The sequence below is a fragment of the Streptomyces sp. NPDC001135 genome (genome assembly GCF_053598395.1).
The window spans coordinates 54,787-110,691 of the sequence record NZ_JBSFKD010000004.1 but is presented as its reverse complement, the minus strand read 5'-3'; the positions used below and the strand labels follow the sequence as shown (position 1 = coordinate 110,691).

General features: G+C 69.3%; 52 protein-coding genes and 10 pseudogenes (2 of these 62 cut by a window edge). 30 read left to right on the top strand and 32 right to left on the bottom strand.

Annotated elements, in window-relative coordinates; all coding sequences use genetic code 11:
- Positions 1-1,021, bottom strand: the 5' portion of a protein-coding gene (locus ACWC94_RS07590; RefSeq protein WP_450795447.1) for an MmgE/PrpD family protein. Its footprint begins 452 nt before the window's first position; only the first 1,021 of its 1,473 coding nucleotides appear in the window; it begins with the start codon at positions 1,019-1,021; its stop codon lies beyond the left edge, outside the window.
- 113 nt (positions 1,022-1,134) lie between these two features.
- Here ACWC94_RS07590 and ACWC94_RS07585 point away from each other — a divergent pair, with 113 nt between their 5' ends.
- The gene (locus ACWC94_RS07585) at positions 1,135-1,824 is read left to right on the top strand and encodes a GntR family transcriptional regulator (protein WP_450795446.1); all 690 of its coding nucleotides are present in this window, start codon (positions 1,135-1,137) and stop codon (positions 1,822-1,824) included.
- Between the two features lie 498 nt (positions 1,825-2,322).
- Here ACWC94_RS07585 and ACWC94_RS07580 read toward each other — a convergent pair whose 3' ends face one another.
- Positions 2,323-2,919: a TetR/AcrR family transcriptional regulator gene (locus tag ACWC94_RS07580; RefSeq protein ID WP_450795445.1), complete on the bottom strand. Its 597-nt coding sequence runs from the start codon at positions 2,917-2,919 to the stop codon at positions 2,323-2,325.
- Positions 2,920-3,523: 604 nt separating this feature from the next.
- Here ACWC94_RS07580 and ACWC94_RS07575 point away from each other — a divergent pair.
- From ACWC94_RS07575 to ACWC94_RS07545, 7 genes are all read left to right on the top strand, one after another.
- Complete coding sequence (locus ACWC94_RS07575) at positions 3,524-5,824, top strand: ATP-binding protein (protein WP_450795444.1); 2,301 nt, start codon at positions 3,524-3,526, stop codon at positions 5,822-5,824.
- Between the two features lie 564 nt (positions 5,825-6,388).
- Positions 6,389-7,108, top strand: a complete 720-nt coding sequence (locus tag ACWC94_RS07570) for a chitinase (RefSeq protein ID WP_450795443.1) — start codon at positions 6,389-6,391, stop codon at positions 7,106-7,108.
- A 192-nt stretch (positions 7,109-7,300) separates the two neighbouring features.
- Entirely contained in the window at positions 7,301-8,125 is an 825-nt protein-coding gene (locus ACWC94_RS07565) for a thaumatin family protein (protein ID WP_450795442.1), read from the top strand.
- A gap of 30 nt (positions 8,126-8,155) precedes the next feature.
- Positions 8,156-9,043, top strand: a complete 888-nt coding sequence (locus ACWC94_RS07560; RefSeq protein WP_450795441.1) for a glycoside hydrolase family protein — start codon at positions 8,156-8,158, stop codon at positions 9,041-9,043.
- A gap of 130 nt (positions 9,044-9,173) precedes the next feature.
- A complete protein-coding gene (locus ACWC94_RS07555; protein ID WP_450795440.1) occupies positions 9,174-9,602 on the top strand; it encodes a septal ring lytic transglycosylase RlpA family protein in 429 nt (142 codons plus the stop codon).
- Positions 9,603-9,642: 40 nt separating this feature from the next.
- Complete coding sequence (locus ACWC94_RS07550; protein ID WP_450795439.1) at positions 9,643-10,047, top strand: hypothetical protein; 405 nt, start codon at positions 9,643-9,645, stop codon at positions 10,045-10,047.
- 276 nt (positions 10,048-10,323) lie between these two features.
- Entirely contained in the window at positions 10,324-10,812 is a 489-nt protein-coding gene (locus ACWC94_RS07545; protein ID WP_450795438.1) for a CAP domain-containing protein, read from the top strand.
- 389 nt (positions 10,813-11,201) lie between these two features.
- Here the strand turns inward: ACWC94_RS07545 and ACWC94_RS07540 are convergent.
- From ACWC94_RS07540 to ACWC94_RS07530, 3 genes and pseudogenes are all read right to left on the bottom strand, one after another.
- Positions 11,202-11,663: pseudogene (locus ACWC94_RS07540) on the bottom strand (PP2C family protein-serine/threonine phosphatase); the annotation flags it as partial.
- A gap of 42 nt (positions 11,664-11,705) precedes the next feature.
- Positions 11,706-11,969: pseudogene (locus ACWC94_RS07535) on the bottom strand (PAS domain-containing protein); the annotation flags it as partial.
- A gap of 66 nt (positions 11,970-12,035) precedes the next feature.
- A complete protein-coding gene (locus ACWC94_RS07530; RefSeq protein WP_450795437.1) occupies positions 12,036-12,482 on the bottom strand; it encodes an STAS domain-containing protein in 447 nt (148 codons plus the stop codon).
- A 218-nt stretch (positions 12,483-12,700) separates the two neighbouring features.
- Between ACWC94_RS07530 and ACWC94_RS07525 the strand changes: the two genes are divergently transcribed.
- Positions 12,701-14,143: a lipase maturation factor family protein gene (locus ACWC94_RS07525; RefSeq protein WP_450795436.1), complete on the top strand. Its 1,443-nt coding sequence runs from the start codon at positions 12,701-12,703 to the stop codon at positions 14,141-14,143.
- A gap of 45 nt (positions 14,144-14,188) precedes the next feature.
- On the opposite strand, the gene ACWC94_RS07520 is transcribed toward ACWC94_RS07525, so the two are convergent.
- Together ACWC94_RS07520 and groL are read right to left on the bottom strand one after the other, a co-directional pair.
- On the bottom strand, positions 14,189-14,401 hold the full coding sequence (locus ACWC94_RS07520) for a hypothetical protein (RefSeq protein WP_450795435.1): 213 nt from the start codon (positions 14,399-14,401) through the stop codon (positions 14,189-14,191).
- A gap of 240 nt (positions 14,402-14,641) precedes the next feature.
- Positions 14,642-16,261, bottom strand: coding sequence for a chaperonin GroEL (gene groL / locus ACWC94_RS07515; RefSeq protein ID WP_450795434.1), 1,620 nt, complete (start codon positions 16,259-16,261; stop codon positions 14,642-14,644).
- A gap of 514 nt (positions 16,262-16,775) precedes the next feature.
- On the opposite strand from groL, the gene ACWC94_RS07510 reads away from it, so the two are divergent.
- Positions 16,776-17,405, top strand: a complete 630-nt coding sequence (locus ACWC94_RS07510; RefSeq protein ID WP_450795433.1) for a pyridoxamine 5'-phosphate oxidase family protein — start codon at positions 16,776-16,778, stop codon at positions 17,403-17,405.
- A gap of 178 nt (positions 17,406-17,583) precedes the next feature.
- Here the strand turns inward: ACWC94_RS07510 and ACWC94_RS07505 are convergent.
- A pseudogene (locus ACWC94_RS07505) lies at positions 17,584-17,706 on the bottom strand (DUF2267 domain-containing protein); the annotation flags it as partial.
- A gap of 24 nt (positions 17,707-17,730) precedes the next feature.
- Positions 17,731-18,195, bottom strand: a complete 465-nt coding sequence (gene grpE, locus ACWC94_RS07500; RefSeq protein WP_450795432.1) for a nucleotide exchange factor GrpE — start codon at positions 18,193-18,195, stop codon at positions 17,731-17,733.
- Positions 18,196-18,478: 283 nt separating this feature from the next.
- Between grpE and ACWC94_RS07495 the strand changes: the two genes are divergently transcribed.
- Positions 18,479-18,856, top strand: a complete 378-nt coding sequence (locus ACWC94_RS07495; RefSeq protein ID WP_385320018.1) for a hypothetical protein — start codon at positions 18,479-18,481, stop codon at positions 18,854-18,856.
- 96 nt (positions 18,857-18,952) lie between these two features.
- On the opposite strand, the gene ACWC94_RS07490 is transcribed toward ACWC94_RS07495, so the two are convergent.
- Complete coding sequence (locus tag ACWC94_RS07490) at positions 18,953-19,438, bottom strand: Hsp20/alpha crystallin family protein (RefSeq protein ID WP_450795431.1); 486 nt, start codon at positions 19,436-19,438, stop codon at positions 18,953-18,955.
- Positions 19,439-19,592: 154 nt separating this feature from the next.
- On the opposite strand from ACWC94_RS07490, the gene ACWC94_RS07485 reads away from it, so the two are divergent.
- The 3 genes from ACWC94_RS07485 (at position 19,593) to ACWC94_RS07475 (ending at position 21,494) form a co-directional block, all read left to right on the top strand.
- The gene (locus ACWC94_RS07485; RefSeq protein WP_450795430.1) at positions 19,593-19,730 is read left to right on the top strand and encodes a hypothetical protein; all 138 of its coding nucleotides are present in this window, start codon (positions 19,593-19,595) and stop codon (positions 19,728-19,730) included.
- A gap of 467 nt (positions 19,731-20,197) precedes the next feature.
- Entirely contained in the window at positions 20,198-21,094 is an 897-nt protein-coding gene (locus tag ACWC94_RS07480; protein WP_450795429.1) for a hypothetical protein, read from the top strand.
- A 112-nt stretch (positions 21,095-21,206) separates the two neighbouring features.
- Entirely contained in the window at positions 21,207-21,494 is a 288-nt protein-coding gene (locus tag ACWC94_RS07475; protein WP_450795657.1) for an alpha/beta fold hydrolase, read from the top strand.
- Positions 21,495-21,920: 426 nt separating this feature from the next.
- On the opposite strand, the gene ACWC94_RS07470 is transcribed toward ACWC94_RS07475, so the two are convergent.
- The 6 genes from ACWC94_RS07470 to ACWC94_RS07445 all read right to left on the bottom strand — a co-directional run bounded on the left by ACWC94_RS07470 (position 21,921) and on the right by ACWC94_RS07445 (position 26,861).
- On the bottom strand, positions 21,921-22,283 hold the full coding sequence (locus ACWC94_RS07470; protein WP_450795428.1) for a DUF5335 family protein: 363 nt from the start codon (positions 22,281-22,283) through the stop codon (positions 21,921-21,923).
- Between the two features lie 216 nt (positions 22,284-22,499).
- Positions 22,500-23,303, bottom strand: coding sequence for a VOC family protein (locus ACWC94_RS07465; protein ID WP_450795656.1), 804 nt, complete (start codon positions 23,301-23,303; stop codon positions 22,500-22,502).
- A 453-nt stretch (positions 23,304-23,756) separates the two neighbouring features.
- Positions 23,757-24,599, bottom strand: coding sequence for a hypothetical protein (locus ACWC94_RS07460; protein WP_450795427.1), 843 nt, complete (start codon positions 24,597-24,599; stop codon positions 23,757-23,759).
- Between the two features lie 164 nt (positions 24,600-24,763).
- Positions 24,764-25,249, bottom strand: a complete 486-nt coding sequence (locus ACWC94_RS07455) for an SOS response-associated peptidase (protein ID WP_450795426.1) — start codon at positions 25,247-25,249, stop codon at positions 24,764-24,766.
- A gap of 378 nt (positions 25,250-25,627) precedes the next feature.
- On the bottom strand, positions 25,628-26,050 hold the full coding sequence (locus tag ACWC94_RS07450) for an Hsp20/alpha crystallin family protein (RefSeq protein ID WP_450795425.1): 423 nt from the start codon (positions 26,048-26,050) through the stop codon (positions 25,628-25,630).
- Positions 26,051-26,273: 223 nt separating this feature from the next.
- Positions 26,274-26,861, bottom strand: coding sequence for an HdeD family acid-resistance protein (locus ACWC94_RS07445; RefSeq protein ID WP_450795423.1), 588 nt, complete (start codon positions 26,859-26,861; stop codon positions 26,274-26,276).
- A 228-nt stretch (positions 26,862-27,089) separates the two neighbouring features.
- On the opposite strand from ACWC94_RS07445, the gene ACWC94_RS07440 reads away from it, so the two are divergent.
- The 4 genes and pseudogenes from ACWC94_RS07440 (at position 27,090) to ACWC94_RS07425 (ending at position 30,749) form a co-directional block, all read left to right on the top strand.
- Positions 27,090-27,368 carry an Hsp20/alpha crystallin family protein gene (locus ACWC94_RS07440; RefSeq protein WP_450795422.1) on the top strand — a complete coding sequence of 93 codons (279 nt, stop codon included), beginning with the start codon at positions 27,090-27,092 and terminating at the stop codon, positions 27,366-27,368.
- Between the two features lie 2 nt (positions 27,369-27,370).
- Positions 27,371-27,514 (top strand): Hsp20/alpha crystallin family protein, encoded by a 144-nt coding sequence (locus tag ACWC94_RS07435; RefSeq protein WP_450795421.1) that lies wholly within the window; start codon positions 27,371-27,373, stop codon positions 27,512-27,514.
- 286 nt (positions 27,515-27,800) lie between these two features.
- Positions 27,801-29,797 (top strand): annotated as a pseudogene (locus ACWC94_RS07430) (amino acid transporter).
- A 158-nt stretch (positions 29,798-29,955) separates the two neighbouring features.
- Positions 29,956-30,749, top strand: a pseudogene (locus tag ACWC94_RS07425) (NRAMP family divalent metal transporter).
- 60 nt (positions 30,750-30,809) lie between these two features.
- On the opposite strand, the gene ACWC94_RS07420 reads toward ACWC94_RS07425, so the two are convergent.
- Complete coding sequence (locus ACWC94_RS07420) at positions 30,810-31,280, bottom strand: STAS domain-containing protein (protein WP_450795420.1); 471 nt, start codon at positions 31,278-31,280, stop codon at positions 30,810-30,812.
- A gap of 699 nt (positions 31,281-31,979) precedes the next feature.
- Here ACWC94_RS07420 and ACWC94_RS07415 point away from each other — a divergent pair.
- Together ACWC94_RS07415 and ACWC94_RS07410 are read left to right on the top strand one after the other, a co-directional pair.
- Positions 31,980-32,256: pseudogene (locus ACWC94_RS07415) on the top strand (transposase); the annotation flags it as partial.
- Positions 32,257-32,431: 175 nt separating this feature from the next.
- Positions 32,432-33,157, top strand: coding sequence for a hypothetical protein (locus tag ACWC94_RS07410; RefSeq protein ID WP_450795419.1), 726 nt, complete (start codon positions 32,432-32,434; stop codon positions 33,155-33,157).
- A 516-nt stretch (positions 33,158-33,673) separates the two neighbouring features.
- Here ACWC94_RS07410 and ACWC94_RS07405 read toward each other — a convergent pair.
- The 4 genes and pseudogenes from ACWC94_RS07405 to ACWC94_RS07390 all read right to left on the bottom strand — a co-directional run bounded on the left by ACWC94_RS07405 (position 33,674) and on the right by ACWC94_RS07390 (position 37,525).
- The gene (locus ACWC94_RS07405; RefSeq protein ID WP_450795418.1) at positions 33,674-34,450 is read right to left on the bottom strand and encodes a MerR family transcriptional regulator; all 777 of its coding nucleotides are present in this window, start codon (positions 34,448-34,450) and stop codon (positions 33,674-33,676) included.
- Positions 34,447-35,499 carry a serine hydrolase domain-containing protein gene (locus tag ACWC94_RS07400; RefSeq protein ID WP_450795655.1) on the bottom strand — a complete coding sequence of 351 codons (1,053 nt, stop codon included), beginning with the start codon at positions 35,497-35,499 and terminating at the stop codon, positions 34,447-34,449. Before ACWC94_RS07400 ends, ACWC94_RS07405 begins: the two co-directional genes overlap by 4 nt.
- Before the next feature lie 214 nt (positions 35,500-35,713).
- Positions 35,714-36,649 (bottom strand): annotated as a pseudogene (locus tag ACWC94_RS07395) (FAD-dependent monooxygenase); the annotation flags it as partial.
- A gap of 18 nt (positions 36,650-36,667) precedes the next feature.
- A complete protein-coding gene (locus ACWC94_RS07390; protein ID WP_450795417.1) occupies positions 36,668-37,525 on the bottom strand; it encodes an alpha/beta fold hydrolase in 858 nt (285 codons plus the stop codon).
- A gap of 76 nt (positions 37,526-37,601) precedes the next feature.
- Here ACWC94_RS07390 and ACWC94_RS07385 point away from each other — a divergent pair, with 76 nt between their 5' ends.
- Both ACWC94_RS07385 and ACWC94_RS07380 read left to right on the top strand, forming a co-directional pair.
- Positions 37,602-38,486: a helix-turn-helix domain-containing protein gene (locus tag ACWC94_RS07385; RefSeq protein ID WP_450795416.1), complete on the top strand. Its 885-nt coding sequence runs from the start codon at positions 37,602-37,604 to the stop codon at positions 38,484-38,486.
- Positions 38,487-38,499: 13 nt separating this feature from the next.
- Positions 38,500-38,679 (top strand): hypothetical protein, encoded by a 180-nt coding sequence (locus tag ACWC94_RS07380; protein ID WP_450795669.1) that lies wholly within the window; start codon positions 38,500-38,502, stop codon positions 38,677-38,679.
- A gap of 268 nt (positions 38,680-38,947) precedes the next feature.
- Here ACWC94_RS07380 and ACWC94_RS07375 read toward each other — a convergent pair.
- Positions 38,948-39,019: pseudogene (locus ACWC94_RS07375) on the bottom strand (dihydrofolate reductase family protein); the annotation flags it as partial.
- Positions 39,020-39,041: 22 nt separating this feature from the next.
- Between ACWC94_RS07375 and ACWC94_RS07370 the strand changes: the two are divergent.
- The 5 genes from ACWC94_RS07370 to ACWC94_RS07350 all read left to right on the top strand — a co-directional run bounded on the left by ACWC94_RS07370 (position 39,042) and on the right by ACWC94_RS07350 (position 44,163).
- Positions 39,042-39,164, top strand: coding sequence for a hypothetical protein (locus ACWC94_RS07370; protein WP_450795415.1), 123 nt, complete (start codon positions 39,042-39,044; stop codon positions 39,162-39,164).
- Between the two features lie 966 nt (positions 39,165-40,130).
- Complete coding sequence (locus tag ACWC94_RS07365; protein ID WP_450795414.1) at positions 40,131-40,289, top strand: hypothetical protein; 159 nt, start codon at positions 40,131-40,133, stop codon at positions 40,287-40,289.
- Between the two features lie 478 nt (positions 40,290-40,767).
- On the top strand, positions 40,768-41,844 hold the full coding sequence (locus ACWC94_RS07360) for an AAA family ATPase (RefSeq protein ID WP_450795413.1): 1,077 nt from the start codon (positions 40,768-40,770) through the stop codon (positions 41,842-41,844).
- Positions 41,845-42,082: 238 nt separating this feature from the next.
- Entirely contained in the window at positions 42,083-42,586 is a 504-nt protein-coding gene (locus tag ACWC94_RS07355) for a hypothetical protein (RefSeq protein WP_450795412.1), read from the top strand.
- 731 nt (positions 42,587-43,317) lie between these two features.
- Positions 43,318-44,163 carry an SDR family oxidoreductase gene (locus ACWC94_RS07350; RefSeq protein WP_450795654.1) on the top strand — a complete coding sequence of 282 codons (846 nt, stop codon included), beginning with the start codon at positions 43,318-43,320 and terminating at the stop codon, positions 44,161-44,163.
- Between the two features lie 175 nt (positions 44,164-44,338).
- On the opposite strand, the gene ACWC94_RS07345 is transcribed toward ACWC94_RS07350, so the two are convergent.
- Positions 44,339-44,815: a hypothetical protein gene (locus tag ACWC94_RS07345; protein WP_388263530.1), complete on the bottom strand. Its 477-nt coding sequence runs from the start codon at positions 44,813-44,815 to the stop codon at positions 44,339-44,341.
- A 35-nt stretch (positions 44,816-44,850) separates the two neighbouring features.
- Here ACWC94_RS07345 and ACWC94_RS07340 point away from each other — a divergent pair.
- Positions 44,851-45,613, top strand: a pseudogene (locus ACWC94_RS07340) (transposase); the annotation flags it as partial.
- A 27-nt stretch (positions 45,614-45,640) separates the two neighbouring features.
- On the opposite strand, the gene ACWC94_RS07335 reads toward ACWC94_RS07340, so the two are convergent.
- The 6 genes from ACWC94_RS07335 to ACWC94_RS07310 all read right to left on the bottom strand — a co-directional run bounded on the left by ACWC94_RS07335 (position 45,641) and on the right by ACWC94_RS07310 (position 50,885).
- Positions 45,641-46,240, bottom strand: a complete 600-nt coding sequence (locus ACWC94_RS07335; RefSeq protein WP_450795411.1) for a hypothetical protein — start codon at positions 46,238-46,240, stop codon at positions 45,641-45,643.
- Between the two features lie 265 nt (positions 46,241-46,505).
- Complete coding sequence (locus ACWC94_RS07330; protein WP_450795410.1) at positions 46,506-47,666, bottom strand: LLM class flavin-dependent oxidoreductase; 1,161 nt, start codon at positions 47,664-47,666, stop codon at positions 46,506-46,508.
- Between the two features lie 32 nt (positions 47,667-47,698).
- The gene (locus ACWC94_RS07325) at positions 47,699-48,895 is read right to left on the bottom strand and encodes an SfnB family sulfur acquisition oxidoreductase (RefSeq protein WP_450795409.1); all 1,197 of its coding nucleotides are present in this window, start codon (positions 48,893-48,895) and stop codon (positions 47,699-47,701) included.
- Positions 48,892-49,449, bottom strand: coding sequence for an NADPH-dependent FMN reductase (ssuE, locus tag ACWC94_RS07320; protein ID WP_450795408.1), 558 nt, complete (start codon positions 49,447-49,449; stop codon positions 48,892-48,894). Before ssuE ends, ACWC94_RS07325 begins: the two co-directional genes overlap by 4 nt.
- A gap of 41 nt (positions 49,450-49,490) precedes the next feature.
- Positions 49,491-50,627, bottom strand: coding sequence for a dimethylsulfone monooxygenase SfnG (sfnG, locus tag ACWC94_RS07315; RefSeq protein ID WP_450795407.1), 1,137 nt, complete (start codon positions 50,625-50,627; stop codon positions 49,491-49,493).
- 177 nt (positions 50,628-50,804) lie between these two features.
- Positions 50,805-50,885 (bottom strand): putative leader peptide, encoded by an 81-nt coding sequence (locus ACWC94_RS07310; RefSeq protein WP_361690182.1) that lies wholly within the window; start codon positions 50,883-50,885, stop codon positions 50,805-50,807.
- Between the two features lie 137 nt (positions 50,886-51,022).
- Here ACWC94_RS07310 and ACWC94_RS07305 point away from each other — a divergent pair, with 137 nt between their 5' ends.
- Entirely contained in the window at positions 51,023-51,949 is a 927-nt protein-coding gene (locus ACWC94_RS07305) for a LysR family transcriptional regulator (protein WP_450795406.1), read from the top strand.
- 4 nt (positions 51,950-51,953) lie between these two features.
- Positions 51,954-52,372: pseudogene (locus tag ACWC94_RS07300) on the top strand (AAA family ATPase); the annotation flags it as partial.
- Positions 52,373-52,465: 93 nt separating this feature from the next.
- On the opposite strand, the gene ACWC94_RS07295 reads toward ACWC94_RS07300, so the two are convergent.
- The 3 genes in view from ACWC94_RS07295 to ACWC94_RS07285 are tightly spaced (each overlapping or abutting the next) and all read right to left on the bottom strand, a layout consistent with a single transcriptional unit that may run on beyond the window.
- A complete protein-coding gene (locus ACWC94_RS07295) occupies positions 52,466-53,614 on the bottom strand; it encodes an LLM class flavin-dependent oxidoreductase (RefSeq protein ID WP_450795405.1) in 1,149 nt (382 codons plus the stop codon).
- Positions 53,607-54,698, bottom strand: a complete 1,092-nt coding sequence (locus ACWC94_RS07290) for an LLM class flavin-dependent oxidoreductase (protein WP_450795404.1) — start codon at positions 54,696-54,698, stop codon at positions 53,607-53,609. The genes ACWC94_RS07295 and ACWC94_RS07290 overlap by 8 nt, the downstream gene beginning before the upstream one ends.
- Positions 54,695-55,905: the 3' portion of an NtaA/DmoA family FMN-dependent monooxygenase gene (locus tag ACWC94_RS07285; RefSeq protein ID WP_450795403.1), read on the bottom strand. The gene runs 202 nt beyond the window's last position; only the last 1,211 of its 1,413 coding nucleotides appear in the window; its start codon lies off the right edge, out of view — the gene reads right to left on this strand; it ends in the stop codon at positions 54,695-54,697. The genes ACWC94_RS07290 and ACWC94_RS07285 overlap by 4 nt, the downstream gene beginning before the upstream one ends.

Sequence of the window (55,905 nt, the reverse complement as noted above, 5' to 3'; positions counted from 1 at the left end):
GGCGCTCGGGCCGCCACCAGCCGTGGTGGTGGATCGCGTCGGGGACATGGATGCGGATCGACTCGATGTCGTCCGTGGTGAGCGCCCGGTCGGTCGACAGGGCGAGAGCGGCATCGATGGCGGGATGCAGGCCGCCCATCGCGGCGTGGATCTTCACGGTGATGCCTTCGGTGTGCCACACCTCGCCCAGGTCCCTGGTGATCTGGGAGGCGTCCGGATCGTGACCCTCGCCGAAGGTGGACAGGAATCCGCCGTACGGCCGCTCGAAGACCCTTTTGATGCCGGTGTAACCGGCCTGCGCGAGCCCGGCGGCGTAGAACCCGTTGCGGGCGGCGAAGCCGTGGTGCATGCGCTTGGACATGGCCTCGTACTGGGCGGCCATCAGGCCGGCGGACTGCGTGGCCGCCAGGCCCAGCGCGTCCTCGAAGGCGGCCGGATCCAGTCCGCGCAGTGCCCCGCAGGAGGCCGCCGCGGCATGGGTGCCGAACACGGATCCGGAATGCCATCCGCGCGAGAGCATCTGTGAGCCGTGCAGGGCGAGCCCCACACGCGGACCGGTCTCGAACCCGAGGACGGCGGCGCGCAGGAAGTCGGCTCCGGAGACATTGCCCTGCGACGCCGTGGTGGAGAGCAGGGCGGGCAGCACGAGGGACGCGCTGTGCAGCGGGGCACGGGGGAAGTAGTCGTCGAGTTCGAAGCCCTGGATGAAGGTGCCGTTCAGCACCGCGGCTGCCGGGCCGCCGGCGGCACGCCCCCAGCCGATGAGCGGTGTACTCCCGGCGCCCTCCATGGCCAGGACGGCATCAACAGCCCTGCGGGACCACGGGAGTTGTGCGCCTATGAGGGCGCAGCCCAGGCCGTCGAGGACGAGGTGGGCGGCGCGTTCCCGTACCCGGGCAGGGATGTCTTCCAGTGCCGTACCGCTCAGCCAGCGGGCCAGGCGGCCCGTGGGGCCGTCGGGGTCGGTGGGTCCTGGTGGAATGGCGGCCCCTCGGGCAGCCGTCGGCGTCGGTGCGGACATCCCGCTCACCTCCGTAGATGCGCAGCAGCGGCAACGAGTGGCCGCACTCGGCGACCCCATCACATTAGAATTTATAACATCTAGTTTTGGCGATTGCTCGCTAGCATGTCGGTGTGGCACTGAAGCGAACCTCTCTCCCCCGCACCGCCGAGGCCGCGGCCCTGGCCGAGCTGCGCGACGCGATCGTGCGCGGCGACCTCGAACCGGGCGCCCCTATCCGGCAGAGCGCGGCTGCCGAGCAGCTGGGGCTGAGCGTCATCCCGGTCCGCGAGGCCCTCAAGACGCTCGCGAGCGAGGGCATCGTCACCTACGCGCCGCAGCGCGGCTACACGGTCACTGAACTGAGCCCCGACAGCGTGGACGGAATCTTCCAGGTCCGGGAGCTGCTGGAGGCCGAGGCCGAGCAGTGCGCCGCCGCCCGCCTGCGCCACGAGGACATCGCCGCGATGCGCTCCGCTCTCGAGGAGCAGCGGGCCGCCGTCGACGCGGCCGATGCGCTGGGTGTGATCAGGGCCAACCGGCGGTTCCACTTCGCCCTGCTCGACCGCTGCGACAACGAGTGGCTGCTGCGTTTCATCACACAGCTGTGGGAAGCCCTCGAACCGCATCGCGCCCTGTCCTACCGGCGCGCGGCCGCCGCCGGTGACCGCGCGAGGGCGCAGGCCATCCTCGACGAGCACGAGGGCATCGTCGACGCCTTCGACCACAGCGACGTACCGCTCGCGTTGCGCCGCCTGGCGCAGCACCGGAGCGGCGGACAGGGCGACTTCCACCGCCTGCTCGCACCTACCGAGCAGGGCTGACCGCCGCACCACTTCACATACCGTCCAGCGGTGCCGCATGGGTCCTCGGACCCGGTTCGGCCACAGCGGTGACAGCCGCCGCGATGGGGGGATCCCTGCGATCGAGTGGGGCAGCCCGGCGGCCGGAACGCCCGCCACCGGGAGACGGCGAGCACCCCGAAGGCATGGGCACGGGCGAGCACACGGCCGTGTCGGGCCGCGGGCATCAGCTCGGTCAAGTGCCTGTCATCCAAGGCTGGTTCGGCCCGCATACGAACACCGAGCAGGACCCGCAGCACCATGAGGGGCGTCGCGTCCTGAGCGGAGGCCGGCACCACCGGGAGGACGGCGTGGCCGACCAGATCGATCAGGATGGTCGGCGAGCCCGGACAAGAGCGGGACCCCGGCGAGTCCCCCCACGAAAGTGGCGCCGGTCAGCAGGGGCTTGAGGGGCTGGGCCGCCCGTCATGACTGCAGGCGCTCCAAGACTCCCCGGGTGACTGGCAGGTCGATCGTCGATCAGGGCAGGCCGGCGGCGTCCAGCCCGGAGCGCAGCAGGGTGAGCAGGTCGGCCAGCGCTGCCGGCGGATCCGGTTCGAGCGTGACGAGCATCAGCGCGTCGATGATGAATCGGGCCACTGCACGGATCCGCAGGTCGGGAGTGTCCAGGCCGCGGTCGGCCGCGAGCGCGTCGGCCAGGGTGTCCGCGTGCCGTAGCCACATCTGCTGCCAGTAAACGCGCAGTGCCGGGGTGCCGTGCACGAGGGCGAGGAACGCCTCGAACTGTTCGCGCTCCCGCGGATCCGCTGTAGGCAGTGACATCAGGTACTCCTGCACCGCGTCGAGTACGTCGCGGCCAGGAGAGCGCTGACCGACCGCGGCAACGAGGCCGGCGTCGATCTCCGGCTCCAGGTCGAAGAGCAGCGCTTCCTTGCTGCGGAAGTAGGAGAACAGGGTCGGCACCGAGACGTCGGCGGCATCGGCGATCTCCGCCACGGTGACCGCGTCGTAGCCGCGTTCGAGGAACAGCCTCAAGGCCGCGTCGGCCAGTGCCCGGCGGCACCGGGCCTTCTTGCGCTGCCGCAGGCCGGGCGCTGAACGGTTCGGTTCGGTCACACATCGAACCTAACAGGTTCCATAGCGATGCAAAGCCTTAAGTGGCTTAAAAACTTCAGTGGTTGAAGAACCGTCAGCTGCTGTGCTTCACTCGTGCCGCCGGCCGCCGAGGTCGGCCCACGGACCGGATGGGCTCCGAAGGGTGTGATCAGCCATACCCATGCGCTCACGCCCGGCAGGCGGCAGTGAAGAGGCCCCGAAAAAAGTCCCGTTGACGATGCCGCCCTCCATCCATTGGCCCGCCCGAGATCCAACAGCGTTCAGCGTCGTGAGTCCGAGTGACGACCGACCGCTGCAGGTAAGCGCCGCCTGGACACACCACCGGCCACTGCTGAGACGCAGCCACGGAGAAGTAGGAACTCCCGCCGTAGATCGAAAGGAGTATCAGGTGCAGCACGACGTAGATTCTCATGGGATTCGGCTTGAATCACCCACGTTCTCCTGCGACATGTGCGGCGGACCGATGCGCCGGGGCTCCGCAGATGACATCAGGGCCAGGAAGAGGCGTCCGCGATACTGCTCGAACGCCTGCCGTCAGCGCGCCTACCGTCAGCGGCTCAAGGACGACGGAATGGGTACTTCGACTGCGACCGGAATAACCCGTTTGAGCAGTTTCATCGGCCGCGTCGATGAGCTGGTGGAGCTGAAGCGGCTGGTGCGCGCCACACGACTGCTGACCCTGACAGGGCCCGGGGGTGTGGGCAAGACACGCCTGGCGGTGGAGTTGACCGCCCTTGAACAGCGCGGCGGACGCTGTGACGTCAGCCTTGTCGAACTGGCGTCGGCGACCACGGGGGAGCAAGCGCGGCAGCGGATCACCGAAGCGCTCGCGGGAGCCAGGGAAGCGCGTGCCCCCATGGTGGGGGCACGGAGCGGGTCGGGCTCCGACCGCGATCGGCTTCTGGTGCTCGACAATTGTGAGCATGTGCTCGACGACTGCGGGCTGGCCCTCAGCGCGTTACTCCCCCGCTGTCCGGGCCTGCGCGTCGTGGCCACCAGTCGCGAACCGTTACGGTTGCCGGGCGAGACGGTGTACTCGGTGGGCGGTCTCTCCCTGCCGGATTCCGATGGCGGCGGATCACTCGACGGCTTGCTGCGCTCGGACGCCGTCCGGCTCTTCGTCCACCGGGCTCAGGCCGTCTCCTGCGGATTCCAGCTCACCGAGGACAACGCCGTACACGTCGTCGCCTTATGCGCCAGGCTGGACGGGCTGCCGCTGGCGCTGGAGCTGGCGGCCGGCCTCGTGAGGGCCTTTCCGCCGGGCGAGATCCACCATCGGCTGGACGACCGCCTTTCCCTCCTGACCTGCGGATGGCGTACGGCGGATCGACGTCACCAGAGTCTCCGCTCGGCCATCGAATGGAGCTATGACCTGCTGACGCCTCAGGAGCGGTCGCTGTTCCGGTCACTGTCGCTGTTGCCGGGCGGGTTCGGGACGGATGCCGCCGCGGCCGTCGCCGCGGACCATGACATACCCCCGTCGGCCGTGCCGCAGCTGCTGGCCGGCCTTGAAGCCAAGTCCCTCATCGTCGCCGGTGCCGACCGGGCAGGTTCCGCCCGGTTCAGGATGTTGGAGTCGATCCGGTGTTACGGGCACGAACGGCTCCGTGCCGAAGGCGAGGAGATACGGGCCTACGACCGTCTCGTGGACTGGCTTGCGGAACTCGCGCTCCCGTTCCGGGAGGCAGCACTCACGCCTGCCAGGACCTGCCGACGGCTGGACGAGGAACGCGACAATCTCACGTCTCTGCTGCAGTGGTTGAGCGTGGGAAGCGACCCGCGCCAGCTCCTCCTCGCCGGGGCGCTTGCGCTCGTGGACATCAACCGGGGGTACGCGGCGGAGTCCCGGACGATGCTGGCCGGGGCGTTGGAACGAACGGATCCGGGGGCGGCCGACCGCAGCATCGCTCTGTGCATGCAGGCGCTGCTCATCGCGTGGGAGGGGAACGCCGGCGAAGCGGTACAGCTTGCGCTGCGGGCAGTGACGCTCGAGCGCCGGCGCCCGCAGCGCCGCGATCATCTGATCTGCCGCATGCTGCTGGTACTGAGCCTGGCCCGGACGCAACACGGCGACCAGAGCTCGAGGGCCGATCTCGAGGAGTGTTTGGAGATCAGCCACCGGGTCGGCGATCGCGTCATGACCGCGTTCTGCCTGATCCTCCTCGCCTGGCAGTTGCTCGGTGTCGGCGATACGGTCCAGGCGGTGCGGCTGGTTGACCAAGCCCTCCCGATCCTGCGGGGCGAGGCCAATCCGGTCCTGCTACGGGTGATCCTGCACACGGCCGGCGTCCTTGCCCTGGAACGGAACGACTGCGCTGCGGCGGAGGCGTACTTCGCCGAGGCGCTGGGAGACACGGACCACGTGAGCGACGCGGCTCACCTGGGCGCAGCCGGTCCCGCGCTCTGGGGCCTGGCTGTCAGCGCGGCGCGGGGCGGTCGTTTCGAGCGGGCGCTGCGGCTGTTCGCGGCCGTCGAAAGGTACGACGTGTCCGCCGCCCTCGTACTGCCTCCCTGGTTCCGGGCGCGGGTGGAGGAGGCGGCGGCCACAGCGCTGAGGGCGCTGCCCAGGGCGCGGGCCGAGGGTGCGCTCGCGGCAGGGCGCCGGCTGGGTCCACGACAGATCGTGCACTACGCACGGGACGAACAGCCGGCAACCGCACCCGAGGGGGACGACCCGCTCAGCCCGCGTGAACGGGAGGTGATCGACCTGGTGGCTGCCGGACTCACCAATCGACAGATAGCGGCCCGGTTGTATCTGTCGGTTCGCACCGTCGAGACCCACGTCCGCAATATCCGCACCACCCTCGGACTGCGTTCCCGTACCCATGTCGCCGCATGGTCCGCACGGCGGGCGCAGGCCGTGCCCACACGCACCGAAGGAGGGGCCGCCGGGGCCGTGGTGTAACGGTGTTGGTCACCGCAAACCACGTCCGCTGATGCGCCGTTGACGAGCCGGAGCGGCATTCGAGCCGCCGGGGTGAGGAAGGCACGGCGGCCGCCGCCAGGGGAGATAAGTGACCCCTGGCGGCGCTTTTTTGTGCGCTCGTACGTCGTGCTGTGGTCGCTGGAGCCGACGCCAAGGCTGCGAGGCCGCCCGATCCGCCGACGCGTCATGTCTTCCTCTACGGCTCCGGGCCGCCGTCCTGTGCCACCGGCGGCGGGGCCCGCTCGGAGGCCGCATGCCCCTGTGCAGCGCGACAGGGCGGCGGAGATGGGACCGGTGTCGGCGTCACGTCGGCGTAACGGTGGGCATTGCCGATGCGGCGGCTCTCCGGGCTGAGGATTCTTGTACGCGCAGTTCGATCCCGTGGCGGTGACCGAAAGGAAGAGGCCCGCCTGCTGATTCGACGCCGCCCATGTCCGTGCGCATGCGGGCGTGCAGCGGTGGTCGCGCCGGAAGCGGATCGTCCTCCCCGTCCAGGCACCCTTCGAGGAGTTCTCCGTGCGCATTGTCATGTCCACTACCCGCATGGCCGTGGCCGCCGCAGCAGTGGTGGTCGCCGCATCGACGGTTGTCCTTCCCGCCGCTTCTGCCACAGCCGTGACCGCAAAGCCCGCGGCGGTCTCGGCCGACTTCGTCGTAAGCCAAACCCAGTTCCAGCACATGTTCCCGAACAAGAACCCGCTCTACACCTATGCCGGGCTGCGGAACGCGATGAACTCGTTCCCGGCTTTCGCCCACACGGGAAGCGACACGGTCAAGAAGCAGGAGGCGGCCGCCTTCCTGGCCAACGTCAGCCATGAGACCGGCGGCCTGCGCTACACAAAGGAGCAGAACCCCGCCAACTACCCGCACTACTGCGACGCGAGCCAGCCGTACGGCTGCCCGGCCGGCCAGGCGGCCTACTACGGCCGCGGACCGATGCAGCTGAGCTGGAACTTCAACTACAAGGCAGCGGGTGACGCGTTGGGCATCGACCTGCTGCACAACCCGAACCTCGTGGAGACCGACGCCACCATCTCGTGGAAGACCGCGCTGTGGTACTGGACCACTCAGTCGGGTCCCGGCTCCATGACGCCGCACAAGGCGATGGTCAGCGGTGCCGGATTCGGTGAGACGATCCGCAGCATCAACGGCGCGCTGGAGTGCAACGGCCGGAACCCCGCCGAGATGCAGGACCGTGTCAACCTCTACCGGCAGTTCACGCAGACCCTGAATGTCGCCCCCGGAGACAAGCTGACCTGCTGATCGCGCCGGTGGCGGCGGTCCGCCACCACCACGCCGCATCGCACGCTGTCGCACCCACCGTGGTGCCTGGCCGGCAGGCGACGCCCTTGGCCCCAGGAGGCCGGCACACAACCGGCCTCCCCCTCCGCCTTGCCGCGGTCGCCTTCTCGCGCCCTTCAGAACCCGCTCGTTCACGTCATCCGGCGAGGAATCATGCGCAGAACACCTCTCAAAATCCCCCTGCGACTTTCCCTGACCACCCTCCTGACCGGCCTGGTCGCCGCGATCGCAGCAGCGCTGCCGGCGGCCACACCGAGTACGGGCGCGGGTGCGGTTGCTCCACACTCCGTCGCACCGGCTGCCGCGGCGGCGGTCGACCACACGGTCACGTTCGTCAACAGCACCGGCAGGAAGATCTGGATCGGCAGCGCAGTCAACGCCGACGAGTCGAAGAACTTCGACAAGCTGCCGATCCTGGAGCCCGGCCAGTCGGCGACGGTGACCATTCCCGAGACGACGGCGCCCGGCCACTGGCGCGGAAAGTTCTTCGCGCGCATGGGATGTACCGGGACACCGGGCAGCACCTTCCACTGTGCGGTCGGGGACTGCGGCAAGTTCGCCGACCATTGCGCCAAGGGCACCGGAGAACAGCCCGTCAGCCTCGCCGAGTTCAACTTCGACTCCGCGGACGCTGTCGCTCCCTGGTACGACGTGAGCTACGTGAACGCGTTCTCGGTGCCGATCACGATCGCCCCCCGGAACGTGAGCCCCGGCGGTGGCGGGTGCGACACGGTGGGCTGCGCGAACAACCTGCTGCCGAACTGTCCCGCGGGCAATCTGACGCGCTGGGCGGACGGCAAGCCGATGCTGTGCACCAACCCCAACCGGGACGCCAGGACGGCCTACAGCGACATGATCGCCTCCCATTGCCCGAAAGCCTATGGGTGGTCCCGGCAGGACCAGGAGCCGGGCAACAAGGTGATGCAGCAGTGCAGCAAGTGCAGCGGCTTCCTCGTGACCTTCCACCGCGCCTCGTGACCGCGGACCACGCGGTCCCCCTGGCCGTGCATGCGGCTTGACGAACGGCCGGACGAAAAGGAAGAAGCCATGCGGAAAACACCCACCTTACGTGGTCTCGCCGTGATTCTGGCGGCTCTGACCCTGCTCGCGTTCGGCAAGCATGCGGGCACGCCCACCGGCGCGGTGAACGCGTCCTCCGCCACGGTGAAGAAGAAGGGCGTCAGCGCCTGGAACTTCACCGGCGTCACCCACGCGCTGGCCGACTCGAAAGCCGGTTGGTTCTACACCTGGTCCTCGGGCAAGCAGCAGATCACACCGCCGTCCGGGGTTGAATTCGTGCCCATGATCTGGGGCAAAGGCTCGGTGACCGATGCGGAACTCGGCCAGGCCGAACAGCAGGGTAAGACCCTGCTCGGGTTCAACGAACCCGATATGCCGGGGCAGGCCGACATGACCGTGCCGCAGGCGCTCGATCTGTGGCCCCGGCTGCAGTCGACCGGCATGCGGCTCGGAGCGCCCGCCGTCGCCACCGGCGCCGACGTCGCAGACGGCTGGCTCGACCGCTTCATGAAGGGCGCCGCCAGCCGTCACTACAAGGTCGACTTCATTCCCCTGCACTGGTACGGCGGGGACTTCGACGCCACGCATGCGACAGCCCAGCTGCGGAACTACCTCCAGGCCACCTACGACCGCTACAAGAAGCCGATCTGGCTCACCGAGTACGCACTGATCGACTTCTCCACCGGCACCCCGAGGTATCCGACACAGGCACAGCAGGCCGCGTTCGTGAAGCAGTCGACCGCCATGCTGCAGGGGCTGCCGTTCGTCGAACGGTATGCCTGGTTCACCCTCTCCACCAGCCGCGGTGACGGCACCGGACTCTACAACGGTGCGACGGCCAACGAGGTGGGCGCCGCCTATCGCTCGGCCGGCTGAGAAACACCCCACCCTTTGTCCGGCAACAGCCGGGCCGGGCGCACGCATGCCGCCACGGACAAGGAGCACAACGCTCCCTTGACCGCTCCACCACGCCGTGAAACGAAGCCACACGAAACGAGGAACGAGCATGAGCAAGCGAAAGCTCTACGTCCCACTGGCCGCAGGGGCCGTCGCGCTGACCGCCGTACTGGGGCTCTCCCCGGCGAGTTCGGCCGCGCCCAGGGCCCCGCAGGCCGGGACCTGCTGGGCGACGCACTACGGTCCCATACCCCCCGGAGCCCTCACGGCCAGCGGCGAGGTCTTCGACAACACCAAGAACACCGCGGCGACCTCACTGACACGCAATCCGCAACTGCCGTTCGGGACCCGCGTGAAGGTGACCAACGTCGCGAACGGCAAGTCCCTCGTCGTGCGCATCAACGACCGCGGCACCTTCCAGCAGACGCCGCAGGAGCCGAAGTGCCTCGACCTGACCGACGGTGCCTTCGGCCGGCTCGGCGGCAGCCTCAACCCCGACGCCGGCCACATCGTGGTCCAGCAGAAGGTCCTGAACTGATCCCGGGCTCTCGATCCACTGCCACCAGGAGGAGAGCTTCGTGATCACCATCAGGCAGAGGACGGTAGTCGGACTGGCCACACTCGCGGCCGGCTTCGGCCTTGTCCCTCTCGCCACCCCCGCCGGGGCGGCCGCTCCCGCGGCCCCCGTCATCCACCGCTGCGACGCGCACCACACCACTCCCGGGAGCCACCTCTTCGTCCGGCTCCAGACCGGTGACGAGGGACTCTGCTTCACCGGCCAGGGCACCACGACGGACGTCCAGAACCTGACCCCGTTCGAAGCGATCAACCTCAAGCCCGCCGACGGCGAGCTCATGCGGGTGACCGTCACCTACGTCACCGCGATGGGCGAGCAGAAGGACAAGGACCTCAACCGTGAGGGCCAGGTCTTCAGGTTCCCGGGTTACGCGTTCCTCAAAAAGGTTGCCATCAAGTCCCTTTGACGACCGACGGGCGCCTGACCGGCGGTCTTCGATCCCTGGCCGCCCAGCATGTGATGCGCCACCCGCAACACCCGGCGAACCGCAGGTTTCAGCCGGCTCGCACGGAAAACCACTCGGCGCGGCCGTGGAAGACGGCGGCCGCGCCGAGTACCGACCACGCACCGTTCCGCCCTGGGAGTTCGTACCGCCGGAACACCTTGGCCGCCCGGTCAAGGGTCCGGCTCCCCGACAACGACCCGCCGGGCCGCGGTGCCTTGCCCTTCTTGGGAGAGAACCATGTCAGTCCCCCGGAACCTGGCAGCGATCGCGATCGGCGCGGTGGCGTCCACCGCACTGCTTGCCGCCCCCGCGTCGGCGTCCTCGAACCCTGCCACGATGCGGTCGGAAGTCATCAAGCTGACCAACACCGAACGCGTCAAGGCCGGTTGTCCGCCTCTCACGAGCAACAGCGCACTCACGAAAGCCGCCCAGAACCACACCGCCGACATGGCGGACCACAACTTCGTCGGGCACACCGGCTCCGACGGCAGCAGCCTCGTGGACAGGGTCCAGGCGGCCGGCTACACCGGCTGGAGTGCGCTGGCCGAGAACGTCGCCGCCGGGCAGACCACCGCGGCCGACGTGGTCAAGTCCTGGATGAACTCCCCCGACCACCGGGCGAACATCCTCAACTGCTCGCTCAGGCACATAGGCGTCGGGTACGTGACGAACCCCGGCAGCACCCAGGGCACCTACTGGACCCAGGACTTCGGCGCGAAGTTCTGAGCCGGCTCCGCGGCCCCCTCCCCTCGGGGGGCCGCGGGTCGTTCGCCGGTCCCCGCTGCGCACACCGGGCAGTTCGCCCCACCCAGCGCGCCCGCCGGCCTTGACATGGAGCAATGGACCGTCTCCACCAACAGCACCCCACTGCCTTGGGTACGGACACGCTTCCTGTGCGACATGAGCAGAGCCGTCTGGCGTGGGGCCGTTCAGGGAGTTCCAGGACCTGTACGAGCGCATGGGGCGGCGGTGGCAGTCGGCTGTTCCCGGTGGCGGCGGTCTGGCCGGTGAGGCGTGGGCCCCATGGGCCGATCTGGAGGAGACCGACGACGCCTACCTCCTCGAGGTGGATCTGCCTGGTGTGAAGAAGAACGACATCACCGTGGCACTGAAGCCGGCGGTCCCGGTTCGACGTCGACGAAGGAGACGGTGCCATCTGGGGTGAGCACGGCGGGCGGCGGGTGGCCGGCGCTGGCCAGGGTGCAGTGGCAGGTGACCGGGTCGTACACCGCGTACAGGCAGGTCGCGCCGATCTCCCCGGCCATCTCGGTGCCGCCCCTGACTTCGTCGAGGATGAGGTCGTCGAGGTCGGACAGCAGCTCGTCCGGGGGCAGGTCGACATCGGCCAGGGTGCGCACCGCGGTGCGGAGCCGTCCCATGGCCACGGAGGCGTTCAGGCCGTGGCCGACGACGTCGCCGACGACCAGTGCCATCCGTGCGCCGGACAGGGCGATGACGTCGAACCAGTCCCCGCCGACGCCGGCGTGGGGATCGGCGGGCAGGTAGCGGGCGGCCGTCTCCAGCGCCTGCTGGGCGGGGAGGTGGTGCTGCAGCAGGCTGCGCTGCAGTGCGAGGGCGGCGCCGTCGCTCTCCTGGGGCACGGACGCCTGCAGGAACCACTGCACCTCGCCCTTGCCGTTCAGCAGCGGGCATGCGCGTAGTTCGGCCTCGATCGTGCGGCCGGCCCGGTCGCGCAGCAGGACCCGGCCGATCCATGCCTGCCGGTCGGCCAGGTGCCGTCGTGCGGAGTCGGGCAGCTCGTCCTCGAGCAGTTCGGCGGCCGCGCGGCCCACGATGTCCTCGGGTGTGTAGCCCAGCAGGGCCTGGGCGCCGGGGCTCCAGGCGGTGACCGTTCCTCGGGCGTCGACGGCGGCGGCCGCCAGCTCGGTGGCCGGGACGAAGCCGTCCCCGCCGCTCGGACGGAATCCGGCGTACCTGATCGCCTCCGCTCACCCCCTGCCGTCCGCTTCGTGCTGGTCGCGGTTGCCGCCTGGTGCCGGAGTCACCGTGCCCGACGGCCTGGCCGTCGGCGTGAGGGAAGAGGGCAGCGCCTCAGCCACGGTCGGGTGTACCGGTACGGCCTGCCGCAGGCCGGTGACGTCGAGCACGTGCAGCAACGGTCCTTCCGGGCACACCAGATGGAGCTGGCCGCCATAGCAGGTGGCACGAAGGTGTGCACCGAACAGGGCGCCGAGCCCCATGGCGTCGCAGGCGGTCACGCGGGAGACGTCGATGACGAGCCGGGAGGGGTCGCTGCCGGGCATCGAGGTCACGAGCGTCAGATAGGCCCGCAGTTCCGCCCGCGTCGTCATGGACAGCTCTCCGGCCGCGTTCACGATCAGCCGGCCGCGCTCGGGGCGCCAGGACAGGGAAAGGGAGGCGTCACGCCGATCCACTCTGACCACCCCTTTCCGCAGGCCGGGCAGACCCCAGCGGTACAACGGGTGCCTTCCGGTGGACCCTGGCCGGGTCGGCTGCCCGGCCCTCCTCTCACATCGCCGACAAGTCGGAGCAATCTAGATATTTGTGATAATTAGATAGGTCACGAACGGGGTAAATGTCAAGATGACGAGAAGAGAGTGTGAGCGCCAGGCATGTGCGGAGGCATGCCGTCATGGACTGGTTCACGGACCCTGACTACTGGCTGGGCCGGATGCTTTTCCAGCGCGGTCTGGCCGTGCTGTACTGCGTCGCGTTCGTCAGCTCGGCCCTGCAGTTCCGCGGGCTGATCGGGGAGCGGGGGCTGCTGCCGGTACCGCGCTTCACCGCGCAGGTGCCGTTCAGGCGGGCTCCGAGTATCTTCCAGCTGCACTACTCGGACCGTTTCTTCGCCGCCATGGCCTGGACGGGCGCCGCGGGATCCGCCGCGGTGGCGGCGGGGGTGCCGGACCGGCTGCCGCTGTGGGCGGCGACGGTGCTGTGGGCGCTGCTGTGGGCGCTGTACCTGTCCATCGTCAACGTCGGGCAGACCTGGTACGGGTTCATGTGGGAGTACCTGCTGCTGGAGGCCGGCTTCCTGGCGATCTTCCTCGGCAACGACGACGTCGCACCGCCCGTGCCGGTGCGAGGGCTGCTGATCTGGCTGCTGTTCCGGCTTGAGTTCGGCGCCGGGCTGATCAAGCTGCGCGGCGATTCCTGCTGGCGGGATCTGACGTGCCTGTACTACCACCACGAGACCCAGCCGCTGCCCGGCCCGCTCAGCTGGTTCTTCCACCACCTCCCCAAGCCCGTCCATCGCGTGGAGGCGGCGGCCAACCACGTCGCACAACTCCTCGTGCCGTTTGGCCTGTTCGCTCCGCAGCCGGCGGCGAGCATCGCCGCCGGCTTGGTGATCACCACCCAGCTGTGGCTGGTCGCGTCCGGCAACTTCGCCTGGCTGAACTGGCTGACGATCGTGCTGGCGCTGTCCGCGATCGGCGGCTCGCAGGTCACCGGCGCGCTGGGTCTGCCTCCTGCGCCGCGTTTCGCCGCCGCACCGGTGTGGTTCGAGGGCCTTGTGCTGGCTGTCGCCGCCCTGGTGGTGGTGCTCAGCTACTGGCCGGTGCGTAACCTGCTCTCCCGCAGCCAGGTCATGAACGCGTCCTTCACTCCGCTGCACCTGGTCAACACCTACGGCGCGTTCGGCAGCGTGGGCCGCACCCGGTACGAGCTGATCGTCGAGGGCACCGACGAGCCGGAGATCACCGAAGAGACCGTGTGGCAGGAGTACGTCTTCAAGGGCAAGCCGGGCGGCATGCGGCGGCTTCCGCCGCAGGTGGCCCCGTACCACCTCAGGCTGGACTGGCTGATGTGGTTCGCCGCGCTCTCCCCTGTGTACGCGGCCGGCTGGCTCCCCGCCTTCCTCCTCGCCCTCTTGGAGAGCAACCCGGCCGTCCTGAGTTTACTGCGCCGCAATCCCTTCCCGGGCTCGGCGCCTGCTTTCGTCCGGATCTGCCTGTACGAGTACCGGTTCACCAGCTGGTCGGAACTGCGCGCGAACGGTGCCTGGTGGAGCCGCACCTTCCTCGGCGAGTACGTGCCGGCCGTCGCCAAGCGGCAACCGGTATCCAGCGCATGAGGCCCGGGTTCCGCGGGAGACTCGGCCCTGGCTCGGCTTTCGGGGTCATCGTGCGCAGCCGACGTCGAGGACTTCGAGGATGTCGTCGTGGATGGTGTAGACAAGCCAGCACCATTCGCCGAATGCCGCGGCCAGACCGGAGACGTGTGCCTGCGGTGTCCTGGCAACGGCGGCGATGAGCGTAATGATCTCCTCGTGCGTGTCGTTCGGGACGCCGAACAACACGCCGGCAGCGGGTTGGACCACTTCGACTCTCATGTCGCCCCCTGCAGATGAACCGGAGCAGCGCTGGCGGCGCTCCTCTCCACCGGGCGTCTGGCCTACGTGCCACGATCCCTCCGGGCTCAGGAGAACGGCAACAGGCTGACCACACCTGTTCCGGTCGGCTGCCGGTGCACGAGTCCCCCGGGGTTCCCCTGCGCGCCGCTGGGCGGGCGCCGGCGGTCTGCTGTTGCGGCCACCGGCGCCCGCCTCGGTCCGGCTCCGGGTACGCGGCGATCAGAATTCGGCGCCGGCCCCGGCGGCGGCCGGTTCCTTTTCCTCGGGCTTGTCGGCGATGACGGCCTCCGTGGTGAGGAACAGCGCGGCGATGGAAGCGGCGTTCTGCAGCGCGGAGCGGGTCACCTTCGCCGGGTCGATGATGCCCGCGGCCAGCATGTCCACGTACTCACCGGTCGCGGCGTTCAGACCGTGGCCGACGGCCAGCGTACGTACCTTCTCCACCACGACACCGCCCTCCAGGCCGGCGTTGCGGGCGATCTGCTGCAGCGGAGCGGTCAGCGCGCGGCGGACCATCTCCACACCGGTCCGCTCCTCGTCGTCCACCTCCAGCTTCTCGAACGCCTTCTCGGACGCCTGCAGCAGGGCCACGCCGCCACCGGCGACGATGCCCTCCTCGACGGCCGCCTTCGCGTTGCGGACGGCGTCCTCGATGCGGTGCTTGCGCTCCTTGAGCTCCACCTCGGTGGCGGCGCCGGCCTTGATCACGGCCACGCCGCCGGCGAGCTTGGCCAAGCGCTCCTGCAGCTTCTCGCGGTCGTAGTCGGAGTCCGAGCGCTCGATCTCGGCGCGGATCTGCTTGACCCGGCCCTCGATCGCGCTGCCGTCGCCGGCGCCCTCCACGATGGTGGTGTCGTCCTTGGTGACGACCACCTTGCGGGCCCGGCCCAGGACGTCCGTGCTGACGTGCTCGAGCTTCAGGCCGACCTCGTCCGAGACGACCGTGGCCCCGGTGAGGACCGCCATGTCGGCGAGCATGGCCTTGCGGCGGTCGCCGAAGCCCGGGGCCTTGACGGCCACCGACTTGAACGTGCCGCGGATCTTGTTGACGACCAAGGTCGCCAGCGCCTCGCCATCCACGTCCTCGGCAACGATCAGCAGCGGCCGGCTCTCCTGCATCACCTGCTCCAGCAGCGGCAGCAGGTCCTTGACCGCACTGACCTTGGAGCCGACGAGCAGGATGTAGGGGTCCTCCAGGACCGCTTCCATGCGGTCGGTGTCGGTGACGAAGTAGGGCGAGATGTAGCCCTTGTCGAAGCGCATGCCCTCGGTGAGCTCCAGCTCCAGGCCGAAGGTGTTGGACTCCTCGACGGTGATGACGCCTTCCTTGCCGACCTTGTCCATGGCCTCGGCGATCAGCTCACCGATCGCCCGGTCCCCGCCCGCGGACACCGCGGCCGTGTTGGCGATCTCCTCCTTGGTCTCCAGCTCCTTGGCCTGCTCCAGCACGGCCGCGGATACGGCCTCGACGGCCTTCTCGATACCGCGCTTGAGAGCCATCGGGTTGGCGCCTGCGGCGACGTTGCGCAGCCCCTCCTTGACCAGGGCCTGGGCGAGCACGGTCGCGGTGGTCGTACCGTCACCGGCGACGTCGTCCGTCTTCTTGGCGACTTCCTTGACCAGCTCGGCGCCGATCTTCTCGTACGGGTCCTGAAGCTCGATCTCCTTGGCGATGGAGACGCCGTCGTTGGTGATCGTGGGGGCGCCCCACTTCTTGTCCAGGACCACGTTGCGGCCCTTGGGGCCGAGCGTCACCTTCACGGCGTCCGCGAGCTGGTTCATGCCGCGCTCCAGAGCGCGGCGCGCCTCCTCCTCATAAGCGATGATCTTCGCAGTCATCGGTACGGTCTCCTCTGCATCGAATCCTTGAGTCGATGACGGTGGCCCGGGATGACGCCCGCGACGTTCACCCGCGCGCCGGAGGTTTCCCTCACGGCCGCACGAGCACGTCACCCGACCCAGCCGTTAGCACTCTCACTGTGAGAGTGCTGATTCCTCGTCTAGCACTTCGGCCTGCTCGGGGGCAAGTCGCCGCCTCGGACAGCCGCGCCCGGTCAGCCGTTGCGCGTCCGAGAGGGACCGGCAGGGCTGCCGGGACGGAGCGGGTTCCTCGGGGGGAGCCGGTCCGGTGACCTCCAGATGGCCGGGCGCAATTCCTCCTGAGAAGCGAGTTCCAAACCGCGTGACCCGTGGCCGCGCCGCAGCCGGTTCCGACGGAACCCCTGGGCGTCAAGGCGCGGCTCCGCCCGGGTGCTGTCGTGCGGATCCCGGTGGATCCTCGCACCGGCCACTGATAGCGAGCCGTCCTCTACGATCGACCTGTTCACGTACCCATGGGAGGGGGGTAAGGTCCGTGCTGCTCACAGATCTGGTCGAGGTGACGTCACCGGACGAGCTGGGGGAACTGCTCGGCGAGCCGACACCGGGCGCGCTGGTCAAGGTCCGGCCAAGCCTGCACGAGCACGACCGCCAGTGGCTGGCCGCGTCGCCGCTGTGCATGGTGGCGACCTCGGGCGCCGACGGCAGCTGCGACGCGTCACCGAAGGGTGACCCGGCCGGGTTCACGCTCGTGCTCGACGACACGACGATCGCGATCCCCGAACGTCCCGGGAACCGCCGGGCCGACGGGTTCCGCAACATCCTGGCCAATGCCCACGTGGGGCTGCTCTACCTGATCCCCGGCCGCCCCGACACGCTGCGCATCAACGGCCGTGCGCGCATCCTGCGCGATGCGCCCTTCTTCGACGACATGGTGGTGAAGGGGAATCGTCCGCAGCTGGCCCTGCTCGTCGAGATCGACCAGGTCTTCTACCACTGCCCGAGAGCCCTGCTGCGCGGCGGAGTCTGGCAGCCGGAGACCTGGCGGCCGGAAGCGGCGCCGTCCCGCGCGGTGCTCGCGAAGGCGCACGATCGCCGTTCGGAGAGCGTGGAGGACCTGGAGGCGTACTACGGCTCGCAGTACCTGGAGCGCCTGTACCAGTAACTGATCGTGTCGGAAGCGATTTCCAAGCCGCGTGACACGCCTCGCGCTGGATCGTTCATACGGACCGATCTCGTTCGGGTGACCGCTCGGCGGTGGATGCTTGGGTGAAGGGCCCCGGCCGAGCGGCGGTGGTGGTCTTTCCCCCGACGGTGTGGCCGTATCCGGGGGTGCCCCAGATCCCGGAGACGGCGCCGGCCAGGGTGGTCAGGACCGCGCTGGCGTCCCACTCCGCGGTGCGCGGCCGGGCGCCGGTGCGCTCGGCGACCCTGCGGTAGAACTCCTCGATCCCGAAGCTCTCGGCGATGCCCTCTTCCCCGGTACCCAGTCAGCTCCGCGAGGCGGGCAACGGCGGCTTGCCTGCCGGGGCGGATGCATCCCGTACGCCGCACCCCGGCGTCGATGCGCTCCTCACGGGCGGGGCCGGCCCGGTGACCTCCACGGTGGCCGGGCGCAGCACGTTCTCGCCCAGACGGTAGCCGGGACGCAGGACCGCCGAGCACACCAGGCGGTCCGCAGCGGGGACAACATGGTGCGTCAGAGCGTCGTGGCAGGCGGGGTCAAACAGATCGCCCACCTCACCGAACGACGTGACGCCCAGCGAGCCGAGCTGCTCCTGCAGGCTGTCGCCGATGTCCTTCAGACCGGGCGTCAGCGCACCCGGGCGCGGAAGGCCGAGGTGATCACCTCGGCTGTCGCCGAGGGCTCCACCCCAGCACCGCACACAGGTCTCCGCCCTGGTCCCGTGCCGGCATCCCGCCACCTCCTCGCCCACTGCGAGCTGCGACTTCACCCTTACTTGCCTCAATTCCTGAGGTAAAACCCGAGTCTCATCTTGTCGAGGATTGATAGGGGAGGTATAGGGGTTTCGGAGGCATCCCGGACTCCTGAGCCCGGAATGGGCCCCGCGGGAAGCAAGCGGAAGAAGTGCTACGCCTGGTATGCCCCGAAGGGCGGGTGGAGCGGCTCCTGCGCGACAGCGGACTCGCCCAGGCCCTGCCCGTCTCCCCCTCCCTCGAGGCCGCGCTCACAGCGCCCCGGACCACAGTCGCCAACCGGATGGGAGGTGCCCTGCCGTGATCACCGAACTTGCCGTCGAACGAGTCGAGTTCATCTGCGGCTCGTGCTGGCACCGCTGGAGTGTCGACTACGACGTGCAGCGCTACCGGGACGCCCTCGATGCCGAGTGGGAGGTCTTCTACCGCGACAACACGGCGGTTTCCTCCCCCTACACGCCGCAGGGCGCTCCGCCTTGCGAACACTGCGGTCGGCGCTGGGTCGGGCGCCTCGTGGCGCGCCGCCCCGTGCCCCTGCCCGACGCCGAAGGGCCGCGCAGCCGCGTTCCGGCCGAAGGCGAGCACCGCCCCGAGCGGCACACCGCACCGATGCTGCACGCCGCCGGCCATCCCCAGCCGCACGCGCGAGCCGAGCATCCGTCCACGGAAACGTCCTGATCGGCTAGTCGGCCAGGGACGATCACCGTATGCAACCGCACCTGCCCCCGTACGGCGCGCACCGCACGGGGGCAGGGCTCACTGTCCGAGCTGGGGTCACTGTCCGGAGGTGATCTCGATGCGGCGTGATGTGGTGGCTTCCGCCTTCGGTACCTTGACGGTCAGCACACCGTTGTCGAGGGTGGCCTCGACGTCCTCGGGGCTGATGTCGCCGGGCAGCGCGGCGCGGTACTCGAACCGGCCGGTCCTGCGGGTGCTGCGGCGCAGGATGCCGGTGCGCTCGCGTTCTTTGAACTCGCCGGTGATGGTCAGTTCGCGCTCGGTCATCTCGATGTCGAGATCCTCGCGCTTGACGCCTGGCACCTCAACTTCGACCAGGTAGGCGTCATCGGTTTCCGACAGGTCCGCCAGCGGCGACCAGGCCATGCCCTCCGTCATGGGGCCCAGGGCGCCGCCCATGGTGGACTCCAGGAGGGTGCCCATCCTGCCGAAGAGGTCGTTGAACTCGGCGAGAGGATCCGTGCCCCAGCCCGGGAACCGCCGTTCAGCCAGGGGCCCGCCGCGTCGCCCAGGCAGTGTCATGGTCCCTCACCTCCACACAAACGCACCTTCTGTCACTTTCAGCGTATTCCCGGCGGTGCTTCGCGGCACGGCCGCATCCCGGCCGCACAAGGAAGCACTGTGGTCGCACTCGTGACGTCAAGGAAAGCACCTCCTCATGGGTGATCATGTGCATGTGCGACTCAGTCAGGGGCTGAGCGTGTCGGAAGAGGGGGAACTGGTCGAGTACTCGCGTTGCCGGTGCGGTGCCACCTTCACCAAGGTGTTCGATGCCGACGGCGAGGGGCCGGAGTACCCGGGCCGGTCGTCCTGATTCGTGCCTGTGTCAACGGGGCCGGCGCTTGCCGTTGATCGCGGGTCGGGCCATCGAGGGGGCGGACGACCTGCCCCGAGGGACCGGGGCCGCGACTGTGCTCAGCCTCGGGGCTGGTGCGCGTTCGCGCTCTCTGAAGCCTGTGACCGTCCAGGACGTTCGAGTGGGGCTTTCAACGGCGTGCCGGTGACGGCTGTACGTGGCTGGCCGCGCGGTGCCCGAGACGACTCGGCCGTCACACCCGCCCTCACCCGGACGGTGGAACCGCCGGCAGACTGTCTCCACACCTGCGGCAGCGGGTAAAGCCGGGATCCTGTGCCGTGGGGCCCGCAGGGGGAGCGCGCTCCCAGGCGGGTGATCTTCGCGCGGTCCGCGCAGGATGATCCCGGCTGCTCAGCCGCAGGAGGACGGTCGGCCGGGCAGCCGCTCAACACCCGCCCGATACCGCATGCAGGGAGCAGCCTCCCATGGCGATGACGCAGACCTTGATACCGGTGCTGGAGGATGCCCGCCACGCTCATGCCGCAGCGCGTGACCGACTGCGGGCGGATGCGGCGCTCGCGCCGCCCGGCACCCACCGGCAGATGCTTGAGCGCCAGGCCGATGAGATGCAGGGCCGGGTGCACCGCATCGAAGGCCATGTCCGCGGACTGCGGCCCCGCGGCCTGCTCGGCGGCGCGGCCGACATGGCGCGGTTCGCCGCCCGCACCACCTTCAGAACAGCCATGCTGCCGCTGGCCATCGGGCAGAAGACGGTGACAGGGGTGATGCACGGCCGAGGGCCAGCCGACGACCAGCAGTTGCTGAGGAACACCGAGGACGAGTACGCCGCTGCTGCCCGGGCCCTGGCCAGCGCTCTGGCCGGCGAGGTCCTCGCCGACCAGGCGCAGGACCACACCACCCTCCACCTGCTGCAGGAACTCCGCGACCAGGACCAGGAGCTGCTGGCACTGCTCGAGGACTACCTCGCCCGACAGGCCCGAACCGTGGCCGCCGCAGGCGACGGCTTCCGCGTGGAACAGACGGCCAATGGCGGCCTCGCCCATGCGGCCACCCGCCCGCTGCGGGCCGTCGCCGACCTGCTGCGCCAGGCGGCACGCCCCGGGCAGAGGCCCGAAGACGAAAGGCCGGGGGCGGAGGAGCCGGAAGTGACCGCTGCGGCCGAGCAGATCCAAGGCGCGGTCAGCAGCGAGGAAAGCCTGCCCATCGTCGGCTTCAGCCAGCTCAGCGTTGAGGACATCGAGCGGCGCCTGCCCTCTTTGACCGAGTCCGACCTGCGCGTTCTCGAGGGATACGAGCGCACGCACGCGCGCCGCAAACATGTCCTGGAAGCCATCGAGCGGCTGAGCTCCAGCCGGCCCTGACCGCACAGCCGCGCCCCGCCGAGCCCCACCCGCTTCCCACGCCACACCGTCGCGAGCGGCGCGGCTCCTTCGTTCTTGAGCCGCGCTCCCGGCGTGCAACACGGTCGCGGAAATACACCGGTGTCATTCGTGGCAGCACAAACCGGCCTTCAAGGCCACGCTGCGAGCCGGACACGCACCCGGCCTGTTCACGGGCGACATCCCCGATGTGCCGGTCCCCATCGCCTGGGGCCCCCGCGACCGCATCCTGCCACCGCGGCAGGCGGCCCGGGTCCGCGCCATGATCCCTCAGGCACGACTGGTACCGCTGCCCGGCTGCGGACATGTGCCCATGCTGGACGCACCGGAACTGATCGCCCACACGATCCTCAAAGCCACCCAGCCGGCCCGGCAGGCGTGACGCTGACTCATCCGGTCCGCCGCGGCGGTCGGGAATGACGCCGACTTGATGCAAGCCGGTGACATCGGCCGGAACCGGTGGCGGTCCGGGCGAGCGAGAAGAAGGGACGGCCGGCTCATGCGGCGAAAGCGCCGGCCGCCGTTGCGCTGCCCATCCTCGGCCCTCGGGGAGAGGAGCGGCGTTCGGCTTCCACCGTGCAGGAGCACAGTGGGACCGGCGAGCTGGACGCGGCCAGTAGTTGCCGGAACGCGAGTGGCCGCTCGCAGCAGAGCATAGGTACAGGTCAAGGAGTGTCCCCGCCCGGTAGACCTATTACTCATCATTCGGCGCATCAAGGCACGTAGCCAGACGCCCCTTGCGAGAACGTGCCCCATCAGGTGAAGGGACGCGTATGAGGTACGACGAGTTTCTGGCACGCCAGCGCGTTCATGAGACAGTCCTGGACTCCGCAGGGAAGAAAGTGATCAAGGTTGCGGTGTCCTCCGGGTCCACCACTCGGACTGCTGCCTCAGTGATGTGTGGCGTAGAGAAGTCGACCGCCTTGGGGTGCGGGACCATGTGGCGCAGGACGACCGGGTAACGCGGTGACTGACCCCCGACGGCGACGACCACCACGTCGTCCTTCGGATCATAGGTGAGGTAGGAGAACGGCAGCCGTTCCGCTTCGTGCTGGCTTCCGATCGAGGGATCCACCACTTCAATGGTGACCAGTTCACCGCTGTGTGCATCGGTGACCTCGTCGAGCATGGACCGCCATCCCGCACGGTCGGACATCGAGGTGTCGGCCATTATGGTGCCTCCCTCCGTGCCCCTTGTGATGGCTTCTGTCGTCAATCGTCCCCGATGCTGTCCTGTGCGGCCACCGTCCGTTCCGAGTGCCGGTGCGGCGGCGTCTGCTTCCCTCAGGGCAAAGAGCCGTTCGACGGACAAAGTCCGTCCTGCGTTCCGATCCTTGGTTCGAGGGGACACCGGCACAACTCGCCTCCGGGCCGACCAGCCAGAGCGTCAGTGGTCCCGACTGGAGCTCACCACGAAGAGTGCTCCGTCAGGATCGCGCAGCACCGCCTCGTGTTCGCACTCCGCAAGGACGTCACCGCCGTGCTCTCGTGCGGCTCGCGCACACCCCGACACGTCTGCCACCACGAAGTGGACCTGCCAGTGAGGCCGGACCGAGCGATCAGGCGCTGTATCCACGGCGCCAGACTCGATGCGCGCCACGACGGAACCCTGGCTGCGCAGCACCACCTCTTCCCCTTCGTACTCCACCTCGCAGCAGCCAGAGCGACCCGAGGCCCAGCCGAGGATCTCGCCGTAGAAGATCGCCGCATCGAAAGCGTCGCGAGTGTGGAGGGTGACGAACACCGGTGCCGCCTGCCGCCACGCCTCCCACTCGGTGACGAGCCTGCCCTGCCATATCCCGAAGATGGCCCCGTCGCGGTCGGCGAGCAGCGCCGCCCTGCCGGGCGCAAAGGAGATCGGCCCCACGGCCACGGTCCCGCCACGCTCCCGTACGCGGGCGACCGTCTCGTCCGCGTCTGCGGCGGCGAAGTACGGCGTCCAGGTCACCGGCATATGCCAGACAGTGGCCATCCCCGCGACCCCGGCGACGGGTATCCCGTCCGCCAGCGCGGTCAGGAAGCGGTCACCCAGTCTGGCAGTGCGCCACTGCCAGCCCAGTACGGCACTGTAGAAACGCTGCGTGGTGTCGAGATCGCGGCTGGTCAGGCTCACCCAGCACGGTGCGCCGAACACGGAATTCGTGTACACGACGTCCGTTCCGGTGGAAGAACGTGGCGTGCCGTGTTCCATGGCCATCGCACCCCGGTTTCCATGCAGACAGCGAGCGATCTCACTCAAGTGTCCAGCCGGAGTTCTGACCCCGCACATCGCCTGCGGGCGATGACCCTTGGCAGCGGCTTCCCACCCCCCATCCGGCGGACATCGCCCGCCTGGCCCCTCTCGTTGTTCTCCCGTGGCAGCACAGCGGCCTGGCACAGGAGTGCCGTACACGGAACTGCGGGAGCGGCTGCAGAGTGTCCTGGCACTCAGCGAGCCCGCGTTCATGGGACGGCTGGGTGTTGCCGGGGATGACAGCCCTACGGAGGACGATTCTCCGCGCTTGGAGGGGCGCGCGACGATCGCGACGCCGTCGGACGCTGACATCTCCGCGTGAGGCAGCCCGCCCTTATGCGGGCCTGAGGAGCCCTGTCCGGTCACCGGTATGGGCCGGTGCGCTCGGCGAGTGGTGCTGGCTCGTCTCCGTTACGGCGTGTCGGGGCGGGACTCATAGTGCAGGCTGTGGAAACGACCGGCCTCCTCACGCCCGGCAGGGTCATGACCGAGCGCCCGTACTGCCTCGATCGCATACTGCCGTTCCTGCTCGTCGGTGAAGAGGCGTTGCGGATACGCACGAGAGGCATCGAGGGTGGTACGCAGACCGTGCGAGGCCAAGGTCTGGACGATCGGGTGGTAGGACACCGTCCGCAGCACGAATGCGCTGACCCATACCGGTCGCTGCGCGTAGTTCAGCAGTGCGGCGAACGTGCGGGCGGTGATGTAGCTGCCGCCGCCTGTCAGCGTGATGAGGCCGACCTCGGCGAGCGCACGCCTGAGCCCAGGACTGGGTGAGCACTGCTCCAGGTCGTCGGTGAAGGTGGCGTCCAGGAGCCCCACCTCCAGTGCGTAGTGCACGGCAGGAGCCGAGATGTCGAGGCCGAATACCGGCAGGGCGTCCGGTCGGCGCCGCTCGGCATAGAACTGCTTGTCCGATACCGCGAGCTCCGCTGTCGACATCGTCTGGCAATCTGGGGAGGTGTACCGCTGGTACAGCTCCGCCAGCGTCACCTCGTGGTTGAGCAGCGCGGCGTTGATCCCGTACGAGCAGCACAGGTCCAGCACCGCGGGTCGGCCGGCGTGGCCGTCATCGAGCGCGGCCCGTTCGGCGGCGACGCGCCTGAAAACCGACTGGGCATGGTGCGGGATCTCGTACTCCAGCGGAGCAAGCCGTCCGAAGTATGCGCGAGGGTCCGGCCGCTGGTAGATGTCGTCGAACCGCGCCTTGCCGCCGCTCTCACGCGCAGTACCGCCAGTGCCCGACCCGACCATGTGGCACTCCTCCTCACAGCGCATCCGGTACGTCCATGATGACTATCCCGCGCGAGGGTCCGGCGGCCTAGGTGGGCTCGTCGAGCCGTTGAGCGACGCGGCGAAGACTCTGGCTGACGAGCTCCTTCAGATGCCAGGGCAGGCTCTCCGGTCTCCGGCTACGGCTACGGCTTGATTTCTTCCAGTAGCTCAGGGCCGTTGTTGCGGACGTCGTTGACGGCGGTGGTAACGGGCCGGGCTTTCAGGTGGCCGCCTGCGGGCGGGGTGAGCAGTGCGCGTAGTTGGTCGGCGTCCTGCCGGCGGGAATCGAGCCAGGCGTCGTAGTGATCGGGGCTGACCTCAAGGGGCATACGAGGGTGGATGCGGCCGGCGGCGTCGGTGGCGCCGTGGTGAGGATCGTGGAGGTCATGAGCCATCTTCGTGTCCGTCGCCCACGACGGCACCAGCCCCCACCGCAGTGGCCGCAGCTGGCGTCGGACTAGGGGCTCGGCGTCGCTGTTGCGCCGGGTGCGTTCCAGGACGGCCCACACGTCATCGGTCGGGGCGACGTTCCAGCTCGGCGCGAGAGCCTCTTCCGGGTTCCAGTCGGTGACGTGGAAGAGCCGGGCCAGCTCCTTGGGGCTGCGGGTGGAGACATAGCGGCCGCACATACCGTCACTCTGCCACCGTCTTCAGGACCCGATCGACGCCATAGCGGTCTGCAATCTCACGACACGCGTTCGACGGGCTCCTCACGCTTCTCCAACCCGCACAGCGTCAGGCCCTCATCCACCACAAGCACGTGCCACACCGGTTCTCCCCAAGTGTCCGCGCCGCACCACATTTCGTGCATGGTCGATTCCATCCCTCGGTATGGATGCAAGGAACTCTCCGCATCATCATGGGCCGCAAGGACGGGTGCCTCGTTGGCCCGGCCCTTCTCTGAAGCAAGCTCGACGGCGTTGCTGCCAGGTACTCAGGCGTGGCACCGCGCCTGCGATGCAGGCCCCCGGGCTTGTGCGCCGGGGCCTGGAGCGGTTGGTCGCTGTTCAGCTGCCGAGTTCCTTGCGGTCGCTGCCGCCGCTGATCGCGATCTTGCGGGGCTTGGCCTGCTCGGCGACCGGGATCTGCAGCTTGAGAACGCCTGCCTCGTAGGAGGCTTCGATGCGCTCGGTGTCGAGGGTGTCGCCGAGGAACAGCTGGCGGCTGAACGTCCCTGCAGGCCGCTCGGTGATCACCGTGTCGATGCCCTCGCCGTACGTCGGCTTGCGTTCGGCCTTGACGGTCAGGACGTTGCGCTCGACATCGAGGTCGATGGACTCCGGGTTCACGCCCGGCAGGTCCAGCTCCACGAAGAACGTGTCGCCCGCGCGCCAGGCGTCCATCGGCATGCCGGCCGGGTGCGCGGCCGGGCCCCAGACCCGTTCGACGAGCCGGTCAAGCTCGCGGAAGGGATCCGTACGCATCAGCATCTTCATCCCTCCTAGTCCTCGTTCCCTACACCTTCGCTCGACTTCTGCTATACCACGCTATCGGAAAGTTGACACCGATAGACTCAACTTTTGGCTGCTCTCTGGGACGCGCCAGATCGTCGCCGATGCGCAGGCCCGCCGCCATCCGCCACCTCCTTCCAGCGCGCCTGAACGCCCCGTCGGCCCGTCGGCAGCTGGGCGTTCAGGCGCATCGGGAACACGGTCAATGGGCCACGCGGGCACCGGCCGCCGATCGCGGCCACGACCGGCTGCCCTGCTCGCTGTATGCGCGGTACTCCCGCCAGGCCGCAGCCAACCAGAGACCGCCCGCGACCAGTGCGTAAACACCCAGGACGGAGGCGATGGCCACCGCACCGGCATCCGGGCGCAGCCACAGCAGCACGCCCGCCCCCACGGACACGACAGCGGAGGCGCGCCAGAACCACGCGTGGGGCAGCTCATGCCGCATGCGCGTGGCGACCCACAGTTCCAAGCAGCCCGTGACAATGGCCCACGCGCCGGCCATGACCACCAGGGTCAGCGCCGTAAGGCCCGGCCACAGAACCGTCGCCACACCGGCCCCGATGCCCAGCACACCGGCACCCGCACAGACCAGCGCGGGCCGACGCTCGTGCCGGTGCCGCCATGCCGAACCCATGAGCACCACACCGTCCACCAGGGCGTAGGCGCCGAACGCCCAGGCCAGAGCCAGCACCGTCAGCTGCGGCCAGACCAGCGTCAGTGCGCCGAAGACAACTGCTGCGGCACCACGTGCGGCCAGCAGCCAGACCCTCTTCAAGCTTTCCGTCACCAGCAGCCCTCCTTTCCGGCCTTCTTTGCGTCGACCGCCTCAGGCGAGACCGTCGACGCGATCGAACGCTTACTGAACGTAGTAGAAGATTGAGTCGCGAGGTGTCAACTTCATCCAGTCGCCACTTGTCAACTATCCGACGGTGGGCTATACGGATAAGCGGTCTTCGTTCGTCGGACCGCTCCCCAAAGGCGGCCCGACATGCAGGAGTGAAGGGAGAAGTGGGAAATGCTTGCGCGCACCGGCGCCACCCTGGGCGATTTCGACCGGCTCACGCATCACCTCGCGCATGCCGCCAGCACGGGAACCGCCATCCCGGCGGATGCCTGGCGTGACGACGACGCGCTCTACCTTCAGTTCGACCTGCCCGGGATGGACCGCTCCGGCATCAGCCTGACCATGGAGCGGGACACGCTGGTCCTGACTGCCGAGCGCCGCTCCCCGATCCCGGACGGCGCCCCCCGGTCCTCACCGAGCGGCCCACAGGACGGTTCATCCGGCGCCTGACCTTGTCCGATGCCCTGGACACCGAAGCCGCCGAGGCGGCTTACGACAACGGCGTCCTCACCCTGCGCGTTCCGGTGGCCCCACACGCCAAGCCCCGCAAGATCGCCATATCCGGCGGTGGCGCACCCAAGCGGCTCACGCCCTGACGACCGTCCCGCTCTTGGCCGGCGTCACCGCCAGTGCCTGGGCCTGGTGCGCCGGAGGCCGCCGTCCCAGCCCGCCCGACCACGGCACCCGGGAGGACCTCGACCGCTATCCGCCACTGCGGACCGTGCTGAGCACCAGCGAGGGCTGCGGGGCGACCGTCGCCCCAGGGGCCGTAGGCCGCTCCTTGCCGTAAGCCCGTAAGCATTGGGTAGCCGTGGCTCGGATGACCGGTGACGTGCCTGGCCGCGGTCATGCCCCGGCGGCACCGCAGAAGGAGGGGATCGCATGACCGGCATCGAGGCGGAGCGCGCAAGCGCCACGTCCGCTGATCCGCGAGCATCCGCAGCTGTGGCGGTGGCGGTGGCGCCACGGTGGCGTACCTGGCTCCTGGAGGGGCTGAGCGAGCAGACGGCCCGGCATCCCGGTCCGCACCGCACGCCGCACCCCGAGCAGGAAGGCCACCGGTGGTGGCGGGTGATGTGCCTGACCGGTGTCGACTACTTCTCCACCCTCGGATACCAGCCGGGCATCGCCGCGCTCGCCGCCGGCCTGCTGTCCCCGCTGGCCACCCTGGTCCTGATCGCGCTGACCCTGGGCGGCGCGCTGCCGGTCTACCGGCGCGTGGCACGTGAGAGCCCGCACGGCGAGGGGTCGATCGCCATGCTGGAACGGCTGCTGCCCTGGTGGCCGGGGAAGATCTTCGTCCTGGTACTCCTCGGCTTCGCAGCCACCGACTTCATGATCACCATCACGCTGTCGTCCGCGGACGCCGCCGCGCACGTGGCCGAGAACCCCTTCGCCCCCAACTGGCTGCACAGCGCGCACCTGTGGATCGCCCTCGTCCTCATCGGCGCGCTCGGAGCCGTCTTCCTCAAGGGCTTCCGCGAGGCCATCGGCATCGCGGTGGCCCTGGTGGGCACCTACCTCGCCTTCAACGTCGCCGTGCTCGCCGTCGCGGCCTGGCAGATCATCGGCCACCCCGTCACGATCCGCGACTGGGCGCAGGCCATGACGGCAGCGCACTCCTCGCCCCTGGCCATGGTGGGCGTCGCCGTGCTGGTCTTCCCGAAGCTGGCCCTGGGCCTGTCCGGCTTCGAGACCGGTGTCGCGGTGATGCCGCAGATCCAGGGCGACCCCGCGGACAGCCACGACAAGCCCGAGGGCCGCATCCGGGGCACGCGCCGGCTGCTGACCACGGCCGCCCTCACGATGAGCTGTCTGCTGCTGCTGTCCAGCCTGGCGACGACGGTCCTCATCCCGCAGGACGCCTTCAAGAGCGGCGGACCGGCCAACGGCCGTGCGCTCGCCTACCTCGCCCACCACTACATGGGCCAGGCTTTCGGCACGGCGTACGACGTTTCCACCCTCGCGATCCTGTGGTTCGCCGGGGCCTCCGCGCTCGCCGGCCTGCTGAACCTCGTCCCGCGCTACCTTCCCCGCTATGGCATGGCTCCGGAGTGGACACGTGCCGTGCGCCCGCTGGTGCTGGTTTTCACAGCGGCGGCCGTGCTGATCACCGTGTGGTTCCACGCGAACGTGGACAAGCAGAGCGGAGCCTATGCGACCGGCATGCTGTGCTGATGCTCTCGGCGTCCTTCGCCTCCACCGTCGCGGCGCACCGCGGGGGCCACACGCGGGCGAGTGCCGGCTTCGCCGTGATCACCGCCGTCTTCTGCTACACCCTCGTCGCCAACGTTGCCGAGCGACCCGACGGCATGAAGATCGCGGCGATCTTCATCCTGGCGATCCTGGTCACCTCCTTCGGCTCGCGCGTGCACCGGGCGTTCGAACTGCGCGTCGGCGAAGTCATCCTTGATGACCAGGCGCAGCGGACGCTCGACGAGGCTGCCGCTGCGGGCCCCGTGCATCTGATGGCGCACGACCCGCGGGAGGGAAGCAGTCGATCTCGGTTCGGGCAGGACGTCCAGGCAGGACAGATGTCGGAGGCGGGGCGGCCGCCGCTGCTTCTGGAGGTGTTCGTGCGGGACTCGTCGGACTTCACCGCGGACGTCACCGTACGCGGCGTCGAAAGGGAGGGGGTGCGGCTGCTGCAGGCCCAGGGGCCGACGGTGCCCAACACCATCGCGGCGATCCTGCTGGCCCTGCGCGACCGTACAGGCGAGGTGCCCCATGTGTACTTCAGCTGGACCGAGGGCGGCCCGATCAGCCACCTGATCCGCTTCCTGGTCTTCGGTGACGGAGAAGTGGCTCCAGTCACCCGCGAGGTACTGCGCCGCGCCGAGCCTGCCCCTGAACGCAGGCCCCGCGTCCACGTCAGCTGACCCACAGCCGACCCACCCAAGTGGTCGGCCCGGTCTGAGGCTCGTCAGGGCGCCGGGGCAGATCACCGCACCAGTCGGCCATCTGTTGTGCCGGCGGCCACCGAAGCCCGACGGCGCACACCTTCGGCTCCTATCGGTACGCGGAGAAGATCTTCCTGGTGCTGTCGCCGGCGTTCCTCACCCACCCTGTCGCCGCCGTCCTGGCCCACCCGGGCTGGGGGCAGGCCGGAGCCCAGCTGGCCTGGCCGCACTTCGTCGCCGGCAAGGACTTCCTGCTGCTCGGGGTCACGCTGATCGGCACCACGATCACCCCGTACATGTAGTTCTCCGTCGCCGCAGCCGTCGCCGACCGCGGGATCGGCCCGGCCGAATACCCGTGGGAGAGGTCCGACACGATCGCCGGAACGATCTTCGCCAACGTCCTCAGCGTGTTCATCATCATCGCCACCGCCGCCGCGATCACCACCCGGGCACCGCTGACGACCGCGGCGCAGGCCGCCTCGGCGCTGAAGCCGGTGGCGGGCAGCTTCGCGAACAGCTCTTCGGCCTCGGGGTGCTCGGCGCCTCAGCCCTGGCAGCCGCGGTGGTCCCCCTGTCCACCTCCTACGCTGTAGCGGAAGCAGTCGGCGTGGAAAGCTCCGTCTCCCGCCGTTTCCGCGAAGCTCCTCTGTTCCTAGGGCCGTTCACGGCTCAGGTCTGCATCGGCGCCGCCATCGCCCTCATCCCCGGCAACCTGATCCAGCTCGTGGTGCGGGCCCAGGTCGTCAACGGTCTGATCACCCCCATCCTGCTCGTCTACGTCCTCACACCGGCCAACCGCCGAAGCGTCCTCGGGGACGCCGCCAACGGCCGCGTCTTCCGTGCCGTGGCCACCGTGTGCGTGTCCGTGACCGCCCTGCTGTCGGCCGTCGTCCTCCTGCAGACCCTGCTGGGCCGGCTCGGCATCGGCTGATGCACAGGCGAACCGCCGCAGGGCTGTTGGCAGACTTCGGTCGGTTGCGGCCGGGTTCCGTCAGGCCACCGCCGGTGCCGGTGTGGTGGCAGGCCGGGCGGAAGGGATGCCCGGGGCAGGGTTCGGCGCTGTCAACGGGGCAGCTGCGCAGTGACGGCGCCGAGCGGTACCGGTCGGTTGCGCGCCGGTCGCCGTCAGCAGGTGCCCGGTGCCGGTCGCGGCGAGCAGACGGGCAAGCTGCGGCCGCACTGTCCCGGACAACTTAAGGGCGCATCCGGCGCGTTGGGCTTCGCGGTGCAGGCTGAGCAGGGTCTTGAGGCCGTACCAGTCGCAGAAGGCCAGTTCGGAGACCTCCACGCGCACCACGTTCGGACGGTGTGTCAGGCAGGTCCGGACTGTCTGCACCAGCTGCTCGGCGGTGTCCAGGTCGAGTTCGCCGGCGACGTACACGGCGGCACAGTCGCTGGACAGCAGCGCCTCGATATGCAGGCCGGCCGCGGCGCGTGGCCTCATCCGGGCGGGCCCGGTCACCGGATCGCTCCCTCAACCAGCCGCCGCATCGCCGCCGGGCAAGGGGCGTCCTGCTCGATGTGTGCCGTGACCGCTCGGCGCCGTAGGCGTCCGCTCTGGCCGGCCCATACGTCGGCCCGGACGCCGAACGCCGCACTGGACAACGAGGACAACTGGCCTCTCACGTCTCGCCTTTCAACACAAAGGGGTGCCCGCAGCCGCCTCGCGACCCGGGAAGCCCCACGACCCGCATGACCGGCACCTTTTTAACTGCAACGCAGCCAAATTGACAACATCCCACTCACCTTTCACGCCAAGAGTCGACGAAAGGGAGGCTGCTCGTGGCATCAGCATTCGGAGCCGCCCACCCGGCAGAACCGTCAGTGCCCCCAGCCCCGGGCGTACCCCAGCACTTCTGTCACAACGAAGCGGACCTGCCAGAGCCAGCCAGAGCGAGCGCAGACCAGCCACGCACCGCGCTCCCTGAATGCGCACCACGACGGCACCCTCGCCGCATGCGATCACCTCATCCCTTCATGGCGAATCCCGGCCGCCGGGCAAGCCCAAGGTGTCGCACGCCTCTCTGCGCCGCCTCCAGGTTCGCCACGTTCTTCTGTGCTCCTGGGGAGCGCCCCCGCGGCCCGCAACCACGCCGGTGTTCCTGGCTCGCGGTCGGCCGTCCCGTGATCACTGTTCACCGGGAGGCGTCATGGTCGCGATAGCGCTGGTCCTGCCGGTGACAGCCTCGGACTGAAGCCGCTCGTGCGCGGCATCCCGCCCATCCGCTCCCGTCGCGGACCGCTTCCGACGACGGCCGGCGAAACTGCATGCCGACAACCACAGGCTCGGCCGTCACCGTTGGGTGGTCGAGCGCACGGTGTCGTGGCTGGCCGGGTGCCGCCGCCTGCACCGCCGCCACGAACGCAAAGCCGAGCACTTCCTTTCCTTCGTCGCCACAGCCGCAGCCCTCATCAGCTACCGGAGACCCGCCAACTGATACAACGTCAAGCGGCTACGGCGAAGTCAGATGCTGGACCGGTCGGTGTTGCTCGCGGCTCTTTGAGTACGCGTACTCATGCACCCGCGTACGCGGCAGGGAAAGGTGTGGCGACGAACGTTAAGTGTCCCGGAGAGGCGGGGAAGTGGGATCACATCGGAGGCTTGACGCTGGTGTGCTGATGGTGGGATGTGCGTTGATGATGACGGTGGTCACCGCATGCTCCCGACCGCCCGCCGACAGTGATCTGCGGGCCAAGGCTCAGGGAGCCGACGCACAGCGCATGCGCGAATCGGATGAGACGCATATCCGGGGGCTGCTGGCGCCGTTCAGTCACGTGGAGGGCCTGCACCCCGGATATACGATGTTCGAGGACAGATGCGACAAAGCCCGCGAGGGCAACTTCTTCGAGCCCGCCACGGGCCCCTTGTTGACCTGCTCGATGAGCGGGCATGCCGTGTTCGGGGTCGAGGGCGAGGTCGCCGACGTGCTGCGGCGTATCGGCGCCGCGCACATCGCGAAGTGGCAGCCCAATGTCAACGGCCCCGGGAGTGCGTCCGGGGGAACGATGGACTACGCGCTGATGTACCAGCGGATGCGGGGCGTGGAGCCCGACGGGCAACTGATGCCCGCTCCCTACCTGGAGTCGGTGGACGAAGATGTGAAGATCACATGGGACACGGTGCCCCACGGAGCCACGCCCCCTCTGTACCAGGTGGAAGGCAAGGAAACGCCCGCCTGCCCGCCGGAATCCGCCGTGTATTCCCGGTGCGACATCACCCCCCGGCGCCCCGAAGCCGTACCGTCCATCCGTGCCCGGTACGGAACGGTCCTCCAAGTGGACATCCGACCGCCTCTTTCAGACGGAACCTACTTCGAGGTGCCCCGCCCTCGGTCCTAACACTCCCGGCCAGCGTCTCGCGATCACCCGCCCGCCGCCGACCACACGCCAGCCAGTGAGTTGTCGGCGTCATTCATCTGTAGCACCAGAGAGCTCCATCGGTCGCTGTGACGGCCGTGAAGATCGGGACGCTCGCCGCGGTGGACCATCTGCAGGCCGTACGTACTGGCCAGCTCGACTGTGTCAGCAGCGGACACGGCGAACATGTGGCGGCCATCGGGCACAGGGCCGTGGCGCAGACTGACGAGACGAGGCCAGCGTCGCGTTGCCCGAGTCGTTGCCAGACCACCTCGTCAATCGGAAGTCGAACGCAACCGCGTCGCACCAGCTCCGTCGCGTAGGTGGTCCTGCCAGCCCCCGGAAGACCACACATCAGCACCACCGTGCCCCCCACCACGGCCGACCGTCCTGGTCGACCCGTGCGGTCAAGGGCATAGCCAGCTCTGTGTGAGGTGCGGATCCAAGGCGGCCGCGGATCTGCTGTGACGCGCAGTTCTCGGTGGCACAAGGATTCCGTCATCGGTGCGGCACGGGTACGCCCGCGGCGCGGAGCTTGGCCTCGGTGAGCGCGGTCAGCCGGGCCGCGACCGGTGCCTGGCCCTCGCGATGGTTGTTGATCAGCTTGTACTGGGCCGAAGCCCTGGCCCATGCCCGCAGGCTGGCGTGATCCCCCAGCAGCGCGGGGTTGGCGAGGTAGCGGTCGGCCATGGCGGTCGCGAGTTCCTCGATCCTCGGGTCGTCCGGTTCCCAGGTCTCCGCCTCCCAGCCGCGCCTGGCCAGGTCGACGTACTCGGGGTCGCCGAGGCCGTGTTCGAGCTGGTTCAGGAAGCCGTCGAACCCCTCCGGCACCAGCGCCCGGGCCAGTACCAGAGCCTCGCGTTGCGCGGACACATAGTCGGGGCCGAACCCGAGGCCGCGCATCCGGTCCAGGACCGCGCAGGCACGGTCGGGCAGCAGGGCCCGGTCGCCGTCGGCGAGCCGGTGCAGCGTGTCGCGGCGGGCCACCAGCTCATCGATGCGTTCGGTGAGCTGCCGCTCGACGTCGGCGAGCGCGGAGCCGAACCGCGCGGCGTCGGCGTCGAGCATCGGTCCGATCTCGGCCAACGGTACGCCCGCGGCGGCCAGCGTCCGTACCTGTACCAGTTGCAGCAGCTCACCGGATCCGTATCGCCGGTAGCCGGAGGTGTCACGTTCCGGCTCCGCGACCAGGCCGAGCTTGTGGTAGTGCCGCACGGTCTTCACTGTGACGCCGACGAACGCCGCCGCCTGCCCGATCGTGACCCCGTTCCTCATCGGCCCAGCTTGCCGCAGAACACCTCGGCGACGAAACGCTGTTGGGCGCTCTGGAATGCCGGCGCTATCGACATCTCGGCGTCGTCCACCCAGGTCAGCCCGGCGGTCAGGGTCGTACTGCCGTCGGCAGTGCTGTACATCAGCGCCGCCGAGCCCATGGTGGCGCCGTTGTGGTGGAAGATGGTGCCGCTCTCCGTTTCCTGCGCGAACACCCCCAGGCCGTAGCCGGCGGTCGCCTCCGGCGTGCGCATCTCGGCCAGCAGCTCGGCCGGCAGGAGCCTGCCGCCCATCAGCGCGGAAAAGTACGTGTGCAGGTCCCGAGTGGTCGAGATCATGTCACCACCGGCTCCGACCCAGGACGGGTTCTGACGGGTGACATCGACCGTCCGCTCCTGCCCGGCGTCCTCGTAGCGGTAATAGCCGTGGTCGTGCGGCTCGGGGATCTCCGGCGAGGCGCCCGGCGCCACGGTGCCGGTCATCCCCAGCGGCCCCAGGACCAGCCGCCGCAGCTCTTCGGCGAACGAACGGCCCGTCACCTTCTCGACCGCCAGCCGGGCCAGCACGTAGTTGGTGTTCGCGTAGCTCCAGCCCGTCCCCGGCGCGAACCGCGGCGGCTTGGACAACGACAGCCGCACCAGCTCCTCGGGCAGATAGGTCTTGAACCGGTTGTCCACCCACTCCTTGCCCCGCCAGGGGACCCCCAGCACGATCGTCCCGTCCTCATAGAGCTCGCCGGTGTGGTTGAAGATCCCGCTGGTGTGCTGCAGCAGCATCCGCACCGTGATCCGCCGGTCAAGCCCGAACTCGGGCAGGTAGTCATCGACCGAGGCATCCAGGCCGATCCTGCCCTCGGCCACCAGCAGGAGCACCGAGGTCGCGACGAAGCTCTTGGTACTGCTGCCGGTGCGGAAGTGCCCGTCCATCAGCGCCTTGGCGCTCCGACCCAGCTCGCGCACACCGGCGCTGCCGACCCACCCGCCCTGCTCGTCGTTCACACGCAGCTGGATCCCGAGGAAACCGGACTCGACCAACTCCTCGATCACCTCCAGGAGTCGTCAGGCGGAGGAGGGCGCGGCTGGGGGCCGCGGGCAGGGCAGAGATCAGACGGGCGCCCTGGGCCAGTCCCCACACGCCGAGGTGGGACATGGGGATCAGGGTCTTCGCCGCGCTCAGCGCGGCCATGCGGCTGCCGCGCACGTGCTCCGCCATCGCGTGTTCGTAGGCGGGGAAGGCGCGCTCATGGTCGCCGCCCGTCTCTGCCAGCTCTCCGGCGAGAACGTACGCGCCGACGACGGCCAGGCTGGTGCTGCCGCCGACGGCCGGTCCGGGGCAGTAGCCCGCGTCGCCGACGAGCGTCACCCTTCCCTGCGACCAGGTGTCCATGCGGAGCTGGGTGATCGAGTCGAAGTAGAACGCCGAGGTGCGGTCGAGTTCGTCCAGCCAGCGGTCCGCGTCAGAGTGCATGCCGTCGAACGCACCGCGCAGCAGCTCCTTCTGCCGGAGCACGTCGTGGTGGTGGTAGTCGAGCTCGCGCTCGCTCCGGAACAGGAACAGCGCCCGCGCGTCTCCGAGGTGCCGCGCGCCATACATGCCGGCAGTGCGGCCGACGCCGACGTGGATGAGGAGCTCGCCGTCGAGCTCCGAGGGGTTCGGCAGGGTCAGCACCCCGAAGTAAGCCCCGGTGAAGACGCTGAAGCGGGACTCGTCGCCGAAGACGAGGCGGCGCACGTTGGAGTGCAGCCCGTCCGCGCCGACGACGAGGTCGAAGCGGCGCGGCGCGGCGTTCTCGAACCGCACCTCGCCGTCGGGCGAGATCGCGGTGATCGAGTCGCCGAAGATGTACTCGACGTCGTCGCGCGCGGCGTCGTGGTAGATCTCGCTCAGGTCGTCGCGCATGATCTCGACGTGCCGGTCGGAGGCGGCGTGGAAGATCTTGGAGAGGTCCACCCGGACGGGACGCCGTGCCTTCTCCCGGTGGACAGTCATCCGGTTGGTGCCGGTGGCTCGCTCCTCGATACGCGGGAGCACGCCCATCTTCTCCGAGATGTTCATGGCGGGCCGGAACAGGTCGACCGCGTGGCCGCCGGTCTTGCGCAGCGTCGGCGCGCGCTCAACGACGGTGACGCCGAAGCCGTGTCTGGTGAGCCAGTAGGCCAGCACCGGACCGGCGATGCTGGCGCCGGAGACGAGAATCCGCATGGCATGTCTCCTTGTCGTTCAGTTCGCCCGTACGGCGTGGATCGCGGTGAAGGCCAGCAGGGGGGTGGCGGTTCGCGGTGGATCCTCGAGCAGGGGCGAGTGCCCGAGTCCGGGCAGCAACTCGACCTTCGCGCCCGGAACGGCGCGGTAGTCGGAGGCGGATGAGGATCGCCATCTGCGGTCGTCCTCGCCGAAGATCACCAGTAGTGGCTTGCCCAGGACGGCCAGCCGATCCGGCAGCGCCCGCTGCTCCAGGTAGGAGCGGGTGGCCCGCATCGTCGCGGTGAACGTGTGGGAGGTCATACCGCGCACATCGTCCAGGAGCTCTTCTGGGATCTGACAGCCCGCGCGGCTGAAACCCGTGCTCGCGAACCGCCGGAGCTGCTCGTCGGTCGGCGGCCACTGCGAGGGTCCGGTTGCGGCGGGCTCCGGTGTGATGAAGGCGTCCAGGCTGGGGCCGGTGTTGATGAGCGCGAGTGCGGTCACCAGGTCGGGCCGCTGTTCGGCGAGGGCGGTGGCGACCACGCCGCCGCTGGAGTGACCGACGACCACGGCGTGCTCGACGCCGAGCCGGTCCAGGGCCACGCCGGCCCGGCGTGCCTGGTCCGGGAGCGCGTAGCTGCGGTCGGCCGGTTTGGCCGACCGGCCGTGCCCGAGCAGGTCGATCCGGATGACGCGGTGAGAGCCGGTCAGCAGCGGAACCATCGGGTTCCACGAGCGGGCCGAGGACGCGGACCCGTGGATGAGCAGGAGTGCGGGGGCGTCGCGAGGGCCGTCCTGGCACACGTGGATGTCGCCGTCGTCCAGCGACAGGGTCGAACTCTCGGTGGCCTCGGCGCCACGTTTCACGTGCGGTTCGCCGTCAGAAACAGTCATGAGCCCACTGTCGCCGCCGGTACTCAACGGTGGATTGGACAAATGTTCCTCTCGCAGCCTCAGATAGCATGGGAAAGTGCCGACTTTCATGCACGGTGCGGCCGTGTGGGACGTCGCGTGCCCTCAGCGGCCCAGTCGGGTGGCCGGTCTCACCATGGCCGGGTTCCGTGTCCGTGACCTGGGGGCGCTCCGGATGGTCCCGCACCCGGCCGTGACCCTGCTCCTGGAGTTCGGCGCCGGTTCGCCCGTCGTTGACTGCGTCTCCAGGCAACAGCAAGGAAGCCTCGTCGCGGGGCCCGGGCTCGGGTCCGGCGGCGAGGTTCGGGCGCGAGGAGAGAACGTCGAGTGTGTGCAGGTGCGCCTGTCCCCGGTGATCGCCCGCGCGGTTCTGGACGCCTCCCCCGCCGACCTCGACGGCGCCGTCGTACCCTTGGGTGACCTGTGGGGCCGGGAGGCATCCCGGATCCGCGAGCAGCTCGGCGACGTCTCGTCGTGGCAGGAGCGCTTCGCGTTGACGGACGCGCTGCTCGCCCGCAGGCATGAGGCGGGGCCGCCGGTGGACCCGGAGGTGGCTTGGGCCTGGCACCGTATCGTCAGCAGCCGTGGCCTGGCCCGGGTCGACGGACTCGCCGCCGAGGTCGGATGGAGCCGTAAGCGGCTGTGGTCCCGGTTCCGGTCGCAGCTCGGCCTGCCGCCCAAGCGCGCCGTGAAACTGGTCCGCTTCGACCATGCCGCCCACCGCCTGGTCGCGGGTGAGAGCGCGGCCCAAGTCGCGGCCGACACCGGCTACGCCGACCAGTCCCACCTGCATCGGGACGTCATGGCGTTCACTGGGGCGACCCCTGCGACCGTTGCTGGCGAGCCGTTTCTCGCCGTTGACGACATCGCCTGGCCCCACCGCGGAACAACCGCGTTCCTCACGTCGCCGGTGACCTCCGGCCCGGTCGCCGACCGGAGATGAGACGGCTACCGCTGTGAACGTCGCCGCGGGTGTTCCCCTCCTCGGGTGGCAGTGCGTCAGCAAGTGGAAGCAGTACCGGGCGGTGGTCAGCCGGTACGACAAGCGCGACTACATCTTCCACGGCACCCTGGCCGTCGCAGCGATCGTCATCTGGCTCCGCGACATCGTCCAAGAGCCATCAGGAAGGGCGTAGTCGCCCCCGCGTGAGGCCGACCACCGGATGAACATGTGTGGCGGAGCTTGCCGATCCGCTGCGCGCGGTACCCCGGCGAGGCCCTGGAATCCTGGCTGGAGGCCACCGCCGCCCGCTTGGACCGCAGGTTCGGGGACGTGCTCAGCGCTCTCGGGCTGCCGGCAGACGCCACGATGGCGCCCGGCCCACTGCGGCCCCGCTGGGCCACCGCGGTCACCCGCGACGAGCTGACGGCCCTCACCACGGTCACCGGCATCGCCGAAGAGGCGACGGCGATCGCGTACTCGTCGATCAGCCCGGCGCGCATGGCCGCCCCGGCGAGCGTTGCACCGCCGATACTGCGGGTCAAGCGGGCCGCCGCGATGGTGCACCGTTTCCGGGCCACCGCCTCTCCGGCCGCCTACGCCCTCGCCCAGCGGCTCGCGGCCGTCCCGCTCAGCCTCCCCGTCATGCGACTGCTCCAACAGGCCCTTCCGAAGGCGTAGTTCTGGAACCTCGCCGAGATCATGTTGCTCGGCCCGGTACGCCGCACCGACTCCCATCTGTACACGGCACTCTGCGCAGTCTCCGGCTCCTACCTCGCACGCGCCGACCATCTGGGACGGCTCCTGCAGCGCGTGGGCGGCCCCCGACCGGCCAGGCAGTCACCGTAGTAGGCGGCCCGTCGACCGGGGCACAGGCGGCCGCCAGGGTACTCATCTCCTGAAATGCACTCAAAATGAAGAATCCGGCCAAGGACACGCTAGATTACGGGCCTCGAACACCTCAGGCCCGACAGGGGAACGCCCCGCGCCCCACGGGGACTTCGCCCACGGCGCCGCCATCCGCCGCCGTTCAGCCCACCCACCCCTCCCCTGCGCCTGTGCCTGTGCCTGCGCGTCCACGACAAGGAGGCACCCCCGTGTCTGCCGGTCTGCCCGTTGCCCCGGGTCCGCGAGACCCGCACAACCCACCCCGCATCTGGGGGAACGTGCCGCAGCGGAACTGGAACTTCACGGGGCGGGAGGCGCTGCTCGAACGGCTGCAGGAGCGGCTGCGCAGCGGCGTCACGACGGTCCTGCCGGAAGCCCTGCAGGGCATGGGCAGCGTGAGCAAGTCCCAGATCGCCGTGGAGTACGTCTACCGGCACAGCCGTGAGTATCGGCTCATCTGGTGGATCCCGTCCGAGCAGGAGAACCAGATCGTCCAGTCACTGATCGAGCGGGGCAAGCAGATGGGCCTGCAGGCGGGTTCCGGACTGAGCGCGGTGCCTGCCGTCCTGGACGTTCTGCGCCGGGGCGAGCCGTACCGCGACTGGCTGCTGGTGTTCGACAACGCGGAGAACCCCAAGGTGGTCCGCAAGTACTTTCCCCATGACGGGTCGGGACGCATCGTCCTGACATCTCACCTCCGCCCTCGGCGACCTGCCGCTCGCGGTCGAACAGGCCGCGGTGTGGCTGGCCGAGACGGGCATGCCGGTGCAGCAGTACCTCGAGGTGTACGAGCGCAATTTCGCGGAGATCATACGTTCCGATCCGTCGGGCGACGACAACAAGCCGGTGGCCGCCCCGCGGAACGTCTCCCTGGGCCGCCTGCGCGAGACCCGCCCGGGCACACCTCTGGTCGGCTGACGATCAAGCTGCAACGGGCCGAGGAGGGGGCTGCGTTCGCGCTCGCCACGGACGCCTTCGTGGTTGGTCACAAGGGCGACCTCACCGATGTCCAACGCGCCAAGCGGACCCGCCACTACGGGCTTTCGCGCCCTGACGCGGGGTCATGGGTGACCTCCCGATCTCGAAGCAGGGTAGCCGGGGGCCGGTCCCCTGGCTCCCCAACGAGCACCGCGACCGCCTGCTCGCCAGCCCGGCACGGGGGAGTCGATCCGGCTCTTCGAAACGAATTGCCGGAACTGGCGTGGGCCAAGGGCATACATCGGTTACCCGCCGACGTCAGGTCGTTGCGTACTGAGCCCGGGGGCAGGGATGCTGCTGGAGACGGCTCCTCTACGCTCGGCCGCCACGCGGCATTGATCTGGGACGACCCCTACCGTCTTCCAGGCAGGCATAGAGAGGTGCGGATCCATCCGCGCAGGGACAAGGACAGGACGAGATGCATCGATACGACACCGATCCCGGTGCGCTGCTGTCGCCTCTCCCGCCCTGGCGTCGTCTCGCCGGCGGACCCGCGGTGACGCCGCCCCCGTCGGACGAGGAGGAGATCAAGCGCCGACTGGGCCGGACCAGTGCGTTGTCCGCTGGTTCCGACCAGGTCAGTCGCGCGGTCGACATGGTCGACGCGGCCCTCCTGCTGCGCCGTCCGCTGCTGGTCACGGGGCGCCCGGGAACCGGCAAGTCCTCCCTCGCCCACCGGATCAGCAGAGAGCTGAAGCTTGGCAGTGTGCTGCGCTGGCACATCACCAGCCGCACCACACTGCGCTCAGGTCTGTACGAGTACGACGCGATCGGCCGCATCCAAGACTCGGGGTCCTTACGGGCCGTGGATCTGGCGGGCGGCACCGGCGGTGCCGCGAACGGCCGACCGCCGGCCGAGGAGCAGCTCCCGGGAATTGGCGGCTGCCTCCAACTCAGCCTGTTGGTAACGGCATTGCTGCCCTGCGAGCTGCCCCGGGTGCCGCTGGTCGACGAGCGGAACAAGAGCGACCAGGACCTGGCCAACGACCTGTTGAGCGTGTTCGAGGAGGGGCAGTTCCCGATCGCCGAGCTGGTGCGGGCCCGGCGGCTACACCCGCGGGTGACGGTGATGACGGAGGGTCCGGGCCGCAGCGCCGAGATCGTCGACGGGGTCGTCAAGTGCCGGGCCATCCCCCTCATGATGATCACCTCCAACGGCGAACGCGAATTTCCCCCGGCCTTCCTGAGGCGCTGTCTGCAGCTACGGTTGCCGGAGCCCCACCGGCCGCAGCTCGTCCACATGGTCATGACCCATCTGCGGGAGGCGGCGAACGGGACAACGGGCACCGACCGCGCCGACGGCCTGATCGACCGGCGCGTGGACAACAGACGGGAGAGGGGCAGCCTGGCCGTGGACCAACTGCTCAACGCCGTGTTTCTGGGGGCTTCGGGACGCTCCACTTCCCCGGTGACGAGGGGGAGGCGCTCGAGCACCTCGTGGACGCGTAGCAGGGCTGGCTCGACGGAGCGGGAGGCCCTCGTGATCGAAGTGTGAGGTCCGCCGCCCCAATGCCTTGAAATGACGGACGGCGGACCCCTCCATCTACGGGACAGAGCCCCGTGACCGGCGGAAAGGTGGCCGCCTCGCTGCCGGTGCAGATCTCAAGCACCGGGCGCTCGCCAGCGCCCGGCTCCCGGACCTGTCCTCTCCAGTCTAGGGGCGGGTCACCACCAGCGGCACACAGCGTGTGGTGCCGTATGCCCTGTCACAGCCTCAGTACGGAGAGAAGCGTATGCCCATCGGCATCGTATCGATCTTGGTCCCCGTAATCGTTGCAGCCATCGGCTGGTACGTATTGGCCCTGATCGAGAACCATAAGACCGACAAGCGCGACCTGGAGAGGATCGCAGAAGTCCTCAGCAAGATCGATCTCATCGTCCGCGATTTGAAGGAGCTCCAGCGCGCCGCGACTTTTCTGGAGCTCAACGACCTGCGGGTGTTGATCAAGGAAGTCGAGCGGGGCGCTGATCAGTGCTCCGGGGACCTGCAGGCCAGGCTGCGGACGATCGCGGGTCTGCTGCGCAAGTACGTGGAGGCGGCCGCGCCTGCCGTGGACGAGGTCTGCGCTGCGTACCTGGCTGTCTCCCGCGCCGAAGATGTGCCCACCGAGCTGACGGTCGAGTTCCTGGTGGCCCGATCCGAGGACCAGGCACTGCTGCGGCCTCAGCTGGAAGCGGCGGTCACCGGCGCAGAGATGAGGATCCGCCGGATGCGTCGCCTGCGGCTTGGGGTGTGACGGCGTCGGGCACGGCTGCGTGAGTGTGCGCGGAAGGCGGCCGTTCATCCGGCGGCGAGCTGCACCAGTTCTGGTACGCCCTGGGCCTGCTGCTAGAGCTGAGGGCGGAGGAGGAGGCCGTCAACGAGCTGCACGCAGCGAGGTGCTGCGATACGCCGACACCCGACCACGTGCTTCGCTGGGCCTGCCGCCGCTGCGTCATCACACGCACCGGCTCAACACTCCCCGCCCGGGTCTGGGCCTCCAAGCACGACAGCGTCTGCCTCCGCCGCAACCTCTGAGCAGGTGAAGATCGTCCGGCTTGTCGGCCGGAGGCGTTGTCGGGTTCCGCTTCGCCGCCTGCCGTGCCTCTCTTACGATCCGCCAACGGACTGGTACGCCGGGACAGCATCGGAGGGTGTGGGGATGCGGGAGCTGGAGCGGATTACTGCTCGCCGGAGTGAACTGGACGCGCTCGCCGACGCGGCTTCGATGGCGCGGCCTCTCAAGTGCCAAGGTTCGATGGCGCGTGCTCAAGGTTGGTTGGCACGGGACACACCTGTGGTCGGGTAGCGTGCATGGAAGAGTCTGAGGTCAGCGCTGATGTTGCGTCGTGGTTGGCCATGATGTTGAGCGATTGCTGGCCACTCGGTTTCGTGGAGGCATCCGTGCGGCCTGGTGCTCCTCGGGCAGTTCTGCCTGTTTACGCAAGACTGGTCGGAGACATCCGCGATTCTCTATCGTGTCGCGTTATGTCGGTCTTGATCGTTGGAGGGAGCGGGTTCCTCGGCAGCGAGCTGGTCCGCCGGGCGACGGCCGCGGGTCATGTCACGGCCGCGACGTTCGCGACCCGGCCGGGGTCGGTCCCGGACGCCGTCTGGCACGCCCTGGATCTGCGGGATCCGCAGTGTGTGGAAAGCGTCGTTGCTGACATGGCGCCGAGCGTGATCATCAACGCGACCAGTGGCGCAGCCGACTGGGCGGTGACGGCAGAGGGGCCTGTGCGGCTCGCGCTGGCCGCCGCCCGGCACGGCTGCCGGCTGGTCCACGTGTCGAGCGACGCGGTGTTCTCCGGCGCGAGCGTCCACTACGACGAGGCCCGGTTGCCCGATCCCGTCACCCCGTACGGCGCGGCGAAGGCAGCGGCCGAGACCGGCGTCCGCCTCGTGCATCCGGACGCCGTCGTCGCCCGCACTTCCCTGATCATTGGGGACCGGCGCTCTGTTCATGTCCGGGCAGTGCATGACCTGACGTCGGGCAGGTGGGACGGGGTGCTGTTCACGGACGACGTCCGCTGCCCGGTGCATGTGTCGGATCTGGCCGCCGCTCTGCTGGAGTTGGGGTTCTCCGATGCTTCCGGTGTGCGCCATCTTGCGGGGGCCGAGCCTGTCAGCCGTTACGACCTCGGTGTCCTCATCGCTCGCCGCGATGGGCTCGACGTCTCCCGGCTGCGGGCAGGACGGCGCAGCGAATCCGGGATCCCCGGTGGGCTCGACGTCCGTCTCGACTGCCGTGCGACCCAACGAGAGTTGGTCACCTCCCTGCGCGGCGCCCGGGAGTTCCTCGCCGAAGGAACCAACAAGCCGAGCAACCCGTAACGTGCCGGTGTTCGGTGCTCTTCCGAGACGCCTGGCGAAAGCCACCGCCCCATCAGATGGGCTGAACAGCCCAGAGCCCCCGGTCCGCGACGGTTTCGGGGGTGGGCGCTGTGCTCAGCTGGGGTCAGTTGTCGGCAGGGGGTTTCCTCACTGTCGGTCCTGGCTCGGCGGTGGGCTACCCCATGACTTCGCGGGCCGCGTCGAGAAACGCCGACCGGTTGTCCTCCAGGTAGTCCCGCACGCTCTCACCGTCGGGCAAGCCGTGCCACACGGTCTTGTTGAGGTCGAGGAAGTGCGCGTGTGCGGCGTCATGCACAGGCAGGGGGAACTGGATGCGGAGGAGCCGATCCGCAACCCACAGCCTGTACATGACGTCCCGGGTGGTGAGGTACCAGGCATCGGTGTCCTCCCACTCGGACGGCCGGGTGTAGGCGCAGCGTTCCGCCTCGGCCGATACCTCGATGAACCGCTCCAGCAGCGCGAGCCGTTCCGCACGCCGGGTCTCCGTCAACGCGATCCGCTGCCGTTGCTGTTCGGCACGTTCCGCTGATTGCTGAGTCCTGTGCTGGACGAGGTAGGACAACACGCCGCCGAGGACAACGCCGCCCAACGATATGAGTGACACCCAGACCTGACCCGTCATGACGATCATCGTTCCACAGCGTCGATCTTTGAGACGATCTTGCTGTGGCAGGTGTGCTCACGGCGCTCAAGCCGTCCTGGTTAGCTCCGTTCACCGGGCTGAGCCCGCGTCAGTTCAGCAAACTGATCACTGTGCTGCGCCGCAGAGGCGCGGATGCGGTCCGCAGAGGACGACCGTGGAGCCTGCCACTGGAGGACCGGGTCGCTGCTGGTCGCCGCGTACTGGCGGACGGACCGGACACTGCGACAAATCGCCCTGCTTTCCAGTGCCTTGAAGTCAGTCGCCAGCCGCATCATCGACCGCCTCGGGCGATCGCTCGCACTCCACCCCCGCAAACGGTTCCGCAAGGACACCGTGCTGATCGTGGACGGTACCTTGGGCCCCACCCGCGACCACACCATCGCCGAGCAGTCGAAGAATTACCGGGCCTCCACTAACCATCAGGTCGTCATCGACGCCGACACCCGGCGCGTCGTGGCCGTCGGCCGGCCTGTGCCCGGCGACCGCAACGACCGCAAGGCATGGGGGCTGTCCGGCGCGAAAGACGCCGTCGGCAACGCCACGGTCATCGCGGACGGTGGATACCGGGGCACCGGCCTCGTCATCCCCCACCGCCGTGAGCGCGGTCAGGCCGAACTCCCGGCTTGGAAGGAGGAGCACCATGCCTCCCGTCGCAGGGTCCGTGCCCACGTCGAACACGTCTTCGCCCGCATGAAGGACTGGAAGGTCCTGCGGGACTGCCGGCTGAAGGGCGACGGGGTCTTCTGGGCCACGAGCGGTGTCGCCCACATGCACTACCTCGCACTCACCAAGCCTGAACAGGGCGAAGCGAGATCACCTGCGTGGCTCCTCGGGCACGCCAAAATCACGACGCACAGCCTCAAGCTGCTCGCGATTCGGGATGACCGAGTACGCGTCTTCAGCTACGCCGAGATCACTGCGCATGGACTCTCTCATGGTGTCGATCAGGGACCAGAGCGAATGTTGTGCTTCAGCCGCTGATCGTAGGGTCTCACCCGGCCGCGGGTTTCCCTGCTCCAGACGCTTCACCTGTCCGTAGACGAGGGTCAGTGCCCCGTTCACGTCGTGAGCCGAGGGGATCACCGTGTCAGAAGCGATCATCAATGCCTCGGACCAGCGGTCGCGGTAGGCGTCCTTGGTTTCTTCCAACGCCCGAATGTCCTCGGCCTCGGCCGTACGGTCCCGCATGACGTACAGGTGACGGCTGAGTGCTGTGGAAAACTGCCGCGCGTCCCTGTGAAGCTCCGTATAGCAGCTGCGCCGCAGCTCGCGGTGCTCGCGAGCCTCCTCGAAAGCATGGGTTATCTCCAGCTCACGTCGCTTGGCCCGGTCGGCACCGCGCTGGGTGAGCAGTGCGCCCCCGAGCGTCCCCCCGACACCGGCGACCGCGATCAGTACCGCACCGACATCCATCCGATCACCCTAACGGCCGTCCCCGCGGGAGCCTTTGGCGCCCGATGCGAGATGGCACGGCGACTCGCGGGCAACAACGACGGAGTCGGGCTGTCCGAACGGGCGGTGCGGCCCCTTCAAGAGTTCCGGGACAACGCTTAACCGACCGCGCCTACATCGGGGCCGGCTCCTGAGTGACCCCGCCGGTCAGACGACTCCGGCACCAGGACCTCACCGCGACCCAGCGGTCTATCAGCGGGGCCGGTGTCGTCGGCGATCACCTGGGTCATCGCGCGCTCCCGGCACCGGCGAAGGGGACCTGGGCGGCGGGGGCCACCTGCTGCCCGTACGGGTGCCGCCACAGACCCTGCGCCTGAAGCTTCGGCAGCACGCCCTCGCCCAACCAGTACGCCTCCTCCAGGTGCGGATACCCGGAGAAGATGAACTCCTCGATCCCCAAAGCGGCGTACTCCTTGATCCGCTCGGCAACCTCGGTGTGGCTGCCGACCAGGGCGGTCCCCGCCCCACCCCGCACCAGACCGATGCCCGCCCACAGGTTGGGATGGATCTCCAGCCCGTCCCGGCTCCCACCCCCGTGCAGGGCCAGCATCCGCTGCTGTCCCTCCGACTCGCTGCGGGCAAGCCCGGCCTGAACCTGCCGCACCGTCTCCGCATCGAAGCCCGCCAGCAGCCGCTCCGCCTCGGCCCAGGCCTGCTCGGAGGTGTCGCGGGTGATGACGTGCAACCGGATTCCGAAGCGGACGCTGCGACCCTCCTTCGCGGCCAGCGCCCTGATCCAGGTGATCTTCTGCGCGACGGCGGCGGGCGGCTCACCCCAGGTGAGGTAGACGTCGACATGCCTGGCGGCAACTTCTCCGGCGATCGGCGAGGAGCCCCCGAAGTACACCTCGGGCACCGGGTCGGGCACCCGGGCCAGCCTGGCGTCCTCGACCTGGAGGTGCTCGCCGGCGAGGTCGACGGTCTTGCCCTCCCACAGCCCCCGGACGATTTCCAGGAATTCGCCGGTACGGCGGTACCGCGCGTCCTTGTCCAGGAAGTCCCCATAAGCCCGCTGCTCGTGGCTCTCACCGCCGGTGACGACGTTGAGCAGGAGCCGTCCGCCGCTCTGCCGCTGGAAGGTGGAGGCCATCTGCGCCGCGAGCGTCGGCGAGACGAAGCCGGGGCGGAAGGCGACGAGGAACTTCAGGCGCTCGGTGTTCTGGCTGACCATGGCGGTGGTCAGCCACGCGTCCTCGCACCACGCGCCGGTCGGCGTGAGAGCGCCGACGAAGCCGAGGTCCTCGGCGGCGCGGGCGATCTGGCTCAGGTAGGCGACCGTCGGTGGCCGGTCGCGCCCGGACTCCGTGGCGGGGGTGCCGTGGCCGCCGCCGACGACGTGGCGGCTGTCGCCGTTGGTGGGCAGGAACCAGTGGAAGGTGAGGGACACGTGGGGCTCCGATCGGTGTTCGTCAGCGTTCGTCACAGGAGGCCGTGCCGGGGCGGCCTGGTGCCGTTCAGCACGTAACGGCCGATGTGCTGGACCTTCCAGCGGGCCGGGTCGTGCAGGGTGTGGGTGCGTGCGTCGCGCCAATGGCGGTGCAGGCCCAGGGAGTCGAGCGCCGAGCGGGTGCCGGAGACCTCGAAAACGGCGCTGGCGACCTCCACGGCGACCTCGGCCGCCGTCACTTTCGCGGCGGCCACCGCGATCGAGGCCTCGGCGGCCGAGTCGTCGGTCAGGTCGGCGCGGGCGTCGTCGACCGCGCGGGCGGCCTCGCGAAGCAACGCCTCGGCAGCCCGTTCTCTGATCGCCAGTTCGCCGAACCGCTGGATCAGCAGCGGATCCTCCGCGGCGGTCGCGTGCCCCTCGGCGGCGCTCTCGAACCAGGGGCGGCTCTTCGTACGGACGAACTCCACCGCCTCGGCCAGCGCCCCGGAGGCGATCCCGGCGTCGATGGCCGCGTGCAGCAACTGGGCTACCGCGCCGTGGAGTTGGGGTCCCTGGAAGGTGAGGTGGTGCGGCACGACGCGGTCGGCGGGCACGGGCACCGACTCCAGGCGGACGGTTCCGCTGGCGGTCGTGCGCTGTCCCATGCCGTCCCAGTCGTCCACGACCGTGAGGCCGGGCGCGTCGCGCGGGACGTACGCCACGTGCAGGGTGTCGTCGTCGGTGCGGGCGAGGACCGGGATCCAGTGGGCGAAGAGCGCGCCGGTGGAGTAGTGCTTGACGCCGTCGAGGACGTACGACCCGTCCGGGAGCCGGGCGAGGCGGGTGCGGATGTCCTGGATGTGCCGGGTGCCCGCCTCGGACTGGGCGTTGCCGAACCGCTTGCCCGCCAGTACCTCAGCGAAGAAGAACTTCTGCTGATCGTCGGTACCCTGCCTGCGCAGCACGTTGACGTACACGAAGTGGCTCTGCGGGATCTGGGCGAGGCTTGCGTCGGCGGCGGCCAGCAGCCGGAAGATCTCGGCGAGCGTGTCCGCACGGACGTCCGCGCCGCCGAACCGGGCGGGCACGGTCACGGCCAGCAGTCCGGAGGCGGACAGCCGCTCCAGCTCCGCGTGCGGGAGCCTGCGCCGTGCGTCCCGCTCGGCGGCGCCCTCGCGGAAGTCCGCGGCCAGCTCCGCGGCCACGGCAAGGGCCTCGGTATCATCCGCGATGACGTGCGCGACGCTCATCCGGCGGCCGCCAGCAGCGTCGTACGGCCGCCCAGCGCGGCCGAGAACTGGTCCGTGACCTGCGCCAGGGCCTCGGCCGATCCCGGCGCGACGGTCAGCGTGCCGTCCTCGCCCACCGTGATGTCCCTGTCGAGCGTGAACCAGCCCGGCGTGATGTGCGCAGGCCCCATGGAGGCCAACACCGGGCGCAGGGCGTAGTCGATGGCCAGAACGTGGGCGGTGGTACCGCCGGTGGCCAGCGGGAGGACCGTCTTGCCCGCCAGGGCGTACTGCGGGAGCAGGTCGAGCAGCGCCTTCAGCAGTCCGGAGTAGGCGGCCTTGTAGACGGGGGTACCGATCACCACCCCGTCCGCCTGCTCGAACAGGGCGGTGGCCCGGACGATCGCCGGGTGAGCGAAGTCGGCCCCGAGCAGCGCCTCGGCAGGCAGGGTACGAACGTCCAGCGCAATCACCTCGTGCCCCTGCGCGATGAGCCGCTCGTCCAGGTGGCGCAGCAGCCGAGCGGTGCGGGAGGTGGCGGAGGGGCTCCCGGAGACGGACAGGACAGTGGCCATGGGAGGACCTTTCGGTTCGTCGTTTCGTGTGCGGGCCGCGGTCAGGCGTGGGCGGCGGCGGGCTCGGACGCGTCTTCCAGTGCTTCCAGTTCGCGCACCAGGGGCAGCACCCGCTTGCCGAAGTACTCGACCTCCTCCAGGTAGTGCAGGAAGCCGAGGAGGAAGAGGTCGACGCCGAGCCGCTTGTAGGCGACGATCCGCTCGGCGATCTGCTCAGGGGTGCCGATCAGACCCGTACGGAAGCCGTCGTTGTACTGGACGAGGTCCTCGAAGCTCGAGTCCTGCCACATGCCCTTGCCGTCGGCGGTGGACGGACCGGCCTGTTGGACGGCGTCGCGGAAGCCGTGCACGGCCTGCGTGTCGGCCTTGGCGACGATCTCGCGGAGCGTCTCGCGGGCTTCGGCTTCGGTGTCGCGGGCGATGAGGAAGCCGTTGAGGCCGAACTTCGGCGGCGTACGGCCCGCTTGGGCGGCGGAGGCACGGACGTCGGCGATCTGCTCGGTGACGCCGTCGAAGTCCTTGCCGTTGGAGAAGTACCAGTCGGAGACGCGGCCGGCCATGGCACGGGCCGCGGTGGAGTTGCCGCCCTGGAAGATCTCCGGGTGCGGGCGCTCGGGGGTGTTCAGCGGTTTGGGCTTGAGGGAGAAGTCGCGCAACCGGTAGAAGTCGCCGCCGAGTTCGGCGTGGTCCTCGGTCCAGATCTTCCGCAGGGCGCGGATGAACTCCTCCGAGCGCCGGTAGCGTTCGTCGTGCTCCAGCCAGGGCTCGCCCAGCGCGGTGAACTCGCCCTTGAACCAGCCGCTGACGACGTTGACGGCGAAGCGGCCGTTCGACAGGTGGTCGGCGGTGGCGCCGAGCTTGGCGAGGACACCCGGGTGCCACAGGCCGGGGTGGACGGCGGCGATGACCTTCAGCCGCTGCGTGGCGAGCAGCAGGGCCAGGCTGAAACTGGTCGACTCGTGCTGGTACTCGGCGCCGTAGCTGGCCATGTAGCGGACCTGGCTGAGCGCGTAGTCGAAGCCGTTGTTCTCGGCGAGGACGGCGAGTTCGCGGTTGTAGTCGTAGCCCCAGTCGGTGCGCTGCTCGATGGTGCTGGTGACGAGGCCGCCGCTGACGTTCGGCACCCAGTAGGCGAAGCGGACGGGGTCGGATCCGGGGTGTGCGGAGGATGCGGGCATGGGGAACTCCTGGCAGGAGAATGCTGCGCGGGCAGGACGAATGAGTTCCGCGGAATTCAGGCACGCTGGAGCGGCGTATCCGGGAGATCCGTCGTCACGACGGAAACAAGCCGGGACCGGAATTCACGGAAAGGAAGTCACAGAGGGAGCGGGTGGGAGGGTTTCCCTCGGGTGCGCTCAGGCTCGACAGCGACAGAAGGCGCTGGAGACACGCGCAAGGTCGACGTGGCGTCGCCGCGTGAGGTCCTGTCGCTTCATGCCATCGATCGAACCAGGAGGGAGTCCGGCCGGTCAAGAATGCCCGGTGGTGATTCCACATGGTGAGAGTCGGTATTCACGAGGTTGTGACAGGGATTCCCTTGAACCCGCTCCCGGGAGGGCGCAGTCTCCTTTTCGTGCGTATCGAACAGCTCGAATACATCGCTGCCGTCACGCGGCTCGGTTCGCTGCGGCGCGCCGCCGAGGAACTGCACCTGTCCCAGCCGGCGCTCAGCGAGACCGTACGCAATCTGGAGCGCGAACTCGGCGTGGACCTGCTGGAGCGCAAGCGGTCCGGGGCGAAGGTCAGCGACGAGGGACGCGAGCTGTTGCCGCACATCATGAGCGTGCTGGACGCGGTCGACCGGCTGCGCGGCGCGGCCGGCGACCAGCACCGCATCAGCCGCATGGTCCGGCTCGGCACGGTGAACACGGCTACCGTGCCGCTGGTCATCCCGACCGTGCGCGAGTTCCGGGCCTCGCACCCGGTCACCCAGGTGGAGTTGGTCGGCGCGCAGCAGGCCGACATCCACCGCGGCCTGTTGGAGGGCGCCTTCGACCTGGGACTGGTGAACTACCTGCGGGGCGACGACCTGCCGCCCGGCTTCGAGACGACGGAGTTGCTCTGCGGGCGGCCGGTGGTGTGCGTGCGTCCGGACAGTCCGCTGGCGTCCCTGGATGCGGTGGACGCGGACAGTCTCCTGGCCGAGCCGTTGATCGTGATGCGGTCCGGGTATGTGATGCACCGTTTCGTGCACCGGCTGCTCCGCGGCCGGACTCCGTCCTTCTCGTACTCCACCGACGGCGCGGAGATGGGCAAGCTGATGGTGGCCGAGGGGCTGGGGGCCACGGTGCTGCCGGACTTCAGCGTCGTCGGCGACCCGCTGGAGCGACGGGGCGCGATCACTGTGCGGCCGCTCGCGGGGGATGCCACCGACGTGCTGCTGGTGCTGCAGCGCCGCCATTCGGGCGCCGTGCCGCGGGCGGTCCGCGACCTGCACGAGCTCTTCGTGCGCAAAGCCCAGGCGTACGGCACTTCTTCGGGACGGTTGACGGAGAAATGATCCTCTGCTCATCGTCATGGGCGGCCTGCCCGGCACCGGCAAGACCACGCTCGCCCGTCTCCTGGCGGCCCGGATCGGTGCGGTCCATCTGCGGGTCGACACCATCGAGCAGGCGATCGTCCGTTCCGGTGTGGCCCGGCACCCCGTGGGTCCCGTGGGTTACGTCGTCGGATATGCCCTGGCCGGGCAACATCTGCGGCAGGGGCTGACCGTGATCGCGGAATCGGTCAATCCGCTGAGTGTGACGCGTGACGCCTGGCGGGGCACGGCCGTCAGGGCGGGCGGGCGTGTCGTCGAGGTGGAAGTGGTGTGCAGGTCGTCGACCGGGAGTACGAGCCGTGGGACCGCGAGCGCGTCGTCGTCGACACCGCGGGACGGAGCCCGCAACAGTCACTGGCTGTGCTCCTTCGCGGCCTGGCATCGGGGCTGAGAAGAGGTTTTCCGCTGTCGGCGCGGAGACGAGACGGGCCGCGCCGAAGCGGTCGCGTGCAGCCGGTCGGTGAGGTCACCCCAACGTCAGCTCGCCTGCAAGGAGTGCCCCCGTCTGCGCCATTCCTCCGCGAGCAGTTCGTACGAACGGACCCGGTCGGCATGGTCGTGGGTGATCGTCGTGATGAGCAACTCGTCCGCGCCTGTCGCCTCCTGCAGCTGTTCCAGCTGGTCGGCCACCCGGCCCGGTGAGCCGACGAACTGGGTGTCGAGGCGGTCCTGGACGAGGGCCCGGTCCTCGTCGGTCCACGTGTGGGCGTGCGCTTCCTGCGGCGTCGGGAACTCGATGGCGCCCTCGGCGGTGCGGATGCTGCGCACCCACAGGCCGTAGCCGGTGGCGAGCGTGCGGGCGGTGGCGTCGTTCTCGGCAACGACGACGTCCGCCGAGACGCTGACGTACGGCTTGTCGAGGAACTCGGAAGGCTGGAAGAAGGACCGGTAACCTTCCACCGCCTCAAGGACCGTGGCCGGGCTGACGTGGTAGTTCGCCGCGAACCGCAGACCGTTACGGCCCGCGGCAGCGGCGCTCTGACCACCGCTGCTGCCCAGGATCCACACCTCCACGTCGGCGCCCTCCCCCGGCACGACGTGCGCCTCGACGCCCTCCGGGGAGCGGTAGGTGCCGGCGAGCAGGGCGAGGATGTCGTCGATCTGATCGGCGTAGTCCTGTGACTCGGCGCCCGGCAGCAGGAGCAGTCTGCGCTGCAGCGCGATGCGGGGTGAGCCGAGCAGGTGCTCGAAGGAGAAGCGGGGCGGGATCAGCAGGCCGTTCGGGGTGCGGCCGTCGACGACCGGGGTCGCCGTCGGCAACGGTGCGGCCGGCTCTCCCGGCGGACGGCCGCCCGAGCGTCCCAGGCCCAGATCGAACCGGCCCGGGTGCAGTGCGTCGAGCAGTCCGAACTCCTCCACGGTGGACAGCGCGGTGCGGTGCCCGAGCTGCACGGCCCCGGAGCCGAGCCGGATGGTGGAGGTGGCGGAGGCGGTCAGCGCCAGGACGACGGCGGGTGACGTGCCGGCCACGCCCGGGTTGAGGTGGTGCTCGGCGAACCAGTAGCGGGCGTATCCGAGGCGCTCGGCCCGCTGTGCGAGGTCGATCGAGTTGCGCAGGGCGTCGGCTGCCGTCGAGCCCGACGGGATCGGGACCAGGTCGAGGATGCCGAGGGGGATGTCAGACATGGGCGGACTCCTGGGTGAGCGGTGGTGCCGGAAGCACGGGTCCCCATGCGAACGGCGGGTCCGGGATCTCGCGGCGGAGCACGGGGGCGACGTCGGACTGGAACAGCTCCAGGGAGGCACGGTGCTGGGTCTCCGTCAGCCCGCTCGCGTCGGCGTGCAGGTGGAGCACGGTGTGCCCGAGCTGTTCGTGGTAGCGGTGCACCTTGTCGATGACCTGTTGCGGGCTGCCGATCAGGGCGGAGCTGCGTTCGGCGAAGTCCTCCAGGGTCTCGAAGACGACCGGCAGGCCGGCCTTCTCGAAGAACGCGAGGTTGGCCTCGAAGACCGGCCGGTACGCGGCCAGTGCCTCCTGCGAGGTGGGCGCGACGCAGATGCCCGCGGTGCCGGCGCCGACGGCGATCCATGCCGGGTCGTGACCGTAGTGGTCCCACCGCTGCCGGTAGGAGCGGACCAACTCGGCGTACGGCTCAATGGGGTGGGTGACGTTCGCCGAGAACAGCGGATCGCCGTAGCGGGCGGCCAGGTCGACCGACTCCTTGCTGGTGGCACTGCCGTGCCAGACCCGGATCGGCCGCTGGTACGGCCGTGGCCACACCTCGGCTTCGGTCAGCGGGGGACGGAAGCGGGTGGCGGCGGTGACCTTGTCCTGACGCCACAGCTTGCGGAAGACCTCGTAGCTCTCGGCGTTGCGGTCCCACTGGTCCTCGGGCGTGACCTGGAACAGGTCACGCTGGGCGGCGCCGTTGCCCTTGCCGATGATCAGGTCGAGGCGCCCGTCGGACAGGTGATCCAGCGTGGCGTAGTCCTCGTATGCCCGGACCGGGTCCAGCAGGCTGAGCGTCGTGACGGCCGTGAACAGGCGGATCCGCTTCGTCAGGGCGGCCACATGGCTGAGTACGACGGTCGGGGACGAGGAGATGAACGGCCGCTCGTGCCGCTCCCCCACACCGAAGCCGTCAAAGCCCAGCTCCTCGGCCAGCAGGGCGCTGTCGAGGACCTCGCGGAAGCGGTCGTGGGTCGGCTTCTGTATCCCGGTGACGGGGTCCGGGCGGTGCACGATGAGTGTGATGGCCAGGAATTTCACGACGCCACCCGCTGGTCGCCCCGCAGGTCGTCCATGGGGGTCCCCCCGCTCGAGCGAAGCCGAGAGTGGGGGTGGGCGAGGCCGAGGTGGTCGCGCAGGGTCGGCCCCTCGTACTCGGTGCGGAACACGCCCCGTTCCTGGAGCAGGGGTACGACCTTGTCGGCGAACGCGTCGAGGCCCGCGGGGGTGATGTGCGGGACGAGGATGAAGCCGTCGGAGGCGTCGGCCTGCACGAAGTCGTTGATGGTGTGCGCGACGGTGGCCGGGGCGCCGACGAAGGTCTGCCGGTTGCCGGTGTCGATGACCAGGTCGCGGATGGACCACTTGTTGGCCTCGGCGAGCTGACGCCACTCGCGGGCGACGGCGATCGGGTCCCGGTACATCCGCACCTGGGCCCGGCCCCGCGATATGTGCTCCTCGCTCACCACGGGGTCGACGTCGGGCAGCGGCCCCTCCGGGTCGTACGCCGACAGGTCCCGGTTCCAGACGAACTCCAGGTGTTTGATGGCGGTGGCGCCGCTGACCTGCTGCCGGCGCACCTCGCGGGCGAGTTCGGCGGCCTCCTGGTCGGTGTCGCCGAGGACGAAGGTCGCGGCGGGCAGGATCAGCAGCTGGTCGGGGCGACGGCCGTACCTGGCGAGCCGCGACTTGACGTCCGTGTAGAACGCCTGGCCCTCCTTCAAGGTCGCGTACCGGCTGAAGATGGCGTCGGCGCTCGACGCGGCGAACTCACGGCCCTCCTCGGAATCGCCCGCCTGGAAGATCACCGGACGGCCCTGCGGGGAACGCGGGACGTTGAACCGGCCGTGGATGTCGAAGTGCTGCCCCTGGTGCACGAAGGCGCCGGCCCGGGCGTCCTTCAGGAAGGTCCCGGTGGCCTGGTCGGCGACGATCTCGTCGCCGCGCCAGGAGTCGAAGAGTTCGTTGGCGGTGGCGAGGAACTCCTTGGCGCGGGAGTAGCGCTCCTCCTGCGGCAGGAAGCCGCCGCGGCGGAAGTTCTCGCCGGTGAAGGCGTCCCAGGAGGTGACCACGTTCCACGCGGACCGGCCGCCGGAGAGGTGGTCGAGGCTGGCGAACTGGCGGGCCACCTCGTACGGCTCGTTGAACGTGGAGTTGATGGTGCCGGTCAGGCCCAGCCGGTCGGTGACGGCGGCCAGCGCGGTGAGGACGGTGAAGGTGTCGGGCCGGCCGACGACGTCCAGGTCGT

Bases quoted from the DNA above. Each gene is read 5' to 3' on its own strand.
- ACWC94_RS07570 (WP_450795443.1), top strand. From the start codon at position 6,389: ATGGCCGTGGCCGCCGCAGCAGTGGTGGTCGCCGCATCGACGGTTGTC.
- ACWC94_RS07565 (WP_450795442.1), top strand. From the start codon at position 7,301: ATGCGCAGAACACCTCTCAAAATCCCCCTGCGACTTTCCCTGACCACC.
- ACWC94_RS07560 (WP_450795441.1), top strand. From the start codon at position 8,156: ATGCGGCTTGACGAACGGCCGGACGAAAAGGAAGAAGCCATGCGGAAA.
- ACWC94_RS07555 (WP_450795440.1), top strand. From the start codon at position 9,174: ATGAGCAAGCGAAAGCTCTACGTCCCACTGGCCGCAGGGGCCGTCGCG.
- ACWC94_RS07545 (WP_450795438.1), top strand. From the start codon at position 10,324: ATGTCAGTCCCCCGGAACCTGGCAGCGATCGCGATCGGCGCGGTGGCG.
- ACWC94_RS07525 (WP_450795436.1), top strand. From the start codon at position 12,701: ATGGACTGGTTCACGGACCCTGACTACTGGCTGGGCCGGATGCTTTTC.
- ACWC94_RS07520 (WP_450795435.1), bottom strand. From the start codon at position 14,401: ATGAGAGTCGAAGTGGTCCAACCCGCTGCCGGCGTGTTGTTCGGCGTC.
- groL (WP_450795434.1), bottom strand. From the start codon at position 16,261: ATGACTGCGAAGATCATCGCTTATGAGGAGGAGGCGCGCCGCGCTCTG.
- ACWC94_RS07490 (WP_450795431.1), bottom strand. From the start codon at position 19,438: ATGACACTGCCTGGGCGACGCGGCGGGCCCCTGGCTGAACGGCGGTTC.
- ACWC94_RS07480 (WP_450795429.1), top strand. From the start codon at position 20,198: ATGGCGATGACGCAGACCTTGATACCGGTGCTGGAGGATGCCCGCCAC.
- ACWC94_RS07470 (WP_450795428.1), bottom strand. From the start codon at position 22,283: ATGGCCGACACCTCGATGTCCGACCGTGCGGGATGGCGGTCCATGCTC.
- ACWC94_RS07465 (WP_450795656.1), bottom strand. From the start codon at position 23,303: ATGGAACACGGCACGCCACGTTCTTCCACCGGAACGGACGTCGTGTAC.
- ACWC94_RS07460 (WP_450795427.1), bottom strand. From the start codon at position 24,599: ATGGTCGGGTCGGGCACTGGCGGTACTGCGCGTGAGAGCGGCGGCAAG.
- ACWC94_RS07455 (WP_450795426.1), bottom strand. From the start codon at position 25,249: ATGTGCGGCCGCTATGTCTCCACCCGCAGCCCCAAGGAGCTGGCCCGG.
- ACWC94_RS07450 (WP_450795425.1), bottom strand. From the start codon at position 26,050: ATGCTGATGCGTACGGATCCCTTCCGCGAGCTTGACCGGCTCGTCGAA.
- ACWC94_RS07440 (WP_450795422.1), top strand. From the start codon at position 27,090: ATGCTTGCGCGCACCGGCGCCACCCTGGGCGATTTCGACCGGCTCACG.
- ACWC94_RS07405 (WP_450795418.1), bottom strand. From the start codon at position 34,450: ATGAGGAACGGGGTCACGATCGGGCAGGCGGCGGCGTTCGTCGGCGTC.
- ACWC94_RS07390 (WP_450795417.1), bottom strand. From the start codon at position 37,525: ATGACTGTTTCTGACGGCGAACCGCACGTGAAACGTGGCGCCGAGGCC.
- ACWC94_RS07370 (WP_450795415.1), top strand. From the start codon at position 39,042: ATGGTGCACCGTTTCCGGGCCACCGCCTCTCCGGCCGCCTACGCCCTC.
- ACWC94_RS07365 (WP_450795414.1), top strand. From the start codon at position 40,131: ATGCCGGTGCAGCAGTACCTCGAGGTGTACGAGCGCAATTTCGCGGAG.
- ACWC94_RS07360 (WP_450795413.1), top strand. From the start codon at position 40,768: ATGCATCGATACGACACCGATCCCGGTGCGCTGCTGTCGCCTCTCCCG.
- ACWC94_RS07355 (WP_450795412.1), top strand. From the start codon at position 42,083: ATGCCCATCGGCATCGTATCGATCTTGGTCCCCGTAATCGTTGCAGCC.
- ACWC94_RS07350 (WP_450795654.1), top strand. From the start codon at position 43,318: ATGTCGGTCTTGATCGTTGGAGGGAGCGGGTTCCTCGGCAGCGAGCTG.
- ACWC94_RS07345 (WP_388263530.1), bottom strand. From the start codon at position 44,815: ATGATCGTCATGACGGGTCAGGTCTGGGTGTCACTCATATCGTTGGGC.
- ACWC94_RS07335 (WP_450795411.1), bottom strand. From the start codon at position 46,240: ATGGATGTCGGTGCGGTACTGATCGCGGTCGCCGGTGTCGGGGGGACG.
- ACWC94_RS07325 (WP_450795409.1), bottom strand. From the start codon at position 48,895: ATGAGCGTCGCGCACGTCATCGCGGATGATACCGAGGCCCTTGCCGTG.
- ssuE (WP_450795408.1), bottom strand. From the start codon at position 49,449: ATGGCCACTGTCCTGTCCGTCTCCGGGAGCCCCTCCGCCACCTCCCGC.
- sfnG (WP_450795407.1), bottom strand. From the start codon at position 50,627: ATGCCCGCATCCTCCGCACACCCCGGATCCGACCCCGTCCGCTTCGCC.
- ACWC94_RS07310 (WP_361690182.1), bottom strand. From the start codon at position 50,885: ATGAAGCGACAGGACCTCACGCGGCGACGCCACGTCGACCTTGCGCGT.
- ACWC94_RS07295 (WP_450795405.1), bottom strand. From the start codon at position 53,614: ATGTCTGACATCCCCCTCGGCATCCTCGACCTGGTCCCGATCCCGTCG.